The organism is Parabacteroides sp. AF48-14 (assembly GCF_003477465.1).
In the GTDB taxonomy this organism is placed as follows: Bacteria; Bacteroidota; Bacteroidia; order Bacteroidales; family Tannerellaceae; genus Parabacteroides; species Parabacteroides acidifaciens.
This window is the reverse complement of record NZ_QUDI01000027.1, coordinates 1-57,671: the sequence shown is the minus strand read 5'-3', so window position 1 is coordinate 57,671 and position 57,671 is coordinate 1. Positions and strand designations below refer to the sequence as shown.

Below are 57,671 nucleotides of genomic sequence, written 5' to 3'. Positions count from 1 at the left end.
AATTTGCAACGAAAGTAAATTAAGTTAGTGTTTGTTTATACTATAATTAGTGTAATTAGTCTTATCAATTTAAAATGTTAATTGTTTTTGGGATGTATTGACTTAATTAGTCTTTGGTTCTCTTTTTTACTGTTCTTTTTACCTTCAGGATCGCAAGGTTCAGCTCGACGGTCGATTCGCTTTCGGTGAAGTCGCCATCCGTTTCGAGCAGATCGTTCAGGAGTTTACTGCTTCGTTGCAATATGCTCTTTTGTTTGTCGGAATCATCTTCTTGTGCGAAGGAAGACAGGTTACGAGAAAATTCCCGGAGTTTAGTGAAGGATTCGATGATTGCAATGGATGTCTCTACCGCTTTGGGGCTTTTCAGAATGGTGGCGAGCATGTAGAGGCCTTTTTCGGTAAAGGCAAAAGGCTCATATTGAACACCACCGAAAGAGATCACAGATTGTGATGCCTTGTTGATCCTCAGGTCGTTAAATTCATTTTTGCTTAATTTGAACATATATCCTTCAGGAAAACGCTCTTCATTTCGTCGTACGGCTTGTTTTAAGACTCTTGTTTCTACACCATACAACATGGCAACATCGCTATCCAGCAGAACCTTTGTTCCGCGAAGCTCGATGATACGTTTTTCTACTTCCTGTTCTGTGAGGCTTACGATTTCATTTTTCATAATCCAGGCTTTTAAAGTTTAATTGGCTAAAGATAGGCTTTTATTTTGAAAGGCTACCTGTTTAGCCATAATCTTTACTCTGTTTTGATTGTTTCCGCCGGATTACTTGCGGCCGCTCTTTTTACCTGGCGGAAGATGGAGAGAAGGACGATCCCGCTGGTGATAACAAAGACCAGGAGGAACAGCCATGCCGGCAGAGTCGTGTGGTTGGCATATGTTTCCAGCCATCGTTTAGCCAACAGGTAACCGACCGGGAGGGCAAAAGCATTTCCCAGCGTAACTAACAGGAAATATTCCCGGAAGAACAGTTGTAGGATGTGATAGAAGGTTGCCCCGTTTACCTTGCGGATTGCAATCTCTTTCCTCCGCTGTTCGGTGGAAAGGCTGACCAACGAATAAATGCCGAAGGTTGAGATCAGGATGCAGACCAGTGAGAGAATGCTGAAAATGGTAAAGATCACTTTCTCCGGTCGGTTGAACGTATCTACCAAGTCGGACAGTTCCGTGAACATTTTATTGCGGTTTATATTGTCATTCTGAATGTGCGAGGTCACTTCGCGGAGATGTTCCAAGACCTCTTTCTTATGTCCCGGCGCATAACGGACATAGAACAGATAAGCCGGTTCAAACCCTTTTACCATTGGATTGTCGAAAGTAGTGAAGAACAGAGGTAATACCGGATACTGCATGGGTGCATACATATAATCGTGTATGACGCCGCAGACTTTGAGCGGACTTGCCTGCTTGTTTTCCGGATTGTAGACCGAACGTTCAAACAGGTCGGCATATCCTAACGTCTGCAAACAAGTTTCATTCACCAGAAAACCATAAGCATTTGCATCGGTAAGCCAACTCCCGGACTGTAGTTGCAAACCGAAGAAGGAAAAGAAGTCTTTGTCGGCAACGAGTACCGGATCACTGCGGTTCGGGTCCGGTTCGGCCGGGTCAAAACAGAAGTGGGTATAAAAAGAACCGTACCAGTCTCCCTGCTCCGTAAAGACCGGAGCGTTTCCACAGGTAAATGTAACTCCTTTCACGTACGGATGATTCGCCATTTCCGGCTTCAGGACGCTCAGGTCTGTCTGGTAGGCAGTGCTGAATCCCAAATCTACCTGGATGACTTGGCTGTAGTCGATTCCCTTATCTTTCGACAGAATGAAATGTAACTGCCGGAATAATCCTAAAGAGGTGATGAAAAAGAGTGAACCGATAAATATCTGTACGACAATCAAGCTCCGTTTAAAGAGTACGGGCTTTTGTATCTTGTGTTCCAATAGACTCCGTATCGGATAATAGCAAACAAGAAGGAATGCCAATATGCTGGTGCCTGCTATTGATATCATATTACCGAAAAGCGAGACGCGCGAAAGATGGCGGCTGACATCTTCGTAGATGCCGTACCGGTTCCAGGTCGTATAACTTTCGTAGTAAGGGTAAATACTCTCGATCAGGCAGAAAGCAATCAGGAAAGCGATCAGCAACGGCAGTACCAACTCCGTGCATCCCTTTAGCATCATGCTTTTTGTTGAGGCTCCGACACAAAGGTATGTGTGGTTCTTCTGCTGTTTCCGTTGCTGCTGTCCGATGAAGAGGACCAGCAGGTTGATAAGGGCGCTCAGGAAAGCCATTGCGCCAGCCAATGCCAGGATGTGAATGTTCCGGATGCGATCCGTCAGTTCGGGATGGCAACGGAGATGGACCTCCGGAGCGGTCAACAGATGTATTTTCCATTTCTTGTCGGCGCGGCTTTTGTAACGCGCCAGTTTGGTGTGTACCTGTGTGATGCTTGCATTTTTTTGGAGGCGTACGTAGGTCGTCATCCGTTTTACATGATTGGACCTTGGCGTTCTGATCAGCAGGAAGTCGAACAGCAGGTCGGTATTATCCGGATAGTTCCGGATGACGCCTGCGACAACGGGACGTAGGTCTTCGTCCAGCGCCACTTCTTTCCCCACGCAATCTGTTGTCCCGAACAGCTGGCGGGCAGTCCGTTCCGTCAGTATGACGTTACTGCCATCAGGTGCTTTACCTTTGTAAGTCCCTGCTATGAAGTCCGCCCAAAAGAGATCGAAGAAAGAATGGTCGCTTTCCATGCCGTGCAAAGAGATTGTCTCATCCTTTTGTTTGAGTGTGAAGCTGAGATGATTGAAGGAACAGGATGCTTCGATTTCGGGAAGCAACTGAAACAACTCCTTCCGGTCGTCAATGTGCAATTGGTCCAGATCCGAGTTTGTTCCATTGGCTCGTTTGACAAGTCCTTCCGTCGTCAGGCAGTAGAGCCGGTCGGCTTCCGGGTGGAAATTATCGAAATGTGTTTCCCACCACAGCCAATAACCTCCCAATATGAAAGCAGTGAATCCGATTGCCAGCCCAATGATGCTGACAACGGATTGTGTCCGGTATTTCAGGAGTTCCCGGAAGGAAACTTTGATATAGTGTGATAGCATAGTCCTGTTGTTCGTTATAATATCTTGTTCAAATCATATCGTATTACGTCCCTGCCTCCCTGTGTGTTGGCTGCCAGTCCGATCAGAAATCTGCCTGACGGGTCAAATGCTATTTTACGGAGACTCCGGTCTGTGCGGTAGTTCCCGATATGTTTCCCTTCCCAGTTGAACACGACAAAGGTTGAAGGAGAGGAGAAACCGGTGGAGCCATCATACAGGCAGATCACATACTTATCTGAGCTGCAAATATCGATAAAGCTTTTGGTACTTTGCTCCGCATCCATGTGTTTTCCGGTGATGCCGGCAACCGGAATCGTATAATACTCTCCGAAACAGGCTGCGCTTGTCATATCGCAGTTCATATCGTAGAAGTTCACGCTGCTGACAAAGCGGAGGGCGGCGACAATCACATCCTTTTCCTCATTTATGACCAGGTCGGAGGCATAGGCTTCTCTCAAGATGTCAGCCGGAAGATAGTTGCTTAGTTCAGGAAAGGGAGGAACGCGGTACACTCCGTTTCGCCGGTTATCCGAGATAAAGACAAACGGCCTGTCCGGATTAAAGGGCATTGTATATGTTTCCCGTTCTGTGATGCAAGCGTTCGTGCAGCCGTTTCCCCGGCTGCTGATGGGGAGCGCAGTGATGTCTGCTGTCACGAGTTTCGCCGGTTCCCTCCGGTCGAGGTCGATCCGTTTGAGCCGGAACGTCTCGTTATCCCAAATGGTGATCGCATTCTTTTTCCCTTTGTTTGCATAATCATATTTGGGAAAAGAAGGGTGCGAGATCGTGAATGTATCTATCTCACGCATTCCCATCCGGTGTAAAGAGAAGTCCTTTTTGTCAAGAACCTGCAGGAGCGTGTCGCTGTAATAATCCAGAAATGCATAATAGTCGTTCGTGACGGTTACATCATAGTAATGGCAAGAGCCGTTATCCGGCAGGATTACTTCACCGGAAATCTCTTTTTTTATTTCCGTAGAAATGTTCGTAGACCGGACGTCTTTCGTCTTTTCCTGTTGTCCGCAAGAAGCGAAAGCGGCCAGGAACGCGATTAATAGTATGTATCGGTTTGTCATATTGTATCTGTTTTATTATTCGGAACGAATGATTACTGCCGGATTGGTCCGTGCCGCCTTTTGAGTTTGATAAATAAGTGTGATAAATGAAATGCATATCGTGATCAGCAGCGCTAAGGCGAATATCCACCAGGCGACGGAAGCTTTATGGGCGAAGTCGCGCAGGTAACCTGTGATCATCAACCAGGCGGATGGAACCGCTATCAGGAATGCGATTCCCAGCAACCGGTAGTATTTGCGGAGCAGCATTCGGAGCACTTCTTCTGTAGTGGCACCGTTCACCTTCCAGATGGATATCTCGTGGAAACGTTGCTGCACATCGAATAACGAGAGACTGAAAAGCCCCATCGACGAAATCAGTATCGCAATGATCGCGAAGAAGGAAGCAATCTGAACCAACTGCTTGTCGGCATCGTAAATGGCCCGGATGTCGTCTTTCAGGAATGTGTAACGGAATCCTTCTCCACTCACTTGGTCGTATTGCTCTTGCAGGAAGCGGATGGCTTCCTGTGTTCTGCCCGGGACGATCTCTGCCATTAATCCGACTTGTATGCCTGAAGTGAAATGGAAAAAGACGATCGGAGGAGTTGCACCGGATAAATGGCCTGTGGCGAAATCTTCCACGACACCGATTATTTTGTATTCCGGTTTCCTCCCTTCTTTCATGCCCGTATAATAAACCAAATAAGAGTTTGTGATTAGAGTTGCGTTCTCGATGCTGGTTATGCCTAACTGCTTGCGGGCCGTTTCGTTGATGATAACCTGGAAGTCGCGGAAACTGTCGATCGAATCGTTCCACATCCGTCCCTCTTTCAATCGTATGCCCAGCATCTTAAAGTAGCTCTCTGAACTGGCCGAGATGCGTGTTTTGATCTTTTCCCGTCCGGATAGATGCATCTCTGTGTTATAGTCTTGCATCCCGAGCGGCCCGCGATTGAAGCAATAGTTTGTAAAGAGCGGGGAGGTTTTTAGCGCATTTTCAATCCGCCGGTTTGTGTTGTTGTAAATATCCCATAAATTCATGTTGTCGCCGATTGGCGCAGAGATAGCGGGAGCCATGATTATGTTGTCTGTCTTGAATCCCGGATCGCTGTCCAGCATATAGTTCAATTGCCGGATAGAAAACATGGAGAGAATGACCAGCGTGATGGTCAGCGTATATTGTATGGTCAGGAATATATTACGCGAGACAACCGAGTTTCCGCTTCTTCCGATCGAACGGATGGAGCGGAGCGGGCTCGTATAATTATATTGGACATAAGGATAGACAGACGTGACGAATGGTAATACCAGCAGAAAGAAGATGGATATTCCGCAGTCGAACCGTGCATTGGCCGGAATGGGCAATCCCATCCAGGCATTGGCCGCCAATCCTCCGATTTCAACAAAGACCCAAGCCAACAGGAGTACAAAGGCAGTCATAAAGAGATTTTCCATAAATAACTGTGTCGCCACTTGTCTCCGGTTTGCCCCGAACACTTTCTTCATCCCGAACTCGCGGGCCCGCTTCATGACGACGACAGTATAGATATTGATGAAGTTAAACAATCCGACAACCAGGAGCAGGAAGGCAATCGCCGACAGTATTAACAGATGGGTCCGGTTTCCTTTCGGCCATTTCCTGGAGATATCATGAATGCTTTTGTTAAAATAGAATTTGCCTAACGGAAGTAACTGGAAGCGCGTCCTGTTGGAGTCACTGTATATTTGTTTGAATTTTGAGTATTGCCGGTTGAGCTGATTGGCGGTGTTCCCTTTATACAAGCGGACGAGTGTTTGAGGTCGTAATATCTTTGCGTAGTTTGTAATCTGGTAGGAGAAGAGCAGGTCGAAAGGCATGGAAAAGCGGGTTTGCGGTTCTCCTAACACTGCTTTGATCGTAACTGTTTTTCCGCAGGACAGGACTATTTCTTTCCCGACCGGATTCTCCTTTCCGAATATGAACTGTGCGTAAGAGGCTGTGATAGCGGCTTCATCCGGTCTTTCCAACAAATGATCTGTCGCTGTCTGCATAATCGGGATCGGGATTATTTTCAGGTAATTGGTATCGGCGGCTACGGTCGCAGCCTTACATAGTTTATTGTTGACGGTGATCTGGTCGTTCTCTATTTCGTAGTAGATAGCATAGCGTTCGACCGCTGCATTCTGTAAAAGATCATCTTCGTTTCCTCCGTTTGCAGGTGTAATTCCGGTCAGACGTATTTGGCGTGTCCCTTCATCCTCCATTACCGTTACGCATACCCTGTCCAGCTCCGGAATAAAATGATCCGTCATCCACTGGTCGTGCACGTACCGGAAGATCAGGATGCAACTGCCCAGACTAAGAGCCAGCCCTACTATATTGATCAGTGTATAGAGCCTGAACCGGAGTAATGTACGTATAGCGAGTAAAAGAATTTTCATACTGTGAAATTTCGTTTCTGTACTTCGGAGGACGATGATATAACATCCCCCGTAAATAAAGATACAAAAGATGTGCCATTCTTGTACTATGTTGTTGTATAGTGGTTTATGTGCTTGTTCACTCTGCTTTGTATGTGTGTTTTCGCACAAAAGGCGTTCTTATTCGCACAATGCGAACAAACTATTTTAAAACACCTTGCCTATCTTTGGAATAGTTGTTCCTTATGTGAATCTTATTCTGTCTTGATCACCTCCGCCGGGTTCTGGTTGGCCGCCCTGTGGATGCGCCAGCCGGTGCAGAGCGTCAGAAGCAGAACGAGGACAAGCCATATTGCCGGATAGAGCCACCAACTGATCGTTGCCTGCAAAACGTAGTTTTCGATCCACGACTTCATGATCAGATAACCGGCGGGGAAGGCGATGATCGAAGCGATACACAACAGGCGCAGGTTCGTGGCGAAGAACAGGCGCATGATGTCTGAAGCTGTTGCCCCGTTTACCTTGCGGACGGCAATCTCTTTTCTGCGTTGTTCACAGTCCAGCGTCACTTGCGAGAAGACGCCGAACAGTGAGATCAGGATGCAGACGAGCGTTACGAAGTCGAGCATCTTGAGTAGTGCTTGCTCTGATTTCAAGAACTTTTCGTATTCCTCTTCCATAAAAGATATGTTTGTGTCGATTGCATTGGGTTGCATCTTCTTTACCAATTGCTCGATTTGCTGTTTGCACAGTTTGCTGCTGCCGGGCTGATGGCGGAAGATGACGGTGGTCGAATAGTCGTCTTCGGGGTTTTTCCCCATCGGGCTGAAGTCGAGCATGACCGGTTTGACCGGAATGGTCGGCGGAGCGATGTAGAAGTCTTTGATGACGCCGTCGATCGTATGTCCGGGATAGTCTTTGAGGCTGAGCGTTTTGCCGATCGGGTCGCCGATGCCCAATGCTTTTACTGCCGTCTCATTGATCAGTATATGGTCTTGTGTGTTCCCTTCCGGCAGCTTGCCTTTCAAAAGTTGTAGACCGTAAAATTTGAAATAGCGGTTGCTGCACGGGATCGACTGGATCGTGATGCCTTCCGTAGAAGCCGGCTTGCCTTCCCACTCCGTAAAGTAGCGGTAAAAACGGGAATGGCTGGGGAATAGCGCATCGTGTTTGTCCGGATAGACCTCTGCGATGGAAGAGAGCTTGGCGATCTCTTCTTTCAGTCCGTCCGTCACGGGATATATACGTACGCAGCCCCGGTCTGCCCGCGCCAGTCCGAGGTCGGTTGTGTGCAGGTGATAAATCTGCTTGATAAATACAGATGAGCAAAAGATGCATCCGATACTGATGATCAGTTGCAGCGTCAGGCTGACTTTCGGGAAGATGTTTTTCCCTTTTCCGTCTGTAGAACCTCTGAGTGCTTTCTGCAACGAGCGTTTCCGGAAATAGTAGATGGGAAACAGGGAGAACAGAAAAGCCAATAGGCTGATGATCCCGAAATAAATGAATGTTTCCAGATAGAGGCCGGATGCATCTGTCTTTACATTTGACAGCTCCTGAAACGTTGGTAATATGAGCTCGATCAGGACTAATCCTGTCAGGAGTGCAATGAAAAGTGTCAGCAGGTATTCAGAGGCAAAAAGCGCGAATAAGTTCCCGTTGGACGATCCGCACACTTTCCTGAGGCCGATCTCTTTGCTCCGTATCCGTATGCGGTTGGCAAACAATGTCAGGTAGTTGAACAACGCACACAAAATCACCAGTCCGCCGGCAAGGGCGAAAAGGAGGATATGATCGAACTTAACGGTCGGTTCTTCTATCGGTCGGTCATAACGCATGGCTGTGACAGGCGTCAGGACAAGATGAGTCAGTTTATCTCTTCCCTTTTCTATTTCGTGCTGGTAGAGCTTCTGGCTGAATGCTTTCATATCTGTGCCGGGACGAACCTTTATATATGTTTGGCAGTTAGCAACGCCCCATTCATTTAGAATAGCGGGCGGCTTTAGTATTTCAAACGGGAAGTTGGAGTGCCGGTTCTGGCCAGCAACAATGGCGCATATCTCAACTTCGTCGGACCATATTTTCAGTTTCTCTCCCAACGGGTCCGCATTCCCGAAGACTTTTCGGGCGAGCTTGTCTGTAATTGCAATCTTATTACTTTTCGGGATCATGAAATCCCGGTTGCCGGAAATAATCTTGATTTCGAACATACGTTCGACTGTAGAGTCTGTCGACATTTCAAACGCTTCCTGCTTTTTCCCTTTATAAGTAAACTCGGAATTCCATGCACCGGTATTGCATGATTCCTCCACCTCCGGAAAAGTTTCCTTCAAATAGCTGGAAAGCGGATAAGGTGTAACACTGGAAACACCCTGGTTGTCGGTTTCCGATTCTGCCCGGACATAATACATCCGGTCTACTCCTTCCCGGAACGTGTCGTACGTAAGTTCATACCGTATCCAAAGCGAAGACAAGGCAAAGCAGGTAAACCCGATTGCCTGCCCGAGGATGCTGATGACAGACTGAAGCCTGTACTTCCGGAGGTTGCGGAACGCTATTTTGATGTAGTGGTATAACATGGTGTTTGTTGTTTATTAATTAATCTTTGTTATTCTGTCTTGATCACCTCCGCCGGGTTCTGGTTGGCCGCTTTCCGGATGCGGAAGATGACGGTACAGGTTGTCAGTAGCAGGATCGTGAAGAAGATGCTGCCCCAGTAGAAGAATCCTTGCTCGAAGAATACAATGTACATCTGTTTCCAGAAATGCAGAATCAGGATGACTAAAGCAAGTGCCGGGAGTGCGGAGAACAGCAATAGCTTGATATAGAAGAGGGCGAACAGGCGGATGATGGCCATCGAGCTGGCTCCGTTCACTTTCCGTACTGCCACCTCCTTTTGCCGGTGTTCGGTGTCGAGGGTGATAGCGGAATATACGCCTAACAGGGTGATGATGAGGCAGACGATTGTGAAGAACAGGATGATGCCTTTCAGCTTACTTTCGAGTGCTTGCTTTTCGTTTATATCCTCTTTAAAAGTCCGGACATAAGGTTGGACGCTGGATGGCAACACCTCTCGCAATACGGTATAGATATGTTCCCTGATCTGTTTCTCCTGTCCGGGATATGTCTTGATATAGCAATGCCCGATTTCTTTATCCAAGTTGGCGGGCAGGAAAACAGTTCCTATATTCCTACTGTAAATATCAGGGAAGAAGGAAGACGCGACTCCGCACAGGGAATAGGCATCCGCATAGTTATATAATGACGTGCTGGATTGTATGTCCGGATGTTTCTGCATGAATGTCTCGTCTGCCAGTATCTCTCCCTTATTACTGAAAGTCCGTCCGGACTGTAGAGGAATCTGCATGAATGTGAAGAAGTTGGGAGAGATGTGGAACAACTGCACTTCCATGCCGCTATCTTTATTGTCTATGTCTTTATAAAAACCTGTATGGCTTGGTTCTTCGGTGTAAGGCTCATCGGCCAGTAGTACATCTTTTACGCCGGCTTGCTGCCTGATACGGTTTACAATGTCCAGTTTCTCTTCTGTTTTCATAAACGAATAATCGAGGGAGAAGCTGAAGATGGATTCTTTCTCCTGCATACTAAGAGTGTTGAAGATAGCTTTTGTCGTCGTTTGTGTTTGCAGATAGAGGGCAAATGTCAAAGACACAAATAGCCAGCAGATAAAAAACTGTATACCTAACATGGTGTTTCGCAGATAATGTTTTCCTGCCCGCAGTTCTCCGCCACGGATACCCTTCTGAATTGATATCCGCCGGATGCGCAGAACTGTCAGCAGGCAAACAGCCATGCAAGCCAACAGAATCAGAAGGATATATTCTCCGGTTTGTAACAATAACAGGCTCGAATCGAATGTCAAATGGATTTTGAACAGGTCGATTTGTAATCCGGAACCGATTTGCTCCAGCAGGCATCCTGTCAGGACCGCTGTTAAGGCGATTAACAGGAAGGATTGGGTAAAAAGTTGGACGAACAATTGGAAACTGCTACTGCCGTTTACTTTCCGGATACTATATTCGTGGGTACGGCTCATAAACTGCCCGATCATGAAATAAAAGAAGTTCAGTAATCCGGTCAGCAGGATTAACAGACCGATAGTCCCGGTAAGCCAGGAGATACCATTGGTTACCATCCGGATCGTTTTGTCGTGTCCGATTTGCAGGCTTTTGACGTTTGTATTGTATTTAAAAAGGGGATAGCTCTGTTTCCTGTCGATAAAGTGCCGGTCCAGTTCAGCAGGGCGTTTTCCTTGCCGCAACAGAGCATACGTACAGCATCCTGTCATATTCTCGTCTCCCTTAAAAGTAAACAATCCTTCACTGTCGTTAAGCGTCAGTAGGTCGATGTTTTCCATCAGATGCATACTGGTGTTGGTGGGTAGGTCTTTGATGACGGCCCGTATAGTGTAATAGATGCCGCCTGTTTCAGGAGTGGACTCGGGAGACGTGAATAGGCGTTTGCTTAGTTCCAGCTGTTTGCCGATTGCTTCGGATGCGTTTTTAAACACCTTTCGGGCTGTCGTTTCCGTTATGACAGCCGAATTGGCGGAATTGGCTGCTTGCTGCCAGCTTCCGAAAAGAATATCAGGCGTAAAAATATGATAATAAGAAGTGTCGACCTCCATTGTCTGGAATGTATAAGGAAGACTTTTCTCTTCTTGCAGCCATACGTTGAACGGACGTTCACTTGCGTACACCGTGCGGCAAAGATCTTCTATTTCCGGATATTGCATGGATTTCAGAACTTCGGCAAAAGAGGCTGGTGTTCCGGAAAAAGGTTTGTTGTCGAGATATAACTGAATGTCGGCAATCTGCTTGTGATGCCGGAAACAAGAGTCGATACTCAGCATAAAGCGACTGCAGTACAAACAGAGGCTGAAACAAAGCAGTCCGACGGACAATCCTGCAACAGAGATCGCGTTTTGTAATTTGTATCGGAGTATGGTACGGTATGCAATTTTAATATAATGTAGTATCATGTTGTTTGTTTCTTTTATTCCGATTTAATCGTTTCCGCCGGATTGGTCCGTGCCGCCCGGATTGTCTGATACAATACCGTACATATAATAATGATAGTTGTAAACAGGATGATTGCTATATACATCCAGGGCTGCACACTGCTCCGGTAAGCATACTGCTGTAACCAGTTTTGCATGAACAGCCAGGCGAGCGGCAGGGCGAGCAGATTGGCTATCAGCACAATGGCCAGATATTCCCGGAAGAACATCTCGACAATTGTCCGGGCCGAAGCTCCCATTACTTTCCGGACGGCAATCTCTTTTCGCCGCTGTTCCATATTACTGGACGAAATAGAGTAAAGTCCGAAAATGGAGATCAGTGTGCAGAACATGGCCAACAATGTGAACAGTTGCAGACTGGCATTCTCGGAGGTGCTGAGCTGATCGAGTATCTGGTTTATGGACTGCACTTCGCAAGTGGATGGGTCGCCTTGCTTGGCGTGCTTCTTAAAGACATTCCGAATCGCTTTGATCGCCGCTTTTTCTTTTCCGGGTTCGGTACGGGCATAATAAGCATAACTGGTCCATTTGCTACCATCAATCACGATGACTTGTGGCAGGATCGGGTTTCGCAGGCTGGCTGACTGAAAGTCTTTGATAACACCGACGATTTCCATTTCTGCACGCCCTCTTGTCCCGTCACTATAGGTGGAGTAGTCCCATACGCTGATCTTTTTCCCGATCGGATCGCCCACATTCATGATACGGGCGGCTTCTTCATTGATAACTGCTTTCGTACAGGGGAATCTTGGGTTGTGTCCCGATATCATGTCAGCTTCATCGACAAACCGGCCTTTTACTATCGGTATGTCGAATACTTCGGGGAAGTTACTGCCGACTTGGAGCACCTGGAAGTTCGGAGCGAAATCCAATGATTTTCCATCCCATTCAACCTCGTTCTGAGTCTGTGGTTCATGCGTGATAGAGAATATCCCGGCCTGCGTGAATCCTTTTAAAATGGCGAGCGTCGATATCTCCCGACTTATGCCTTCCCGGTCGTTGAATGTCATTGCAAGTTGAATCAAACCATCCTTTTTGAACCCCAAGTCTTTATGCTTCATAAAGGAGATTTGCCGGGACATGATAAACGTGCTCATCAGGAAGAAAATACAGATGCCCAACTGGAGTGTCATGCTTGTTTTACGGAAAGTACTTTTCCGGGTAGGTGCGATCCCCCCTGAAACCAGTAGGGAAGGAGTCCGGACGAAGCGCAGGAAGAGCGGCAGGCAGATTCCCGTCAGCAAGAGCCAGCTAATACCGGTGATGATACATAAATGGCTGAGCAGTACATCCTGCTGTAATGTCGTCTCGAAGATACGGGAGAACCCTTCGGCTGTTATTTCCAACAGGCAGCAGGCAAGCAGAAAACTGATCCAGACGAGTAGTGTCAGTTCCAATAACAATTGGAAGATCATATTCTTTTTGTCGGCTCCGATGGCGTTTCTCAGTTTCATTTCTTTGTTTCGTAAATAGATACGGTTGAGAAGCAGGTTTGTGAAGTTAAAGAATACGCAGAGCAGCAAGAGTAGCCCGGTAATCGTGAAAGTCCGGATATAGGAGAGGTTGAAAGTCAATTCGCTTCCGAACGTATGGCGGACCTCTGTCAGGCGTGCCAGCTTCAGCCGTAAAGAGCGGTTATAATCGTGTTCGCTTATATAAGCGTTGATCTTTTTCTCGAATGCCTGGATGTTGGTCGTGGGTTCCAGCATCAGATATATTATTGTGCTTTGTTGCTTCCATTGCATCTCTTCTGTGATACGGTTTTCTCGTTCATGGTCGAATTTGTCGAGCTCGTACACATCGGTTTGCATCATTGAGTTTTTGGGGGCATCTTCGAGGACGGATACGATCGTAATATGTTCACGGTATCCGTTCCGTAGTGTTTTACCTAAAGCCTCTTCCGGTGTTTTGAAATACTTCACTGCAAAAGAGCGGGTCACAGCTATTTCATCCAGTGTTTTCAGGATATCGTCTTTCTTGCCGCAAATCACCGGGCGCGGAAAGAAATGAAAATACTGTTCATCTATAAACTCTTCGTCCGGGTCTTCGAGCCTTGTCTTTCCGTAGTGGAAAGTCGAGCCGAATTTGGAATAGATCTGTGTCGTCTCTTTCACTTCCGGAAAATCCTTTTTCAGTTTCCGTGCCAGTATAAGTGGCAACTGTTCTACCTTCTTCCCGGTTTGTTTATCTATCCCGTACACTCTGTAAATATTGGAAGCCTGTGGATAGAATCCGTCATAAGAGGTCTCATACCGATACCAGTTCCAGCCATAAGTAAAACAGATCAGCCCGATAGCTAACCCGACGATACTGATGATTGACTGAACCTTATATTTTAACAGATTGCGAAATGCAATTTTAATGTAGTGTTGTAATAGCATGGTCTAATAATTTATTCGTTCTTAATCGCTATCGCCGGATTCATCCGTGCGGCTCTCCGGGTTTGCCATATCAATGTAAGCAGGGAAATACTACCTGTAATCAGTATGGCGACGGCAAACAACCACCAGGATATACTGGCTTTGTGTGCAAAGTTTTCCAGGTATTTGTGGATGGCAAGCCAGGAGACAGGGGTTGCTATGACAAATGCGATAGCGAGCAACTTATAGTATTTCCGTAGCAGCATTTGCATGATGATGGCTGTAGTTGCCCCGTTGACTTTGCGGATGGCTATTTCCCGGTAGCGTTGCTGTACATCGAACAGCGATAGTCCGAACAGCCCCAATGAAGAGATCAAGATTGCAATCAATGCAAAGGTTGTATAGATACTGGTTACTTTCTTGTCTTCTTTATAAATGGCTTTTATCTCATCCTCTGCAAAAGAATAGATAAATTCGCCTCCGACAGTTTCTTCATGCAGTTTTTGCAGGAAAAGGATTGCTTCCTGCCGCTTGCCCGGAACGATATGTGCCGTCAAATGGCTATAACGGTATCCTATGTCGTAAGCGAAAACGAGCGGAAGTGTGGCCTGAGACAGATGTCCGATTTGAAAATTTTTAACTACACCGACAATGTTATAAGCGGGATTCTTATCCATATCCGGCATATCGGAGCTCCACCATAATCTGTTTTCAGGTTGTAATTTGGCTGTAGCAATATCGGTAATGCCAAAAGTCTTTTTTGCTGTTTCGTTAATAATCAGGTCATATGTGCCGAAATGGTCGATAGAGTCGTTCCAGTTGCGTCCTTCAACTGTTTGAAGATCGTATATCTTCATGTATCTTTCGTCTACGGTGTTATAAACAACTATTTGCTTTTTTCCCTGGAATTCGAATTGTATATTTGGTTCTCCATATTCGTAAGGACTTTCTCCGTAGGCCCAAGCTGTAAACAAAGGAGATTCATTCATCTTTGTCGTGATGATATTGTCGAGTTGTTTTTGTTTCTCATTCTTTGCAGTTGCTTGTTCGTAGGTGTCATCCAGGGCATAATTACTACGGAGGAATTGAGTTTTGATGATATCTTTCGTTTGGTATCCATTGTCGTAGTTCAACATGAAATGCAATTGTTTGATGAAAAACAACGATACGATAATGAGCGAGATCGATATGCCGTATTGGATAATCAGGAAAAGGCTTTTTGAAAGGACCGAGTTACCTTTTTTGCTGACGGATTGTAATGACCGGATAGGAGTGCTGTACCCATATTTGAAGAAAGGATAAGAGGCTGTCACTATCGGAAGAAGCACGATTAAGATAAGCATCAGTGAAAGATTCAGCCGCCAATCGTTTGATTGGGATATTCCCCATTGATTACTCAAATAATTTTGTGTCAACTCGATAAATACCCATCCGACGAAAAGGGCGCAAGCTATGATAAATATATTTTCTATGTAAATCTGTCCGAACAGATGGAAACGTTTAGCTCCGAATACCTTTTTCATTCCGAATTCACGTGACCGTTTTTGTATGAGTACCGTGTAAATATTCGTGAAGTTGACGAATCCTATGATCAGGATTAAAAGAGTGACGATCGATAGTATTTGGATATTTGTCTTATTCCCTTTGTTGAATAAATTGAGATCATGTATGGTGTGGTCGAAGTATATTTTCTTCATGGGGAAGAACTGGTAACGCTGATATTGGTTCCAGGCTTTCATGTGCATATAAATATCCAGTCGTTTGTTTACCTGTTTCAGGTCACTTCCCGGATAAAGCAGAGCGATACTTTGAGGCATTCTTGACCACTTTTTCTGCATCGATTCAGATATGAGTATGTCGAAATGCAATGTGCTTTTTCCTGCAGGAGTCCCGATGATCCCTTCGATTGTAACAGGATTCCCGAATGTGAAAGATATCGTTTTGCCGATCGGGTTCTCATTCCCGAATAGTTTTTGTGCCATTTCCCGGGTGATTACGGCACTTTCCGGTTTAAGCATCAACGTTTTTCTGTTTCCTGCGAGAACAGGAAAATCCAGTATTTGCAGAAAGCTGGTGTCTACAGCGAAGAGGTCTGCTGTGAACTTCCTGTTTTCAGAGTAGATATCATATTGCTGCATGGGAATGAATGTCGTGCTTTGTTCAACCGCAATATCTTCTAACGGCTCCTTGTAATCGGGTTCGTTATTCATATTGGAGCTACCGGAAAAACGTATCATCGGGGAATTCTGATATTGGAGCGTTGTAAAATACAGGCGGTCCAAATGTTTGTGGAAATGATCGACAGTCGTTTCCTGATAAATATATCGGGATAAAGTAATGACGCACGCCAGACTCAGTGCCAACCCCATAATGTTGATGGCACTGTAAAGTCTGAAACGTGTCAGCGATCGTAATGCTAATAGTATAATTTTCATTTGTAGAGATTCGTTTATTTCAAAATCAATTCTTCCGCGTCGCCAAAGGTACTATATCCCGTGACAATCACCTTGTCGCCCGGTTGCAGACCGCCGGTTATTTCGTATTGCTGCGGGTTTTGTCGGCCGATGCTGATCGGGGTCTTGCGGGCTTTTGTGCCGGATTCGTTCAGCTTGTAGATCCATTGTCCGCCGGTGGTCTGGAAGAAATCGCCACGCGGGATGACGAGGGCTTCTTCCGGTTGTCCCAGCTCGATCTGGACACGGAAGCTTTTGCCGATGCGGACATTTTCGGGGCTTGCCTCGGTAAAGACCAGGTCGACATCGAAGTTACGGTCTTTCACCTCCGGGACGACTTTGGTGATCCGCAGCGGGAACTTCTTGCTCTGCCAGGTGATGGTGGCGGGAAGCCCGGTTGTGATTCGGTCGATATAATATTCACTGAGGGAGGTGTGTATCTTGAACTGGTCGAGCACTTTGACCTCTGCGATCGCTTCGGTACTTTGCACCTGCTGGCCGGGCGTCACTTTGACGAAGCTGAGCTGGCCGGAGAGGGGAGCGCGGACAATAAGGTCTTCCATACGCTCCCGGGCGCGGTCGAACTTCTTCCGTTCCCGTTCGAGGTCGTTCTTCATCAATTCCCGGCGTAGGATGGTGGCGGCGCTGTCGTGGCGGAGACCTTCCAGTTGCAGGGCGGTACTGCGGGTCTTATAGTCGAACTCGTCGCGAGCTACTTCTAACTGCGCCTTGCTTTTGACACCCATGTGGAATTCCTCCTCGTCGAGGGCATAGCTTTTCTTGAGGCGGTTCAGTTCGTAGGTTGTCTCTAAGGTCTTTTGTTGCAGGTCGATGCTCTTCTGTTCCATTTCGATCTCTTTCTCCTGGTAGGAGATCAACTGCTTTTCCCATTCATCCTGCTGGTCCTCGATGGTGCGGATCAGATCGGGATTGCTGAGGGTCAGTATCGTGTCTCCCTTGCTCATCATTGTTCCTTCTTCGGCAATGATACGGTCTACGCTGCCGGCTTCGCGGGCATTGATCTGGATGGTAAGGATGGGCTGAACGACACCTTCCACATCCACATATTCCAGGAATTTGTCGCTGGTGGCTTCACCGATAATCAGGTTCTCGGCTTCGGTACGGAGTTTTCTGCCTCCCGATGCGGCGATCCCTACATAAACAAGAAGGGCAACAAAGGCGACTCCTCCGGCAATATGCCAGCGGTAGCGGTAATAAACGGGTTTCTTAGCAATAGGTTTATCCATTGTATGTTGTTTTTATTTTAGCAATAGTTCATAATCCTCAACAATCGGAATCTGCTTCTCGAAATCGTAGCCCGTCAGGCTGCGGAGGCCATAATAAAGACTCCAGTAATTATACAAGGCCGAGATATACGCCCGGCGTGAGTTATCCTTTTCTGAGATGGCGGCATTCAGGTCGAGGATACTTGATTTACCAAGCAGATAAAGCCGGCGGGCCACGTCGTTGCGGCGTTGTGCCGTCTGGTCGGTTTTCTCTGCAATCATGACTTTGTTGGCCTGCAGGTTGAATTGCTTGACCATCTTGGCGACATTCAGTTCGAAATCCATCCGTTCCTGTTCCAATTGGGTATAGACCTTGTCACGGTTGCTTTTGGCCACCTTGACCCGTCCTTTTCCTACGCCCCAGTCCAGGATCGGAATACGGATGCCGAGTGTCACTAACTGTTGGTCCATCGGGTTGCGGTAGGACTCTTTCAGTTTCTCGTTGCTCTGTGTCAAACCGAACTGGGCGTATAGCTCGGCTTTGAATCCCCGGTTGGCTTTTGCTTCGGCAACGGAGCTTTCGCTTTCCAGGCGGCGGCGTTCGAAAGCGCTGATATCCGGATTGTTCTGGAAAGCTAATTGCATGGCCTCTTCGACGTTGACCGTGAAGCGGGGAATGCTGTCGTCCGGGATTACCGCCAGCGTGATGTTTTCCGAAATACCTAAGTAGCTGCGTAGCGACTGGATGTAATCGTCCACGTCTATCTGCGCGTTCAGGCGGTTGGTCTGCTCGGTCAGCTTGTTGAGTTCGAGTTGGAGCATTTCGTTTTCAGTAATTGTCCCGATGTTGTAACGTCCTTGCGCGTAGCGGTAGAGCGTGTCGGCATATGCAAAATTATATTCCGCGATCTCTAACGAGGTCTGTGCGCTTGCTAAGTTGAAAAAGCGGTTGGTTGTGTAGGCGGCTACCAGTTCGAGTGTTTCGATGTAAGCTTTTTTCGCTTCTTCGAATTTAATCGGCTCGATCCGGCGTTCCCATTTGAGGTCGTTGTAACCAAACAGGTTTTGTTCATATCCGATGACCACCGGAGTACTTTTATAAGACGAGACGTTGTCGGTGAACATATCTAACCGTTGGAGTCCGGTCTTCAGCAATACCGTACCGCCTGTCAGGGCGATATTCTGCTGGATTTCCAGCCCGGCGTCGACCGACAACTGGTTCCGGTGTACGAATTTATCACTACCGTCTTCAAGCGTCACCGACTGGATGGAGCGGTTCAGGCTCGGATCGGAAGTCAGCGTCAGGCTTGGCAGCTGTTTGGCCCGGAAAGAGCGCCAGTTCCAGTAAGAGGCCCTGAAAGCATGCCGGGCGGCAATAGCCTCCGGTGAATGTTGGCGCGCCATTTCGATCGCTTCGCCCAGTGTCAGGGTAAGTGTTTTCTGCCCCCATAGTTGCAGCGGGAACAATACACATATAAGTATGGATAAAATCTGTTTCATGCCTGATGAAAGACAAATAATGTGCCATACTTGTAAGTGGTTGGCTTTTATGTGAATGAGGAAAATAGTTTGCCTGTTTGTTGTGCATAAGCGCACAAAAAACGTGCATAAGCGCACATACATCCCGTTCTTATAATCACTATCTTTGCCGATATTGAAGTGATTGGTAAAATATGAAGAACGGAAAGATTTTAATCATCGATGATAACGAAGATGTCCTCTTCGCCTTAAATCTGTTGTTGGAGCCATATGTCGAACAGGTGAAGGTGACGACACAGCCCGAGCGGATCGAACATTTTATGTCGACTTTCCAGCCGGATGTCATCCTGTTGGATATGAATTTCAGGCGGGATGCAATCAGTGGGCAGGAAGGTTTTTTCTGGCTGGAAAAGATAAAGGCGGCTGATCCGGATGCGGTGGTCCTTTTTATTACGGCTTATGCCGATACGGAAAAAGCCGTACGTGCCATAAAAGCCGGTGCTACGGATTTCATCCCGAAACCCTGGGAAAAAGAAAAACTGTTGGCAACTCTTTCGGCTGCTTTGAAACTGCGTGAAAGCCGTACGGAGGTCAACACGCTGAAACAGCGTGTCGAGGTGTTGGAAAGTTCCGAAGAGACCGGTTTTGAGATTATAGGCGAGAGCGATGTCATGCAGGAACTGTTTGCTACTGTTTCCAAGCTGAAAGATACGGATGCCAATATCCTGATCCTGGGAGAGAACGGAACCGGGAAGGATCTGATTGCCCGCGCCCTTTACCATCATTCTCCCCGAAGCAGCCAGGTTTTTGTCAGCATCGATTTGGGAAGCATCCCGGAACAGCTGTTCGAGAGCGAGCTGTTCGGGTATGAGAAAGGTGCTTTTACGGATGCCCGGCGCGATAAGCCCGGACGTATGGAAGTGGCTTCCGGAGGCACTTTGTTCCTGGACGAGATCGGTAATCTGAGTCTGCCGATGCAGGCGAAACTGTTGACGGCTATCGAGAAAAGGCAGATCCTGCGGTTGGGAGCGACTCGTTCCGTGCCGATCGATGTCCGCTTGATTTCCGCGACGAACATGAATATCCGGGAGATGGTGCAGGAAGGGACGTTCCGCCAGGATTTGCTATACCGCATCAATACGATCGAGCTGCATATCCCGCCGCTTCGGGAACGGGGCAATGATATCCTGTTGTTGGCCGACCATTTTCTGAACCGCTATGCCCGTAAGTATAAGAAGAAACTGACGGGGCTTACCCGGGATGCAAAAACGAAACTCCAAAGTTATGCCTGGCCCGGTAATGTCCGCGAGTTGCAGCATGCCATCGAGCGCGCTGTTATCCTGTCGGACGGCTCCATGCTGAAGCCTGAAAACTTTATGCTTCATCCGGCTCCCGTCCATAAAAAAGGGGAACTGTCCGACGAACTGAATCTGAGCGTGCTTGAGAAAGAAGCGATCGAACGCGCTTTGCGCCGTGCCGACGGGAATATCACCCGTGCTGCCGAACTGTTGGGGATTACCCGTTTTGCCCTGTACCGGAAACTGGATAAACTGGGCCTATGAAACGCTATGTTCTTTTCCTGAAAATAGGATTGTTGATATTGTTGTCTCTTTCGATTGCATTTCTGCTATTGAAAGGATTGTATTTTACGGCGGTCATGTGCTTTCTGATTTTGTTGGGTATCGCTTTTTCCCTCTATCTGGATCAACGGAAAATGTTGCAGCGGATGGAGTACCTGATTGCCAATATCCGGTATGGAGATATGAACCTTTCTTTTCCGGTCCCGTCGGCGGGCGGTGCGGAGGCCAGCTTGACGCGTGCCATGAATGAAGCGCTGTCCGCTTTTCGTACCCGTTTATATAATGTGGTGGTGTCGGAGGCGGAAACGGAGGCCTGGCAGAAGTTGATCCGGGTTCTCACACACGAGATCATGAACTCGATCGCCCCGATTATCTCTTTGTCGGAGACGGTGACGGAACGGGCTGCATCCAACGGACTGAATGAACGGGATTACGGAATCATGCTTCAGGCTATGCAGACGATACACCGCCGGAGCAAAGGCTTGTTGGATTTTGTTGAGAACTACCGGAAACTGACACGTATTCCGGCCCCTACACAGCAACTGTTTCCGATTTCCTCCCTGTTCGACGATTTACGGGGTTTGTATCCTGCCGGAGATGTCTCGTTTTCATTTTCTGTCCGTCCGACTGATTTGCGGGTTTATGCCGACCGCTCGATGATCGAGCAGGTGCTTATTAATTTATTGAAGAATGCAGCCGAAGCCTGTAAAGATTGTTCCTTTCCGGAAGTACGGGTGAATGCTTTCAGGCGTGAAGGGGTTCCGGTTATCACCGTTTCCGACAATGGCTGCGGTATCGTGCCGGAAGCGATGGATAAGGTCTTTGTCCCGTTCTTTACGACTAAGCAGGGAGGTTCGGGCATCGGTCTGAGCGTTTGCCGCCAGATCATGAACCGCCACGGGGGAAGTATTACCGTTGTTTCGGAAGAGGAGAAAGGGACGACTTTTACCCTGCAATTTCCCCAAACCCGTGTCCTGTAGGAACGGTTTACGGATAACCTTTACGAGAGATATTGGTTGATGAGGTTTTTCAGCTCTGCCGGTTTGATCGGTTTTGCTGCATATCCGTTGAAGCCGCTTTGCTTTACCCGTTGTTCGTCTTCGGCGAAGGCGAAAGCGGTAACTGCTATGATCGGGACATGCGGGTCTTCTTTTCTTATCTCGCAGTCGCTTCATATCCGTCCATATTCGGCATTTTAAGATCCATCAGGATCATATCCGGTTGGTGTTCACGATATAACCGGACCGCTTCACATCCGTCATGGGCGTGCAGTAAATTGTAGTCTTTCAGGACTGCCTGAATCAGAATATAGTTACTTTCGTTGTCTTCGGCAATCAATAACGTCGCTTTTGTAGGAGTTTCGCTTGCAGGTTCCTCTGCCTTTTCCTCCACTTCTTTTTTAGGCTGTTTTTTTACGTTGAGAATGATCGAATCGGGTAGCGTGAACCAGAAGGTCGAACCTTTTCCGAATTCGGATTCCACACCGATCTCGCCGCCTAATTTCTTTATAATCATCTGGCAGATTGCAAGCCCCAAGCCTGTTCCCTGTGCAAAACTGTTCAGTTTGACGAAACGGTTGAAAACCATATCTATTTTTTCAGACTCGATGCCGCATCCGGTATCGGTAACATAGAATCGCAGTTTGTTGTCCTGGCGGCGGTAACCGAACCGGATACTGCCCTCTTCGGTAAACTTAATGGCGTTGTTGATGAAGTTTGTAACAACCTGTGCTAAGCGGTTCTTGTCCGTCATGATTACACAGTGAGGCATTTTCTCGACAAAGGAAACCTGCACGCCCTCGGATGCTTTCAGGCGGGAGGATTGTTCGATGTCGGATAATAACGCGTTAATATCCACCTCCGAATCGATAAATTCCAATGTCCCGGCCTCAATCTTGGCCACATCCAGAATGTCATTGATCAATTGGAGGAGCAGCTCGTTGTTACTGCTGATGATATTGATATATTCGTCCCGCTCTTCTTCGTTCTCTGCTATTGTCAACAGATTGGAGAAACCGACGATGGCATTCAGCGGCGTACGGATTTCGTGGCTCATGTTGGCGAGGAATGCTGATTTCAGGCGGTCGGATTCTTCCGCTTTGTCTTTCGCTTTCCGGAGCTCGATTTCATCTTCTTTCTGTTTCTCGATCAGGATCAGCAATCTGTTTTTCAGTTTGCTGGTACGCAAATAGTAGTAGAGCACCATGATCAGGAACAACAACAAGACGACTGAAATGATTAACAGGATTTCAAATTTATATTGCACGAACAATCCTACTTCCGTATTGATCAATACGGAATGGGGTGGCAGACTTTTTGTTGCGATCCCCCGTTCCTTTAATTTTTTAGCGTCAAACGTATATACGTTGGGAATCGTTTCCGGATTGAACTTGGCCGATCGATTCGCTAAAACATGTACGGCCTGACGGGCCAGGTCTTTTCCGATCGAACGGTATTTAGGTATATAGCCACCGATTGCCCAATGGCTTAATCCGATGGATGTCAACGAAAATGCCGGAACTTTCGGATTGGCGAGCATCATGGTATAAGTGGCGTTTCCGACATAATACCCGTCATTTACATCCACACGCCAGGTACCCAAAAGAATGGCGCTTTCCGAAGGTAGGCGTTTGATTTCTTCGATGATATTATAAATGTCGTTTTTCCGTCCGTCCAGCGGGATGAAGTCTATACCGTCTATCCGGCTGATTTCTTTTTTGACTAAGGCTTGAAGGGAAATACCTCCGTAACTGTTGTCGGTAACCAAGGCAATATGTTTCGTGCTCGGATACAACTTGCGGACCAGCTCTACGTTTGCTTTAATATCATAATTGTAGACGAATCCGCCTAAGTTCTGCTCTTTGCTTTTAAGCTCATCTATATCTACACTTTCGGGGTCCCATTCGGACAGGTTGATGCTGCTGTCAGGCAATAGTACCGCGTTCCGGCTGACCATGCCGCATAAGATCGGGATATTCCGTATGCTGCTGTCGTCTAACGAAAGATAGGAGGCCCACCCTTCCTGTCCGAGGATTACGATCAGCTTAGGCTTGTTTTCCCCCTGGTATTTCTTCAGCAGGTTCTCCATCCTTGCTTTCCAGAGGGGAGCTTCGGGGAGACTCTTGCAGTTCATGTTTTCGATTACAACAGGCGAGGTCCCGCCAAGCTGTTTGTATTCTTCCATGAACTCGGAAATATTTTGTGTCGTATTGCGGGTATCCGGATTGTAGGAGCTGATAATTAAAATAGGATTACTATCATCAGCATGAACTTGGCATGTGAAGAGTAAACTAATGACCATGAAAAAGAATCGCCACGTTTGTTTTATGTAGTAATCCGATGATTTATTCATGAAATAAAGATTGTTCTGAAACTCCTAAATTAATCTTTTGGGAATTCGTATGCAAAAATAAAAATTATTTGATATAACTAAGCATAAATCAGAACATTTTAAAGTTCTATCATAAGGCCGATACTGGGCAGGAGCGCCCCGGTGCGGCGTTCAACCGGTTTTAGTTCATAACGTTGTTGTTCCCGAGGGGCATCCGGATTTAATATTTTGCCAGTTTTAATATATACATCCTGCTCTTTGTATTTTGAATTTAGCACGTTCTGCAAGTCGATATAAGCCCCTATCATAAACTTTTTCAGATAGAATGTTTTGTCTATCCGGATATCCAGTTGGGTAAAAGGCTTCAGACGTTCACTGTTGAACCGGCTGTAGTCATAATAAAGGTTGCCACTGGCATCCCAGGCATCGACAAAACTGCTCTTCTCGACATCATAAGGTGTATAGGGCGCGCCTCCCACTATCCGTAGTTTCGTTCCTATATCCCAATTCCTGGGTAAGGCATAGGTCCCGCTGAAAGTAAAAAGATGGCGGTTGTCCCAGGCGGATGGAATGTATTGGCCACTGCCCCGTCCATCCTTAAATTCGCTTCGGACATAAGTATAGGAGGCAATAAATGTCAATCCCTTATAATTATACCAGCGTCCCATCAGTTCCATCCCGTAAGCTCTTCCGGTTGCAGTAGAATTGACAGCTTCATTTCCCAGTACGCCGTAATCGGTCCCTTTTGAGGCAAGCGGAATGCTGTCGGTCAGTGATATCGGGTAGTGATCATATTTCTTGTAGAATCCTTCCGCCGTAAATTTCAGATAGGAGGAAGGACGGTATTCCAATCCGATCCCGGCCTGATCGCTCCGGATATAGCTCAACCGGTTATCCTTGTTTACATAATTACCCTGGTTGTCTTTGAATCCAAGGACCGTATAAGGGGGCAATTCGTAATATCTTCCTGCGTTGGCATTCAGATAAATATCTCCGAACAGGCGGTAAGAGAGCGAGAGGCGCGGAGAGAGCTGGTCCAGCAGGTTGTTCATTTCCGAAGAATATCCGTTGGCATCTGCCCGCACCCCCAAAGATGCCGTAAAGCGTTCGTTATTGCTTTCGTATATAGCTGTAGCATACAGTCCCCATTTCCAGATGCCCAGGTCTGTCTGATAATGGAGTTCCCGGGGGATGGTGGTATATAGTTTCTGAAAAGTTGTGTTTGTATATTCCGAATAATCGATGTTTCCTCCTGCTTGCAACTGGATATAGGGCAAACGGAAGATATTTTCGCTGCGGAACTTATTCTCTATTTCATCCGAGCGGTAATCCAACATTAAGTTTTCGGGTGTGCTTTCATCATTATCCTGATATTTGATGTTTTTATTGTTCATCTGGCTACGGCTTACGATCAGGGTGTGTATATTACGCCCTGAAAAATGTTTGTAAACGGCACCCAATGTGTAAGTCTTTTGTTTTACGACCGGCAGGTAGGCCAGTATGTATTGGTTTTTCTCGCTAAGATCGTCCTTCCCGGTGTTCAGCTTCATGTCGTCAATGGCTCCCAATCCGATAAAGGTCAGTTCGTTTTTCTTATTAAAAGCATGTTTGATTTTGAACTGGGCATCCGTAAAGGTCGGAAGAAAGGGTAATCCGATCATGTCGAACAGGAATTGCAGGTACGAACGGCGTATGGAAACCTGGTAAGTCGTCTTGTCGCCTATCGGGCCGTTTGCCGATAGGCCGACATCGGAGGCACCGACCACTCCCCGCAAAGAGAATTTTTCTTTGTTTCCGTCCTGCAGCTTGAAGTCGAGCACGGAACTGAGCGCATTCCCCCTGGCTGCAGGAAATGCCGCAGAATAGAAATTGACTTCACGTATGAAGTCCGGATTGATAATTCCGACCGGTCCGCCGGATGCTCCCTGCGTAGAGAAGTGATTGATATTGGGGATTTCTACTCCATCCAGAAAGAAACGGTTCTCAGACGGTCCGCCGCCCCTTACCATCAGGTCGTTCCGGAAAGCTGCCGTAGAGGCCACTCCCGGAAAGGATTGTACGACACGCGAGATATCCCGGTTTCCTCCGGCACTTTTCTCTATCTCTTTAAAACCGATAACGCGCAGTCCCAACGGGCTTTCTGCCGTTTTCCGGAACGGGGAGGCGACGATGCTTACTTCCTGCAGGCTCTCACTGGCCGTTTCGAGTTCGACCGGGAAGAAGATATCTTTATTGGCCACGCGAAATTCTGCCGTTACCGTCGGCTTGTATCCGATAAATGAAGCCTGGAGCCGGTAACTGCCCGGGGCAATTCCTGTTATTTCAAAATTTCCGGTGGAATCTGTTGCCGTTCCGTGTGTCGTATTCCAGATAACGACAGTAGCATAAGGTATTGGCTCGCCACTTGCCGCCTCTTTCACGATCCCTTTTATGGAATAATTCTTTTGAGCCTGTATGATCTGAATACAGGTCAGGAATAATAAGAGAAGAAAGAGTCTTAAATTCATAAGTTGTAGCCAGTCTTACGGGAATTTGTAATAATAGGTTACAAAAGTAATCAATTCTATATTTTTATATCTTTGCAAGATCAAAATAATGACGAAATAAGACGAAAATCAAATGAAGCGGGAATTGCAGCAGACGGCCGATGGCAGCCATACATTATTTATTCCGGAAATGGATGAACACTATCATTCGGTAAACGGGGCGGTGCAGGAATCGCGCCATGTGTTTATTGAGGCCGGATTGCACCATCATACGGGAAAAGAGCTTGTCGTTTTTGAGATCGGTTTCGGTACTGGTTTGAATGCTTTCCTTACCTTGCTGGATGCGGAAAAGAACGGGCGTGCCGTCAATTATTATTCCATCGAGTTATACCCGCTTGACCCCGGTCTTGTACAGGCATTGAACTATGGGGAGGTGGTCTGTCCCGAAAAGAAAGAACTGTTCCGTGCTTTGCATGCCGCTGCCTGGAATCAGGAGGTTGCCATCACCGAACGTTTCACTTTACATAAGATACAGGGGGACAGCAATACCTGCGACCTGCCCGAAGGGATCGGCCTTGTCTATTTCGATGCTTTTGCCCCGGACAAGCAGCCGGAAATGTGGAATCAGGAAATATTCGACAAATTGTATGGACATATGGCGGAAGGAGGAATTTTGACCACCTACTGTGCCAAGGGTGTCGTACGCCGTATGATGCAGAAAGCCGGATATTCTGTCGAAAGAATACCCGGCCCTCCCGGAAAACGCGAAATGCTCCGCGCTATGAAATTATAAAAGTGCGTCGATTTTAGAGACGAATGTAGGTTTGGGAGCAGCTCCGACCTGTTTGTCCACTACCTGTCCGTCTTTGAAGAAAAGAACGGTCGGGATGTTGCGGATACCAAACTGTGCAACCACATCGTTGTTGTTGTCCACATCCATTTTGCCGATTGTCACACGGCCTTCATATTCGGTTGCCAACTCGTCGATGATCGGAGCGACCATGCGGCAAGGACCACACCATTCTGCCCAAAAGTCAAGAACCATAGGCTTACCAGAGTTTACCAACTCTTCAAAATTTGCATCTGTAACTTGTAGTGCCATAATCTTTATATGTATTTAATTTGTTTCTGTTTAGAGTCGCCAAAAGTACAAATTCTTTCTGCATCCAACAAATACTAACCATTAATTTTAAAGTCTATATTTTCATTCGTTTGCAGGAACTCGACCAGATTGCGCGTGACGTTGAGACGTATGTTCTGCGAGAAGAAGTTCTGCGTGATGTTGTGCTCCCCGTCGACTACCTTAAAATATAACAGGCTTTGCCCCGGATTGTTCTTTATCAAGGTCGAAAGCTCGTTTATGGTCGGCTCGTCGAGGTCGTGGATCGGAACCGTGATACTGATCTTTTCGATCATCCGGTCTTTTTCCTCCTGCAACAGTTGGATGGAACCGATCGACAGGCTCAACCGGCCGGAGTTGTAGCGGTCTTCCACACGGGCTTTGATCAACAGGTACATCCCCCGTTTCCCGAATTTCCCGTATTCGATGAAATCTTTCCCGAACAGGGCTATCTCGCCACTGCCCGTAAAGTCCTCTATCTTGATGATACCGTACGGATTCCCTTTCTTTGTCATGCCTTCCCGGAAATCGGTCACGATGCCGCCGAACAACAACTCTTTCCCGACCAGGCTCTCCTTGTCGTTGATTTCCGCCATGCCGGTGTTGCATACATATGTTAATATAATACGGAATTCGTCCAGCGGGTGGGCGGAAAGATAGATGCCGACCAGCTCTTTTTCCTTGTTCAGGCGTTCCAGGTCGCTCCAGCGTTCACATTTCGGGATTTCCGGTTTGGCGATCTCCACCTGTACGTCTCCACCGAACAGCGAGTTGGTGGCTGTGCTTTTGTCCGTCTGATACTTATTGCCGTAGCGTACGAGCGTCTCCAGGAATATTTCACCTTTTCCGGTTTCGGCAAAGAACTGCTCGCGCTGGATGCCGAAATTGTCGAAAGCCCCCGCCAATGCCAGCGATTCGATGTTCTTTTTGTTGCAGGCCGTCAGGTTGACGCGTTCTACGAAATCGAAGATATTCTTGAACGGTCCGTCCTTCTTACGCACATCGATGATGTTCTGGACAGCCGCTTCGCCGACACCTTTCACGGCTCCTAACCCGAAACGGATGTTCTTGTCCTTGTCTACGCTGAACTTGAGGATCGACTCGTTCACATCCGGTCCGAGCACCTGGATACCCATCGCCTTACATTCGTCCATAAACTTCGTGATATCCACGATGTTGGACAAACTTCGGCTCAGGACGGCCGCCATATATTCGGACGGATAGTTGGCTTTCAGGTATGCCGTTTGGTAGGCCACCCACGAATAACAGGTCGCATGGCTCTTATTGAACGCATAGGAAGCGAATTTTTCCCAGTCGGACCAGATCTTCTGCAACGTGCTTTCCTCGTAACCGTTTGCCTTTCCGCCTGCCATAAATTTGGATTTCAGGTGGTTCATCTTTTCGATCAGCTTTTTACCCATTGCCTTACGGAGGGCGTCACTCTCACCACGTGTGAAGTTTGCCAGCAAACGGGACAGAAGCATGACCTGTTCCTGGTAGACGGTAATGCCATAGGTGTCTTTCAGGTAACGTTCCATGACCGGAATATCGTACTTGATCTCCTCTTTCCCTTGTTTACGGGCGATGAAAGAGGGGATATAGTCCATAGGTCCCGGACGGTAGAGGGCGTTCATCGCGATCAGGTCTTCAAACTTGGACGGCTGCAGCTCCTTCAGGTATTTCTGCATACCGGCGGATTCAAACTGGAACGTGCCGGTGGTCTTTCCGTCGCAATACAGTTTGTAGGTCACCGGGTCTTCCAGGCTGATATGGTCGATGTCCAACTCATGTCCTGTAGTCAGGCGGATGTTTTCGATTGCTTCTTTGATGATGGACAATGTTTTCAGTCCGAGAAAGTCCATCTTGATCAATCCGGTTTCTTCGATCACGGAGCCTTCATACTGGGTCACCAGCATTTCTTCGCCTGTATCCTTGTCTTTGGCCGTACTGACGGGTACGACGTCCGATATGTCGTAACGCCCGATGATAACGCCGCAGGCATGTACGCCGGTGTTGCGGACGTTGCCCTCTAACATTTGTGCGTATTTAAGCGTATCGCGTGCCAAAGGATCATTCCCTGTAGCCGCCTCTTTCAGTTCCGGTACATAGTTGATGGCGTCTCCCAGTTTGAATTTTTTCATATCGGGAATCTTGTCCGGGACAAGCTTTGCCAAACGGTTCGATTCGGAAAGCGGCAGTTTCTGCACACGCGCCACGTCCTTGATGGCCGACTTGGTCGCCATCGTGCCGTAGGTGATGATATGCGCCACACGCTCGGCACCGTATTTTTCCGTTACCCATCGGAGCACTTCGCCTCGTCCGTCATCATCGAAGTCGGTATCGATATCGGGGAGGGAGATACGGTCCGGGTTCAGGAAACGTTCGAACAGCAAATCGTATTTAATCGGGTCGATTTTCGTGATCCCTAAGCAATAAGCCACAGCCGAACCGGCAGCCGAACCACGGCCGGGACCGACCGAGACGCCTAACTCCTCACGGGCGGCACGGATAAAGTCCTGTACGATCAGGAAGTAGCCCGGAAAACCCATCGTCTTCATGATATGCAATTCGAAGTTCAGGCGTTCCTTCACTTCGTCGGTCAGCTCGTCCCCGTAGCAGAGTTTAGCCCCGTCGTAGGTGATCTTTTTCAGGTAGTCGGCTTCTAACTTGATGCGGTACAGCTTTTCATAACCGCCTAACTTCTTTATCTTGTCGTGCGCCGCCTCTTCGCTCAGCACCACATTTCCGTTTTCGTCGCGTGTAAATTCCTCGAACAGGTCTTGTTCGCTGAACTTCTCGCGGTAGCTTTCCTCCGTCCCGAAATCTTCGGGGATGGCGAAGGTCGGCATGATAGGACCGTGGTCGATGGAATAGAATTCGACTTTATCGGCTATTTCGAGCGTGTTGCTCAACGCTTCGGGCACATCCGAAAAGATCGCATTCATCTCCGCCGTCGTTTTCATCCATTCCTGCTTGGTATAACGCATGCGGTTCGGATCGTCCAGGTCTTTGCCCGTACTGAGGCAGATCAGCCGGTCGTGCGCTTCGGCATCTTCTGCATTGACGAAATGGACGTCGTTGGTTGCGATTACCTTTATGTTGTGTTTTTTCGCCAGCTCGAGTATAACCTTGTTGACTGTCACCTGGTGGGGGTAGGTGTCCTGGGCTGCTGACGGGTCATGTGTCTCATGGCGTTGTATCTCCAGGTAATAATCTTCCCCGAACAGGTTCTTGAACCAGAGGACCGATTCTTCCGCTTTGTCCATCCGTCCGTTCAGGATATGCTGCGGCACTTCCCCTCCGATACAGGCGGAACAGACAATCAGGTCTTCGTGATATTTTTCCAGCAGTTCCTTGTCGATACGCGGCCGTCCGTAGAAACCTTCCGTCCAGGAGAGGGAGACCATCTTGATCAGGTTCTTGTACCCGTTCAGGTTCTTTGCCAGGACAATCAGGTGCCAGCCGCTCCGGTCGTTCTGCGATGCCAGTTTGCTATGCCGTCCGTTCCGGGCGCAATAGCACTCGCAACCGAAGATCGGCTTGAATATCTTTTTTCTCTCTTCTTCGATCTTTGCCGGTATTTCTTCCAGGAGGGTTTGCTCTTCTGCGCTAAGTTCCGTTTTGCCTTTCAGCTCCTTCAGCTCTTTCTCATATCCCTTGATCGCATCTAAAGGCTTGCTGTTTTTCTTGGATACCTTGTTGAAAAACTCTTTTATCCCGAACATCACGCCGTGATCGGTGACGGCAATCGACCGCATCCCGTCTTTTTGCGCCTTGTCTATCAAAGCGTCAATAGACGCCTGTCCGTCCAGAAGTGAATACTGGGTATGTACGTGGAGGTGTATAAATGGTTCCATATCAATTTTTGATCCTGTTTATTTGGCCTATAAAGATACGGCTTATTTTGTTATTTTCTTCTATCGCCTGTTATAATCCGATTGAAAAACTCTATCTTTGCTCATAGGAATTAGAAGGTTTGCAATATGAGAAAAATTATATTTATTGTCTTTTTAAGTGTATGGATGATTATGCCGGCAGTGAGTCAGGTCGCTTTCGGCGTACGTGTGGGTGGCGCTTACTCTTCTCTGGTGCAAAAAGTGGAAGGAACGTATAAGGCAGGCGCCCGTTTCGGTTTTAGCGTGGCAGGGCTTGCCGACATACCTTTATATAAGGGATTGTCTTTGCGTCCCGAAGTGGCTTTTGCCAACCAGGGCGGTTCTTTTATATCCAACTTCCAGGTGGAAGGGGCGAAGAACTCCCTTAATAAATGTAGTTACTATTCGATACAGGTTCCGGTGAATCTGGCCTATACCTTTAATATAAATGATGTTCAACTGGGTGTCTATGTCGGTCCCGCCCTCGATTTCTCCCTGTTCGGCAAGATGAAAACCCAAAACCAGAATGTGGATATCCATTTCGGCCAGGACAAGGAGACAGACCTCAAAACATTCGATTTAGGTGTAAACGTCGGCTTACGTGTCGACTACAGCCGCTATTTCTTCTCCGTAGGTGCCCTTTGCGGCACGCTGGACCGCCGCGCTGTTGAGCGTGAAGGGGAATCTTCCCTTTATCAGAATAATGTGACGTTGTCGTTGGGGTATATGTTCCGGAGCCGGTAACTTCACAAAGGCAGGAAAGAATTATGAATATCGGTCCGTTATTCCTATATTTGTAAGCACGATAAAAACAGTGACATATGGACCGGAAAAAGTTACCGATAGGCATCAGTGATTATAAAGAGCTGATAGAAGAGGATTATTATTATGTGGATAAGACCGATTTTATCCGCCAGATCATAGAAGAAGGAAGCAAAATTACGCTTCTTCCGCGTCCGCGCCGTTTTGGCAAGACGCTGAACCTTTCCACACTTCGCTATTTCTTCGAGAAGACGGAAGGCAACGTCTATCGTCCGCTGTTCGAGGGTAAAAGCATCGAACAATGGAAAGACTTCGACCGGTATCAAGGGAAATACCCGGTGATCCTGGTCACGCTGAAAGACTGTAAGGGCGATACGTTTGAAGCGACCCTGTCTCAGATCAAAATACAGATGCAACAGGAATTTGCCCGTCACCGTTATTTGCTGGACGACGATCTGTCCGAGCTGGACCGCCTGTGGTTTAATCAGATACTCATGCTACAGGCAGACGAAGTCATGATCCAAAACTCATTGCTTTTTTTATCCGGATTGCTGGCAACTCATTGGGGCATGCCGCCCCTCGTGCTGCTCGACGAGTATGACACACCAATTCATGTTGCTTTCGACAAAGGATATTATGACCGCATGATCGGCTTTATGCGTAACTTTATGAGCTAGTGTTCAAAGACAATACGGATATCTTTCGCGGCGTCATCACCGGTATCTTGCGGGTCAGCAAGGAATCGATCTTCAGCGGATTGAATAACATAGATGTAGATACGATCCTGGAACTTCCGATGTGTACTTCTTTCGGTTTTACGCAGGAAGAAACGGACCGAATGCTAACCGATTATTCGTTCGGTGGTCAGAAAGACGAGGTGAAGAACTGGTACAACGGCTATCTGTTCGGAGATCAAACGGTCTATAATCCTGGTCTGTGCTTTCTTTTGTAAATAAGGGCGGCGTCCTGGCTCCCTACTGGGTGAATACCGGCTCTGATGTCCTCTTGCGTCACCTGCTTGCCGACGGCCCGTCGCAGATACGTATGGGAGTGGAGTCGCTGATACAGGGCGAACCGATCCGCAGCGTGATAAACGACAAGTTAGCGTTCCCGGATTTACTGTCAGAAACAACCAATATTTGGTCGTTCATGCTTTTCAGCGGTTACCTGAAAGCCTCCGACCCGGTAAAGAACAGCGACGACTTGATGGAATATACTTTGCAGGTCCCTAATCGCGAAGTAAGAACTGTTTTCTTCACCATAATCCGCAGCTGGATCAATAACGGTCCGGTCAAGAACGACCGCCTGGAGCTGATGCTGCAAGCATTACGTGCAGGTGATATCGAATATTTTGAAGAGTTGTTGAACGACTTTGTCGTCCATACCTTTTCCTATTATGACACCAACGGCCGTGAGCCGGAAAAGGTTTATCAGGCATTTCTGTTAGGATTGCTAGCGGGCATGTCGGACTATGAGGTCAGCAGTAACCGTGAATCCGGTTTCGGACGCTACGACATCCTTCTGCGTCCGAAAGGTGGTAAGGGGCAAGCGGTGATTATGGAGTTGAAGCGTCTGCGCCCGACAGAGACAGTCGAGAAAGCGTTGAGTTCAGCCTTGCAGCAAATCGAAGACAAACAGTATGATGCCGTCCTGCGCCAGGATGGTTTCACCGACATCCTCAAGATGGCCATCACTTTCGACGGCAAGCGGGTCTGGATAAAGATAGCCGGATAAAACAGGTCGTTTTTGGTTTTAATCTCTCAAATTTTGACCTCCTACAAATGAAGAAATAGACAATACCCCCCTATTTCGGCCGTTTTTCTATTTCGTCCAAAATTCTAATCAATTTTGGATTGACTCTTTTCACGGTTTAAACTCCCCTTTCTGACAATAGGAAAAACGAGGTGCGCAGTCCGTTTCAAAAAACGTGCAATTTGATTGCCGAAAGACGGAAACACCGACAAAGTGATAAAGCTTAACTCCCGGAGAATCGAATATTTGAAAACAAAACGGACGGTGTTCCAAATATCGCAAGGAAATTCAGGTGCTTTTTTGCCCTTTAGACGGTCCTCTTTTCAATTACGACCGTCCAAATCGCCATTACGACCGTCCTAATCTTCGCGAGCTGCCGAGTGCACTACCTATTAGCACGGTCGCAATGGCAAAGAGGACGGTCGTAATGGCGGAAAACACTCAAAAAAGAGGAAAAAGTCCCTTTTTGAGATCAAAAAAGCGGATTAACATTTGTTTGATTTCGGAAGTCTTTTGGAGTTGAAAAATGCGTTTTATACAATAAGTCCCCCCGCCGCAGGCTCTCTTTTGCCATTGATTTCAATCAACGGATTGCTAAACACCCGGCTTTGCCGGATTCCTCTGTGGCTTTGAATCCCCTTTCAAATATCTACAAGTAATCCTATTAAAGGATCTCAAGTCCACAGAGGAAGAGGCTTTGCCTCTAAGCTCTAAAACCGTTCGTTAAAACGAAACGGCAAAAGAGAGCCTGCGGCAGAGGGCTTATTGTATAAAACGTGTTTTTTAGTCTCAAAAGACATCCAGAACTAAACAAATGTCAACCCACTTTTCAACTGTCAAAAAGGGGCTTTTTTCTATGATCCGGAACTTTATCGCCATGAAGAGGGACTTTATCGCTCTGACCCGGAACTTTGTTGCCCTGAAGTCGGACTTCATATAGCGCGAAGTCAACCTTCAGAGCGATGAAGCGTTACTTCAAGGCTATTTTCTGCGCACCTCACAGCAACAAGCCCTCAAAATTTCCTTTGGATATTTGGAACGCCGTCCGCCTTCGTTCGCAAATATTCGATTCTCCGGGAGTTAAGCTTTATCACATTGTCGACATTTTCATCTTCCGGTAATCAAATTGTACGCTTTTCGCAATGGACTCGGCATCTCATTTTCTCTATTGTCAGCCGAGCCGGTTAAAAACGTGAAAAGAGTCAATCCAAAATCGATCAAGATTTCGGACGAAATAGAAAAACAGTCAAAACAGGGGGTTAATGTATATCGCTGAAAGGAATTTTCAGCTCCCGGTCCATGCGTACCATCTGAAATTCTATGCCCATCCATTCGAAATTCCATGCCCATGCAATCCGATTTCCATGGGCATGGAATCCTATTTGCTTCTGTCAAATAATGAATTTATTTATCCCCAATGATTATCGGGTGAGCCCTTACAGTTTTAAGATAGAGGATGGAGTAGAAAAAAGCGGTGTGTTAGTCAAACAAAAGTACCGACTAACACACCGCTTTTATATATCAGAAAATTATTTCAACAATCTCACAGCTTTATTTGACATCCTTCACACATCGTACGTGATACGTCGCATTGCCCGGATTAATCAAAAAGACTAATGAACTAAAGGCAAAACCTTCACGAGATTGATCATTCGCTGGAGAATAGATCGTATATCCGGACAAAGTACCATCTGCCTTCTGAGTCTTACCATTATTAATTATATCATTCAAATAGAATGAATAGTAAGTTCTGGACATCAAATCTCCAGCAAATTCAGTACGAGAGTCTATCAACAATAATTCACGCAAATTCGGTAAACGCCAACTTCCTTTATCGGAGCCATCCGGTGCTTCTGTATATTCGCTACAAACTGATGTCAAATCTTTATCAGCCTGTTGATTCTGACTTGCCCAACCAAAAGAGTTAACGGATGTTCCTGATGGTGTAGATTCCTTCTTTTGGATATAAGCACCATTCCCTTCTCCTACCTCATGATATCCACCACCATCACAGGAATTCCAATTACCTCTTACATCCGACATATTAACGGCATAATATCCTTGTGACGTCGTCCAAGCTCCTCTATTGGTACCGACATATCTGAAATAGGCAGTAGCTGTTCCTGAAACTCGAATGTAATTACCCTGATTTTCAGAAACCGAATAGAAATATTGATCTGTAGTCTGCGAGCGTTTTACATAATTACCATTATTTCGTTCACGGAATAGAGGAAATTCTGAGGCTGAGTAACGGATATAGGTGTTAGAACTATAATCTGTCCACAATACCTTCCATATACCATTATCAGTAAATCCCCCATTCTTTTTTCTATATTGTCCTTCTTTCCCTATTCCTGTATTATAATAGAAGTAACCATTATTCGCCTCACAATCACTTGCCTTAATTATCACATAAGAACCTTTTCCATCTGGTACGTTAAAATAGCGATCTGCACCCTTATCTTCATACGTGGTAGAAACGGAATAGTCCCCTTTTCCTGCACCTACCTCATAATATGTATAACTGCCTACTGCTATGCCGCCAGATAATTCTATCTTTTCATAATTACCGGCACCTTGCCCCGCATAATAATAGTTTGTATTACTGGACCGTTCCGATTGAGCCTCCTCATCTGTTATTTTCAAGTAAGCGCCATTTCCTTTACCTGCATAATAATATCCGTTTTCACAATGGGAATAATTTCCATTTCCTTGCCCCACATGTTTATATACAACAGTCTCATCCATTTTTGTTTGGGTAGCAATATCTGTAGCCACTTGGAACTTGGTATAAGGACGACTTAATATGCTGCGCTCGTCATGCCGTCTTAACTCTCCGGAGGAAAGGAAATCCGAAGTAGAACGTAATGCAGCCGCATTCATTTTTGTTAAATCAATTACCGAACTGTTGAATGAAGCAAAATCCTCGGGTTTATCATTTACGGTCGTTCCGGTCTTATTGCTGTTCAGACCTAAATTTCTTACACATCTCAATTGTCTTGAAGAAGACGAAATACCTTTTGTGATCGTACCATCTCCATTTGTGCCAAAACTGCCATAAGGTCCACTCTCTTCAGCCCAAAAAACTTGTTTATTCGAGTTACTTACATAATGTTTGAACAACCAATAGTTTTTACTACCGGAAGAATAGCTGAATTTGTAATCATCCGACGAATACAACTGGGCATCCTGAGGTAAAACAGCTGTACCGATCGAAATGTCCGTATATTGATATATTGCAGGCAAATACCATTTTATTTCATCTTCTGTAATAACACCATCTCCGTTTTCATCACGATTACGCTGCATACAAGCCGCATAAGCCTTTTTCAAATAATCCCGATAATCCTGATACACCGGGGTCGACGACTGATTTGGCGTATTACCACCACGTGCATACCAACTTGCTGAAGATCCTATTTCCCGAATCATATTCCATCTACCATTGTAATTATCACTGCCTTTTGTCGAGGGATCACCATATTCCAAACCAATCTCAAGTGTTTTACCACTAACTTCCCTTGTATTTGTTGTTTCATTAATCCATTCAATACCCCACGCTGTCGAAACCTTGTCTACGTTATAAAATGTACGAATGGATTTTTGACGGATTATATAAGCCGCATCGATCACGTTACTACCATTTCCACTCTGCGTGTTACACAAAATCTGCATAATACGGTCATTCTGATTCACATATTCCTTCCAATTATTATCTGTATCATAATATTCATTAATGAAACAAGTGTAAGATAATGTCTCTGCAGACCAATCTTCATTAGAAACATCAGACGGCTGTTCTTCATCCCTAAAAGCCTCTAATTGACTTATTAAGTTTTCTGTTGTTAATAACAATGAACTTCCGGTACCCGGATAACAGGCTGCTTCGTTTTGATAGCCTTTAGCATTTTGAATAAAGCTTACCCAATTTAAATCTTTCTTTTCGAAACCGGTTGTTTTATTGCTGTTAACCAAGACTTTGATGTCAGTCGGATAATTGGTTTTCAGCATTCCACGAGAAAATTTCAATACCGTGCGTGCATAGTGGGCATCCACATCAATAATATTATTGCCTGTCGGAAAATAGACATCACCATCTCCCCGATCATATTCTTGACTTGGATCGACAACCTCTAACACGATCTTATTCACACCTTCAACAGATACTGAATAAATATAGTTTTTATTACGCAAACATTCAAAGTTATTCGGATCATTACCGACATATCCCAAATGAATATTATATTTCACAATGGCATCGACATCATACATTTCACCGGACTTTCCGTCCCTGTAGGCTTTTCCTTTATATTTTCCATTCAAAACAACATAAGTCGACTTTTCAGGAGCATTCGCCCTACCATTAGCATCATAGCTTTCACGGGCATCATAAGACGTTAAACCGCTGGTAGATTTCTTATTTTCAAGTATATAGAAAGAAAAACTGTTTCCGCCTTCATTAAAATCCTTTATTGCCGTCTTATTAAAATAAGTAACCTCTTCAGAGGTTCCACTTTCTCCCAATACGACTCTTTCCGGGATGTTATAGATACTAAAAGAATCCAATACGAATGAAGTTGCTAACCCATCAGTTGTGATATTGAAAGTAAGGACCGACTGGAGTTTCTTCAACCATACTTTTGCTTCTGAGCTCTCCGAATCTGACGAAAGAGTTCCGTTTTCATCAATAATACAAGTCGGGGCTTCTGTCGCATCTTTTGCACCGTAAAAACCACTCATAAGGAAACGACCGTCCAAACTGTTGATGGACTGCTCCTCCAATTCTAAAAGTTGGTTTTGGAATTCTGTTAGTGATTGAACATTATCTAATGTTGTTTTTTCTATCACCAAAGAATTTGTAGTTAAATTAGCCACCGCACAGATTTTACGGTTTCCGCTGGTTGTATTTACAGTTATTTTACCATTTGTAGCTTCAGTCAATTGATTCGAAGGATAATATTCACCGGAAATACGAGCCCCAGATGCGGCATCAAAAACCAAAATATATAAATCACGGATATTATCTTCCGAACTCTTGGTCATAATGATCTCTGATTCTTCAGGTGCAAAAGAGAGAGAGACTTGACAGGGAATTCCCTCTTTTACGGATGATCTATTCACAAACGTGTCATCTACGCAAGCTGCTAATCCTAAAAGGCCTAACAGGAATATATATAATTGTATCGTTTTCATAAGACTAATATTAAGTATTCATTAATTAAATGGAGGAATTGTTACTGGAACTGTCCCGAATGGAACAGAAGCATATTCTAATTGCAAACTTGTTTGAGCCGTTGTTATCTTAGCGGTTACCGTATATAAGTTACCATGTATGACACCGTCTGTAAAACATGTAGTTCCATTCTTTTCTGGGTTTATAGAGAAGGAATATCCTGCAGGCAGCTCAGCAAAAATCTGATTTGTCCAAACCGGTTCCTGTTCTTCATATGTCACATTTGCCGGTATAAAGGCAAATGTTCCACCAGTTCCCCAACCTGGTTGGACAGAACTTCCATTTTTCAGCCAAAGAGCATGCCATGAACCTTTAGCCTTTGTTGCTTTTTTCTTTAGTTCTTTAATCAATTTACCAGTCATATTTACCCGTAACGGTGATTTTGTTGTAAATTGTTTTTCATACGAATAAAAAGAAAGCAAGAGTCCGTCGTCTTTTACTCCTAAATTGCCTAACAATAATGACAATAATTTTTGCTCGACATTTTCAGCACTCAAAAGGATATAAGATTGAGTTTCTATATTATAGATCTGAATATCGGAAATATCTAACCGCCATTCATAAAAATTCTGGGTAATAACACAAGAATTATCCACATGATATAATTTTGTACCGTTGTTCGCCTCATTGTATATCAAAGGCTTGCCATTATAAACAACCTCTGCGGGATTAAATTCTTTTATTGCGTCTGGCCAATCTTCTATCTTTGCAATATTCGTATAATTGTCTGGAACTTTATTTTTATTCCATCCTTCTACTATACTCGGATTCAAAGTCCACACGGTATCCGGTTTCAGTTCCTCTCCAGGTATCGCAATATCCAACTTAATATCGACTCTTGCCGCCAGTTGGGTCATTGCAATTTCTATCACTGGATTTATAGATGAGGATGTAAACGAATAGTCCACTTCTCCTACTTTTACCAAATTGGTAGCAGTAAAAGTCGCAGTCGCCTGATAGGTCGCGTCTAAATTCCGTTCGATTGCAGCCTTATACTGATCATAAGTTTCATAACTCGAATAATCATTTGCAGAGTTTGCAATGGCTAAAATACGAACATTCTTGCCAAGTCCATCCTTAATGGATATATTATCGATTTTGTACGCAATCGTATCACCTTTAGATGTCGTTGCGTTACTTGTAGAAAACGTTGCATTTTTCTCGCCTATTTTATTTCCTACTGTACCATCCGCCCCTACTTCAAAGAAAGCAACATGAGCTGTATTGACTTGCAACTCTTCTGGAGTCGCATACTTATAAGGATTATCGACAGCTCCGACAGCTTTAGTCTGAACAGTTTTCGATGCTAAAATAACACTTAATCCTTCAATTTGCTGCGTATCCGGAGTTTCTATTAACTCCTCATCGGAGCAAGAGAACAAGAAACCGGACATCACCGACATCACTACTAATGAAAAATTCCTGATATTCATGATATTCAATTTTTACCCGTTTATAATTACAAATTCACCTCTATTTCGTTATTCTGCCAATCTCTCGTATAGCAAACCACTGCACAATCTACTTTACGATTCGTTACCTTCATTTTTACTGTCAATCTATAGATATAGTTCGGATTAACATAAGTCGTACCGGTTGTATTATCATCGCCAGGACGATTGATCACATAGGCCTTTGTATATTCTTCTGTCCCGACGGTGAATTTAATTTCAACTTTAGTCAAATTATCTTCATTAATGCCTTCTTCATAACGTTCGTCAGATACAGTAATTGCTGTTTGATTCGTATTCTTATAGGAATAGAAAACAACTGGGTTCTCTAAGTCTGTAGCTACCTTATTCGTATAAACTGTGTAGTTAGACAAAAGTGAAGGTGTATTTTGATAATTATTAGTTTCTTCAACATTATAATTACCTGCAACTACTTTTTCAGCACCAATCCCTGTTTTAGAGGAAAGATTCGAATTCAACAGACGTACACTCTTAATTATTACATCAGCTGATTCAGAGTTCGTATCATATGTAACATTAAAATGAGCTAACTCAATACGTGCAGCCAACTGGTAAACGGTTACTGCTTGCGTGTAGGTATTTGTTTCTGTTTTTGCTGTAGATGTAGAGGCCGCATAGTTTACATTAGCGGCAGCGGACTTATCGGAAAAATTGATCGCAGCAGTACCGACTTTAACCAGAGTACCATCAGCAAACCCTGTCGTTGTCTGGACAGCAGCCTTAACTGCGTCCATGTCACTATAATTTGCGAATGAAATAGTTGAGTTTGCCACAATCATAACGTGTAAACCTGTTTGCTCTTTAGTCAGGATAGAGAAATCAGTCGGCAGAGTTGTATTATTAGTAACTGCAACACCGTCTCTTACGGCAAGAACGTCATCTCCTTTAAATAAAATAACGGAACAAGTAGAAATTGCTTCTGTTGCTGCGATTTCTTCTGTTGCAGGATTACCGGTTGCACTGCTTTTAGTCGTGGCTGTTCCACCTTGTAGAGTGAACGACAGATGTACGTTCCCATCAGAAAAGGCCTCATTGTTTTTCCCAAAATCATTTTGAATGATATCGTCTTCCATCGAACAAGCAGTTGCAATAAAGAAGACACACAGAATCGATAATATATTCTTCAGTTTCATAACCCTAATATTTTTTCGTTTAACTTACACTGCAAAAGTAGGGCGAGTAAAATGAACGGATGATAAGCGAAACTTTCAATTTTTAGAGGCAAATATATCAATCTGTTGATTGTTGAGAGGTGCACCGATAAAGTGCCAAATATGCGAGAGCAATACCTACCTTGATTTTCGGTGACAAAAAATTTGCTCTTAAATTCATTGCTTTTTTAGTCGGTTTTAGGGAAACATGCCTTATGGGTACTATAATTATATCTATTTCCGGAGTGAACCGTTTTTTATAATTGTTAACTGTTTTGTGGCTCAACTTGCTGTATTATAGCTAAAAGAATGCGTTTTTTTTATTGCGGCTATGACTTTCATGTAGTTCCAATCTTTATGGCTTGCTGTTCCCTTCTTTCTGCTGCTTAACTGGCTGATTATCATGAAGCCTTGATTTTTGGAAGGATCTTTTTTGTGATAAATTTCTCCCAAACCTTGAAGTTTCTATCTTTTCGAGGGGTATCCCTCTCAATTTGACCGTTTGCCACATTTACCCCTTAAAGATGAAAGTTGTGCCTATTACCGCTAACAAATATCTACTTTATTTTTGCAACGTAAAGTTAAATACAGAAAGAGACAGAGTTCCGATAGGACTCTGTTAATAGAGCATCAAAAAGAGTTCATTTATAGGATAAGAGAAGAAATAAAAAGAGTTCTGGTTTACTTAAAGTGCTCATTTGTAGAATAAAAAAGAGACAGAGTCCTATCGGGACTACGTCAAAAAACGAAAATAGGGAATATAAACAATAAAAAATATAGGATATGAAACTGAGAAATATACTATCCGTTTTTTGCTTCCTGGCAGCGATGGCATCCTGTTCGATGGAAGATGATACAATGATGAACGATGCATCGAAAGAATTTGAAGCAAGCGTAAATGCAGATAAAGAGGCTTACTTGGCTTTTGGTATGAATCTTGGAGTCATGAACACCAAATCAACAGTTAAGGATGACCAGGTTGGAACAGATGATAAGATAGACCAGGAAATTAATAATTTATGGATTTTCTTGTTAGATGGTGAAACAGTATTGAATAAAGCTTATTTGGCTGAAGGTGACATCCATTTTGATACTAATCATCATTTGTATAAGGATGCTGAGCATACTACTCCTTTTGGTTTCCTGACCAAGAAAAAGGATAATTTGAAACTATTCGTAATCGCAAATTCTACATACACTGCAAATAACACTACAATCGCCGCTTGTACAACATTGAGCGGAATTAAAGCTCTTTCTTTGGGTGCAGATGATTTGAACGCTTGCGTGAAAGTATCGGATGTCGCAAATGTTGTTTGGGGTGATTATCCCGGATACGAAAAGATAAACGGTGCGGACGGTGCATTGCTGCAAGAGCCTTGCTGGGTCGACGTTACTCTGAAACAGGCTTATGCTCGCGTAGGTTTGAAGAGCTTCGTAGTAAAGAAAAGTGACGAGTTGACAGATAACATAGACGTTACTTTATTGGAAGCAACTTTGAGCAATCAGAATATGGCATGGTCTGTAGGTGGAGCAGGTCAGAATATTAGTAAAAATACCCCATCTTATTTGGCACAAGGTGCTTCCTATACTTGCAATACCGCTTCCATAACAGACAATGAAGGTTTGAATCTGATTTCCGGTGAATTAGCCGCTTATAGAACATTCCAGAATGAAACAGAAACTCCTGTAAGCATCAATCTGAAATATCAGATTGGAGTGAATGTATATGAGAAGACGTATCCTATTAAGACTGCTTATGAAGCAAAGGTTTTGGCCGGTAATATCTATCAGTTGAATGTGATTATGACAGTTGCGGATCGGGAAGCTGATGTTGTAGTGTCTTGCTATACGGAGGACTGGAAAGAAGGCGGTGCTTTGGATGAGATTGTATTGAAGCCTTCTAATAATTAATGAACGGGTAAAATTATATAATTATGAAACTAAAGAAAATACTATCAGGAATGTTTATCGTGGCATTAGGTGTTACATCCTGTACATCTGAAATGCCTGTTGATAACCAGGGAGAAGACGGAGCAAGCGCACTGTCAGTCGTACTGTCTGTAGGGGATCAAGTCACAAAGGCTATCGATGATCCTGCCGGTGGAAGTTACGGCATCGCTACAACCAAAGAAATTACAATCAATGACTTTCATGTTGCTATTTTTGACGGTACGAGCAATCAGCGGATTGATGCAATGACTGTAAAACCAGGTGAAACAGGGGTTCAAGATGCGACTATCACCGACAATGGGAAAAAATATTCCGGCTATAAAGTTAATTTTGAGAATGTCTCAACAAGAGATCATGAATCTGTTTATGCAGTGGTTATAGCGAATGCCTCCAAGACAGAGTATGATGTTTTTGATAATTGTAAAGAGTATTCGGATTATGAAGGTGTTATTATCAAAACCGAATCGTTTGATGCTTCAAATTTAGCTAAGTCAGGTATGTCAGAGTCAAAAACAATTTCAGGTAATACTAATATAGAGTTACTTGTGCCACTAACACAGCTTTCTGCCCGTATCGATTTTGGAACAGCGACTGCTGCGACGAAAGCGGGCTCTGGCGATGAGATTACTTCTGATTGGAGTGTAGTCACAAGTCAGCCGGATGATTTGGATGAAGCAGTTTGGAATGCACTGAAAGCTAAAGCCGCTGATAATAAATCTGGTACATGGGAGCCTAAATCAAATGAAACGGAAGGTCCTTTGTCCTCATTTACTGATAATTCTTATAAAAGGAGAAATCATTATAATGTTTGGGAAGCAATTAGCAATTCGTATGGGGGATATTATTATTCTGCACAGTATGGTGATTGGTACTCCAAAGACTGGGATTGGAATAATAGATATCGTTCTGCCTATTATGCCAATCGTATCCTCCTTGTCCGCAAAAAAGTAACGACTACGTCGGTAGCTCCTCCCTCTACTTCTTCCGGATTTAATCTTACAGAGGCCTCCTTCGTTGGTAATGGTCAGACAATCCCTGATTGTAAGGTTACAGGTAACTCTAAATATAGGGCAATTAATGGTTCTTTTAGCACAAATACCTCTTTCTATACGTATGCACTGCCGGAGGATAAAGATTTGGAAATAACATTGAAGGGAACTTTCCAGGAAGGTTCTTCTGGAAGTACAGGAGGACAGACTTCTGAGAAATGGGTATATGGTATCTGGACACAGAGCCGTGGGGCTGGTTGGAACAATGTCTCTACTACTCCAGAAGATGATTCTGCTGGAATTACATGGTACGACGGTAAAGATGGTAGCCCGGAGATAACTCAAGAGATTTCATCAACGAAATCTGTTTCAACTGCATCCGATAACTCTTTAAAGAGCGGCGAAAAGATCTATACCTATAAATTCAATTGGTCGGATTTGAAACAGGATGGTGAGCCGGTGACTCTTCAGAGAGGCTATCGTTACAAGCTGGATGTTGTGAAGGTGGATAAGAACGATTTTAAACTGATTGTGATGAAGGAACCTTGGAGCATTCAAGAAGTCAATGTTGGATATGACAGTGATAAGTATAAGTAAAATTTTGCAAAAGTATACAGATATGAAAACGATAAATTATTTAATAGCTATACTGCTCATTTCATCTTTTGGTGTTATGACCTCTTGTGTGGATGAGATAGAAGGAAAAAGTGAGGGAAATAGTAATACTATACAACTAACGATTGCTGCACCAGAAGACAATGTCGTTTCTCCTACAAAATCGGGAGGAATGACTATTGATGAGACAATAAATGATATATGTATTCTGATCTATAAGAATGGCCTGCTGACCGATGAGTCTGTTTATACGACTGATGGTATTTCTGATATTCAGAATAATGCAAGTGGGCATACTTATCAAATTGATATTGAGGATTTGGAACAAAGAACTGTATATGTCGTTGCTAATGCCGGTAATATTAAAAATGAGTGGAATAATGAATCTGGTCTTAACACCGAATATTCATTGGCTAATAATAAACCGAAGTGTATATTGTTTGCAAAAGGGAAATCATTTAATGTAAAGGATGATAAGTCAGTTACAGCATCATTAGAACGAATTTATGCAAAAGTAACGGTTGAGATAAATACAAAGGGGGTTAGTAATGCAACAATAACACCGAAAAGCGTAACTTTAAAGAATGTGCCGGCCACAGGCCAATTGCAAGAGAATAAAATAGTTGGAACTACAGAGAGTGTAGATTATATTTCCAATGCAGGTACCATTACTTTTGCCGATCCGATAAATAAGGTTAGTGGTGGTCACGGTGATAATGCCGATGCTTTTTATATGTATGAAAATATGCAACCGCTCGGCTATTGTTTGAAAGACGGAAAAGAGTTTACAGGAGAGTGGAAAAGCACATATAATGGGAATCAGGCTTATAAAACTCCTGCAAGCATGGGCGGGGCTACAAAAGATCCGGCGGTTGTTGGCAGAAATAAGACTTGTTCATATATTGAAGTTGTCGCTGATTATACTGGGAGCAAAGGTAACGGAACTGTAAACTATCGTTTCTTTTTGGGGAAAGATGCTTATACTTCTTTCGCAGTTGAGCGGAATACGCATTATCAAGTAACTTTAACACTGTCCGGGGATGGCGGCGTGGATGAAGCTTCCTGGCGTGTTACTACAGCTATTATGGGTGCTTTTACTCCACATGATGCTTATGTCGGCTATTTGGTAGGATCGAAGAGCAGGGTATATGTGGATTTGGGCAATGATACGAATTTGCCAAATTCTAATTGGACAATTCGTAAAAAGAGTGGAACCGATGTTGTTACTACAAGTTCAAATTTGCAGCGAGATGGAGATCGCTATTATTTTGAAGTTGTAGCAAAAGAGACGAATGTGAGTGACCGTAGTACTCAATCCGGCGTTTATACGATCAGTTCAAATAAGGCATCAGAATCAAAAGATGTTACGGTCACTCAGGTGATTCGTATATTGGATCCGATCGCTTATTATCATCAGAATCCGCAAACAGTATTTGAAAAAGATGTGGTGGTCAAAGTCTTTAATCGTAATCCGGATAACTTTTATATTCCTTTATCATCGGTTGGTGCTTGGACGGTTTCAGTTGAGTCTGGTAATTGGTTTACATTGAGTAAACATCAGGATTATACTGGGGATAATACAGTCTCTGCTGATAATAATGTAATAACAGGTGAAGGTGGCGCTGTTAAATTTCATTTTAAAGCGAGCACTTTAGGAAATAATTCTGCACGCTATGGATGTATCTCCGTGAAATATCATAATAACATGTGTGAGCATAAGATCTATTTGCGCCAAGGTGGTGGCGATACGGAACTTATAAGCGGACAGGCTCAATGGGCCTATAGTAATGTTATTAAGAGGGGTACGAATGGAACTTATGCTACGCAACCTGGGCCTATGTTTGCGGGGGGAAATAGTAGTACTTTATATAATTCTTATACTCCAGGTTATAATATATCCTATGATATTAGTGGTCAGGATCGTAGTAATTGGATGACAATATCAGGGGATCACTATTCAGAGCCATTGCAAGGACCGTGTCCTAAGGGATATACTTTGCCTTCCATTCGTGATATGTCTGTTTTGAAGAAAGCATGCCATATGGATAATTTAACTGCGGCAGTTGGCTATATCTATGATGACGATCCTACGCCAGGATGGGAATGGAGTCAGAGGAATGGTGTATATTATGCGAATCCGAATAATATGGATCATAGTAATCCTGCAAAAGGAATTGTTTTAGTTAATACTAATAATTATGTAAACTTGGTATTCCCATTTGGTAATGGTGTCCTTAAACATGCTGGTGTCCCTGACAATGGAATGGATACAGGCTTGGATGAAATCGGTGTTGGATTCCGTACTTCCGGTAAACTGTATACAGAGGAGGATGTTATGGAGAATGGATCTATAAATGTCTATGTTTCATATAATGCTAATTATTGGAGTGGGTCTCCTGGTAGCGGTGGTAATCAGCATTTATCTTATATGAAATTCTGGTATTTCTTGAAGAGAAATGTACCTATCTACCTTAGTGATGGAAGTAATAGATGGGGAGAAAGTTGGGAGGTTTCCTGGAATGGAGCTGGTGGTTTGGATCGTAAAAACGGAATGTTTGTCCGGTGTGTGAAAAACAGTAAGCCTGCGGATCGTAATTATTATAGTAATAATTTTTAATCTGGAACTTTAGGAATGTCAGAAAAGCAATGAATAGCCTATATTTTTTCATTTAACTTACATATACCAATCCTTAACGGGATATAGGTAACTTAGGGCACGAAGAATTTCTTCGCGCCCTTTGTGAGGTTAAAGGGGATACCCGTGAAATCCGTGTATGAAAGATAGAACAGAAATCTTTTTCAACAAAAGTTTTCGAGCGGTAGGAAAAGCTGGTAAAGATTGTCAATCCAATGGAAAAAGAACGTATAGTGTATGGGGGAGTGCCTGAAAGCCTATCGCGACAATCAAAATATATGAGATTATGCTTATCAACAGGCTTTCCTATATGATATAAAGAAGGATTGCAAAATGTAAGATGCCCCTTAAGATAAAGCAAAAAAGAGCGGCCCCCACTATTATAATGGATTGCACCGGCCTGAATACTGATGCAATCGCGGAGTTATAAGACCTGAACTTCGGCAAATGCAGACAATATCCCCGCATTTACGAGCTAAAAACTACGAAAATTCAATATTTACAAAAATAAATTGTTTTTTATTTGTTTATATCAAATATAAGGCCGTCCTTTGTCATGTAAGCAAAAGAACTGTTTACAGTTGAGAATTGCTTACTCAATAGTAAGCAAAACCCTATGAAAAAGGTGTACTGAATATGGTAGTGGTGGGTTTAGGGAGGATGCCAGAATGAGTTTACTCATTTTTTTCAGTAAATAATTAACCAAAACGATAACTATGTGTGAGCGGGAGTATAGATAACTTATCTATCTCTCGCTTTTTACTTTAAACTTATTTCTTTTTTGCTGGAATAGACCCACTTGAATAAATTCTTTCCCTGAAAAGTTTTGTATTTTGCAGAAAAGCCGTACCTTTGCAAGCCGAATATTATCAAAATTGTACTAAGAGTTTAATTCTTAGCACGTTGTTGCGTCAAGTGTCCGTAGTGACAGCGCACGCGGGAATTGGATTCTTGTTTTTTAGAGTTATTAATTTATTAATTTTTAAAGCAAGTGGATACTTTAAGTTTTAAGACCATTTCTGCAAACAAAGCAACTGTAAACAAAGAGTGGGTCATTGTTGACGCCGAAGGACAGACTTTGGGACGCCTTTGCGCAAAGGTGGCTAAGCTTTTGCGCGGTAAGTATAAACCCAATTTTACTCCGCACGTTGATTGTGGTGATAACGTAATTATCATCAATGCAGACAAAATCGTTCTGACAGGTAATAAGTGGAACGATCGTATTTATTTGAGATATACCGGATATCCCGGTGGACAGATCGCTTATACTCCGGCCGACTTACAGGCTAAGGGTGACGACCGTCTGTTCCGTAAAGTAGTGAAAGGTATGCTTCCCAAGAATCGTCTGGGTGCCAAACTGTTGAATAATCTGTATGTATATGCAGGAACAGAGCACAAACACGAAGCTCAGCAGCCTAAATTAATCGATATAAACTCATATAAATAATCACAATGGAAGTAGTAAATGCAATAGGAAGACGTAAAGCTGCAGTTGCTCGCGTATTCGTAAGCGAAGGTACAGGAAAGATTACTATCAACAAACGTGATCTGGCTAATTACTTTCCTTCTACAATCCTTCAGTTCATTGTTAAGCAGCCGCTCGCAAAGCTGAACGTTGCAGAACAATATGATATCAAAATCAACCTTGATGGTGGAGGTTTCAAAGGACAGTCCGAAGCTGCTCGCCTGGCTATCGCCCGCGCACTGGTGAAGATCAATCCGGAAGACAAATCTGCTCTTCGTTCGGAAGGTTTTGTTACTCGTGACCCGCGTGCCGTTGAACGTAAGAAACCGGGACGTCCTAAGGCTCGTAAGAGATTCCAGTTCAGTAAACGTTAATCTTATTTGTGAGTCCCTTACAAGTAGAGCAAAGCGTTTAGTATCTAAATTATCAGGATTCTTTTTATATGCTGACATACGGAAAGACTACCTGGTGATTGAGTTAAACAAAAGAAAGTAAACGATTTAAGAAAAAAACAATGTCAAGAGTTAATTTTGATCAGTTATTAGAAGCTGGCGTACACTTCGGACACTTAAAAAGAAAGTGGAACCCTGCAATGGCTCCTTATATTTTCATGGAGCGCAATGGTATTCATATCATTGATTTGTATAAAACAGTTGCTAAAGTAGATGAAGCAGCAGAAGTAATGAAGAACCTGGCTAAACAGGGTAAGAAAGTACTTTTCGTTGCTACTAAAAAACAAGCTAAACAAGTTGTCGCTGACAAGGCTGCTTCTGTAGGTATGCCTTACGTTATCGAACGCTGGCCGGGTGGTATGTTGACCAACTTCCCGACTATCCGTAAAGCTATCAAGAAGATGGCTACTATCGATAAGATGACTAAAGATGGTACATTTGATAATCTTTCCAAGAGAGAAAAACTTCAGATTACTCGCCAGCGTGCCAAGTTGGAAAAGACTTTGGGTTCTATCGTAGACCTGACTCGTCTCCCGTCTGCTTTGTTCGTTGTTGACGTAATGAAAGAACATATCGCAGTTCGTGAAGCTAACCGTCTGGGTATCCCCGTATTCGGTATGGTAGATACTAACTCGGATCCGAACAACATCGACTACGTGATTCCGGCTAATGATGACGCTACTAAGTCTGTAGAAGTTATCCTGGGCGCTATCTGCGAAGCAATGAACGAAGGTCTGCAGGAACGTAAAGCTGAAAAGATCGATACTGAAGCTGCCGGCGAAGGCGAAGCTCCGAAAAGAGAACGCAAAGCTAAAGCTGCAGTAAAGAAAGAACGTACGAAGAAAGAAGACGAAGAAGCGTTGAACGCTAACGTTGCTGACAAGTTCGCGAAAGACGAAGAGTAAATTCAATTGACAATTGAAAATTGACAATTGAAAATTAAGAGAAACATATAATGAAACGATGGGCAATTGGCTTTTGACTTGAATTGTCAATTGTCAATTGTCCATTGTCAATTAATAAAGTAAACATTTAAATATAAGGAAATAAGATTATGGCTGTAACTATGGCTGATATAACCAAGCTGCGCAAAATGAGCGGAGCTGGTATGATGGACTGCAAGAAGGCTTTGACCGAATCTGACGGTGACATCGAAAAAGCAATGGAAATTATCCGTAAAAAAGGACAGGCTATCGCCGCTAAGCGTTCTGACCGTGATGCTGCCGAAGGTTGCGTGTTGGCAAAAAAAGATGGCGAATTTGCTGCTATCATCGCTTTGAAGTGCGAAACTGACTTCGTTGCCAAGAATGAAGATTTCATCGCGCTGGCTCAGGCTATCCTTGACGCTGCTGTGGCTAACAAGTGCAAGACTCTGGACGAAGTGAAAGCGCTTCCGATGGGTAAGGGTACCGTACAGGATGCTGTTACCGATCGTAGCGGTATCACTGGCGAAAAGATGGAATTGGACGGCTATAACGTGGTAGAAGGTGCTTACACTACTGTTTACAACCACATGGGTAAGAACCAACTCTGTACGATCGCTGCTTTCAACAAGGAATCAGAAGAGGCTGCTCATAACATCGTTATGCAGATCGCTGCTATGAACCCGATCGCTATTGATGAAGCTGGTGTTTCTGAATCTGTAAAAGAACAGGAAATCCAGGTGGCTATCGAAAAGACAAAGGCTGAACAAGTTCAGAAAGCTGTTGAAGCTGCCCTGAAGAAAGCCGGAATCAACCCGACGCATGTTGACAGCGAAGAGCATATGGAAAGCAACATGGCTAAAGGCTGGATCACAGCTGAAGATGTTGCCAAAGCAAAAGAAATCATCGCTACTGTTTCTGCTGAAAAAGCAGCCAACTTGCCTCAGCAGATGATCGAGAACATTGCCAAGGGCCGTCTTGCCAAGTTCTTGAAGGAAGTTTGCTTGTTAAACCAGGAAGATATCATGGACAGCAAGAAGACTGTAAGAGAAACAATGAAGGAAGCAGATCCCGAATTGCAGATCCTTGCATTCAAACGCTTCACTTTGCGTGCTGAATAATTAACGTTACCGTTATATATAAAAAAGGCTGCCGGATTTTTCCGGCAGCCTTTTTTATTTCTCTCTGAGTGCGATATTTCCGTACAATCTTCCATGCGTTTTTAAATAATCGATTCTCCAGGGGTTAAAAAAAGAGGATATCTATTAGAACATCCTCTTTATGAAGTAGTTATAATGCAATTTTACTTTAATGCTGCTAATGCGTTTTTGATGCGTTTGATAGCTTCCACAATGTTTTCATCGCTGGTAGCATAACTCATGCGGATACATTCGGGTGCGCCGAATGATGTACCGCCTACGCAAGCCACGTGGGCAACTTCCAACAGGTACATGGCCAGATCGTCTGCATCGTTGATTGTCCGTGTGCCGTCTGTCTTACCATAATAATAGCTACATTTCGGGAACAGGTAGAAAGCGCCTTCCGGCTGGTTTACCTCGAATCCCGGAACGTCTTTTGCCAACTTGACGATCAGATTGCGGCGACGTTCGAATGCCTGGCGCATTTCTTCAACCGGTGCCTGTGAACCCGTGTAAGCGGCTTCAGCAGCCTTTTGGGATACGGAGCATGGTCCGGATGTGTATTGTCCTTGCAATTTGTTGACAGCCTTTACGATCCATTCCGGTCCGGCGATGAAACCGATACGCCAGCCGGTCATTGCATAGGCTTTGGATACGCCGTTTACAATGACAGTGCGGTCTTTCATGCCGTCTACCTGTGCAATGCTGTTATGTTTGCCGATATAGTTGATATGTTCGTAAATTTCATCTGCGATAACGATGATTTCCGGATGTTTTTTCAAAACATCGGCCAAGCCTGCCAATTCTTCCGCGCTGTAAACGGAACCCGTCGGGTTGGAAGGGGAGCAGAGGATAATTGCTTTTGTCTTCGGTGTGATGGCTGCTTCCAGCTGTGCCGGTGTGATCTTGAAATCCTGTTCGATACCTGCCGGTACGATAACGGGTTTACCTTCAGCTAATTTTACCATTTCCGGGTAGCTAACCCAGAACGGAGCCGGAATGATTACTTCGTCACCCGGATTTACCAATACCATGATTGTATTACAAACGGATTGTTTCGCACCATTTGCGCAGGAAATCTGGTTGGCTGTATATTCCAATCCGTTTTCGTTTTTCAGCTTGGCAACGATCGCATTGCGCAATGCCGGATAACCAGCAACGGGAGAATAACGAGAAAAGTTTTCGTCAATAGCTTTTTTAGCAGCTTCCTTAATGTAATCAGGGGTGTTGAAATCGGGTTCTCCGACACTTAAATTGATAACATCCACTCCCTGAGCTTTTAATTCACCGCTCTTCTGAGACATCGCCAATGTTGCGGATGGCGACAAACTTGCTAAACGTGCTGATACTTGTGTCATGATAGTGTTTTTATGTAATTATAAATTATTTGATATTATGTAAGACATGTCCCATCCGTTCCTTCTTCGTCTTCATATAGAATTCGTTATAAGGATTCGGAGCCACCTCGATAGGCACGTTTTCTACGACAGTCAGTCCGTATGCTTCCAGCCCGACACGCTTCACGGGATTGTTGGTCATCAGACGCATTTGAGTCACCCCTAAGTGACGCAGGATCTGGGCGCCTACGCCATAATCGCGTTCATCTGCCTGGTGTCCTAAGTGCAGGTTGGCGTCGACAGTGTCCAAGCCGTCTTCCTGAAGCTTGTACGCTTTCATCTTTTCCATCAATCCGATACCCCGGCCTTCCTGGCTCAAGTAAACGATGACGCCTTTGCCTTCTTTCTCGATGCGTTCCATTGCTTTGTGCAACTGTTCCCCGCATTCGCAGCGCATGGAACCGAAGATATCTCCGGTTGCACAAGAGGAGTGTACACGCACTAAGATCGGTTCGTCCGGTTCGAATTTACCCTTTATCAGGGCGATATGCTCCAGACCGTTACTTTTCTGGCGGAAAGGGATCAGGCGGAAGTGCCCGTATTGTGTCGGCATATCCACTTCTACGCCGTTTTCTACGATCGATTCCGTTTTCAGGCGATAGGCGATCAGGTCTTTGATGCAGATGATCTTGATGTCGAATTTCTTGGCAACCTCTATCAGTTCCGGCAGGCGTGCCATCGTTCCGTCTTCATTGATGATTTCGATCAATGCACCGGCGGGATACAGCCCGGCCAGGCGTGCCAGGTCTACCGCAGCTTCCGTATGCCCGGCACGGCGAAGTACGCCACGCGAACGTGCACGGAGCGGGTTGATATGTCCCGGACGTCCCAAATCGGACGGTTTTGTTTTCGGATCGGCCAATGCGAGGATTGTCTCCGCACGGTCGAACATGGAAACGCCTGTCGTGCAGCCGCCTCCCAATTTATCTACTGTTATCGTGAAAGGTGTTCCCAATAAAGAGGTATTATTGGCTACCTGCATATCCAGTTCCAGCTCCTGGCAACGTTCTTCCGTAATCGGGGCGCATAATACGCCGCGACCGTTTTTCAACATGAAGTTTACTTTCTCAGGAGTTATCTTTTCTGCAGCAATAATAAAATCACCTTCATTTTCGCGGTCTTCGTCATCCACTACGATTAAGAACTTCCCTTCGCGGAAGTCTTCAATCGCTTCTTCAATGGTGTTTAATTTAATTTCGCTCATATATTTTTCTTCTATTTCTTATTTTACAAAGATACGGGTAATTTTTCAATTATCTCAATCAGTTCATTACTTGTCTTTTGCACCATCTGTATGTCGTGGCGCAAAAGCTTACGCTGGTAAGTGGCGAGCAGATAGACCGGCAATCCTATCGGGAAAAATATTCCGAAAGCCAAGCCGATGTTTCCGTTTATTTTCGCGTTCATCTGGTTGTATCCGCTGATAACCGGATAGTCCATCAGTTTGTTCAGCACCAGGTTCTGGTCTGAATTTTCCAACTCTTCGATGATACCGTCCATTTCGGCAGCCAAACTGTCGGCTGTGTGGTCACGGCCCCCCTGTTTCCAGAAGCGGATATAGTTTGTCCACCGCTTATGCCCGGCCAGGTATGTTTTGCAGTTTTCAGCCAACTGTTCCAGGCGGGGAACGATATTTTTGTAATCCGGATTGAACATGATAACCTCTTTCAGCTCCACTTTTCTTCCCGAACGTTTGCCGAACAGGTTTTTCAACGCATTCAGATAAGTATCTGCATTCAGGATGACAGAGTCGTTAACCGCCTTGTATGTCAGGAAAATACCCAACGGAGCCAATACCGCCGAACTCAACCACATCCCTTCCCAAGCTTGCCAGATTCCGTCGCGGGCCATCTTGAAACCGATGTTGTCGATAATATAGTAGAAAATAAACAGGACTACTGATATAACGACCGGCATTCCCAATCCTCCTTTGCGGATGATGGCGCCGAGCGGAGCTCCGATAAAGAAGAAAACCATACAGGCGAATGAAAGGGTGAATTTCTTGTGCCATTCCGTTAAATGCCGGCGCACCTTGTAGGCTTCGTCTCCGACGGTTGCTGCCCTGAAGAAATAATCGGCTTTCATATTCTCGATGCTCGACTTTGCGCGTGTCAGGATCGTCGCTTTCTTTCCGGGATCTTCAGCTTGGTAAAGGCTGTCGTAATTCATGACAATGACCGGCTCATCTTTTTTCTGATCCGTGTTTATGTTTTCCGGTTCTTTTCCTGTATCTTTCGATTCAGGATTTTTTGTATCTTTAGGTTTGCTCAACGTCCTTTTGTAGGATGTTTCGTAAACATCTTCGAATTGACGTCCTGATACTATCCAGGCGTACGCTCATGGAGTCGATGGAGGTTTGCAGGTCATGCATATTTTTCCCCAGATACTGGTTTTGCATGAATGATTCGTCCGTGCGTGAGAAGTTTGCGTCGAACTCGATCAGGATATCGCGGCTTGTGAATGTCTCCCTCTGATAAGGAACGGCGTTTTGCTTCCCGTCGGCATTCTTGGATTGATCCCCTATGTTTTGAAAAGATTCGCCATTAAACAGGGAAAGGACCAGGAACAGTTTATCAGCCGATGTTTTTAACCGTCCCGAATCGGCAACCATCACGCTCACATTATTGAAACCCTTGGTATGATCATAGATCATCATGTCGCGGAGCAGTCCCGTTTTATTGTCTTTATGCTTTACATATACATTATAACCGGTGATGTCACTGTAGAAAACCCCTTCTGGAATATCCAGCTCCGGAGATTTCTGACGCATGGACCAAAGCAATGTGTAAAGCTTGACTTGGACGACAGGCATGGCGTAGTTCTGGAAAAAGAAAGCCCCGATACTGATAATGCTGATTGTAATGATCAGCGGGCGCATAATCTTGACAAGCGAGACACCCGCCGATTTCATAGCCAGTAATTCCAATCGTTCGCCCAAATTCCCGAAAGTCATAAGGGAAGCCAACAGTATCGCTAAGGGGAGAGCCATCGGCACAAGAAAAAGGGCTGCATACATGAACATTTCTCCCAAGACGGGGATTCCCAGGCCTTTCCCAACCATGTCGTCAATGTATCTCCACAAGAACTGCATGAGCACAATGAACAGACAAATGCCGAAGGTCATTAGAAACAACGGCAGGAAAGTCTGCAACATAAATGTATATAATCGTTTTATTTTCAACATTGCTTATCCGGTTGACGGCGCAAAAGTAGTGAAAAAACGATATGATAGCTAACAGAAATCACTAAAACTACCTAAATGCCGAGCGTACGCTTCAGTTCTTCTACTTGGGTATCCCACAAATCGATAGAATCCCGTTTTTCATCCGGTTCGGCAAAATCTGTTATTTGCAAAGAAGTGGAGCCTGTTAGTTCGTGCGTGTGAATCTGAAATTCAAAATAGGCAGTATCATCCTCTTCATCAGTCCAGCGGTAACGGACACTCATTTCCGGTTTGATGGATAGTACTTCTGCGTCCTGTTCGGCTTTGTTCCATTTAAAAACATACATGTTACCATTAATAATAACATCGTCAGCGAACCAAGCAGATAGCCCTGGAGGTGTAGTGAGGTGATTCCATAAGCTTCTTCGCGAAACTTTATCGAAGATGTATTCGATATGAAATTTCTCTTTTTTCATTTTTTCATTGTGTTTATTGCGCAGCAAGGTAGTAAAAGAATCGCTATTCGCCAAATCTGCATATAAAAAAAGCGACTCTGAATTAATATCTTAACACGAGGCTTTGAAAATAATTGAATTTTTTTTCGCGAAAGAGTTGCATGATATGAAAATAAACTCTACTTTTGCAGCGTCAATCAAGGAAATGATGACAACATGATGGCGAGATAGCTCAGCTGGTTAGAGCGCATGATTCATAATCATGAGGTCCCCGGTTCAATCCCGGGTCTCGCTACGGAAAGCGTTAAGAAATTTCTTAAACGCTTTTTTTGTTGTCTATTGTTGCGTTTTGTTTGTTATATAGGCTCACCCCGAAAAGTTGTGGAGAAAGCAAAAAATGGCTCACCCCGAAAAGTTGTGGAGAAAGCAAAAAATAATTATTTTTGCTCAATGGAAACAGGTTACGAACTATTCTTACCCGAGGCATATTGACTTACTTTGAAGTAACCCATGCCGATCGCACAGCAACAGCCATATTAATATACTTAGATGAGAAGGACTTATCCGAGGAAGAACGAAGTGGAAAACAT

General features: G+C 44.7%; 33 protein-coding genes, 1 tRNA gene and 2 pseudogenes. 15 read left to right on the top strand and 21 right to left on the bottom strand.

The annotated features are described in order from the left end of the window. Positions 1-106 precede the first annotated feature (106 nt). From DW083_RS13630 to DW083_RS13585, 10 genes are all read right to left on the bottom strand, one after another. Positions 107-673 (bottom strand): ORF6N domain-containing protein, encoded by a 567-nt coding sequence (locus DW083_RS13630; protein ID WP_122332731.1) that lies wholly within the window; start codon positions 671-673, stop codon positions 107-109. 74 nt (positions 674-747) lie between these two features. Continuing rightward, complete coding sequence (locus DW083_RS13625; RefSeq protein WP_122332730.1) at positions 748-3,120, bottom strand: FtsX-like permease family protein; 2,373 nt, start codon at positions 3,118-3,120, stop codon at positions 748-750. Positions 3,121-3,134: 14 nt separating this feature from the next. Then, positions 3,135-4,196, bottom strand: a complete 1,062-nt coding sequence (locus DW083_RS13620; protein ID WP_122332729.1) for a hypothetical protein — start codon at positions 4,194-4,196, stop codon at positions 3,135-3,137. Positions 4,197-4,211: 15 nt separating this feature from the next. Then, positions 4,212-6,599 (bottom strand): ABC transporter permease, encoded by a 2,388-nt coding sequence (locus DW083_RS13615; RefSeq protein ID WP_122332728.1) that lies wholly within the window; start codon positions 6,597-6,599, stop codon positions 4,212-4,214. A 233-nt stretch (positions 6,600-6,832) separates the two neighbouring features. Further along, complete coding sequence (locus DW083_RS13610; RefSeq protein WP_122332727.1) at positions 6,833-9,157, bottom strand: ABC transporter permease; 2,325 nt, start codon at positions 9,155-9,157, stop codon at positions 6,833-6,835. A gap of 29 nt (positions 9,158-9,186) precedes the next feature. Then, entirely contained in the window at positions 9,187-11,580 is a 2,394-nt protein-coding gene (locus DW083_RS13605) for an ABC transporter permease (RefSeq protein ID WP_122332726.1), read from the bottom strand. Between the two features lie 14 nt (positions 11,581-11,594). Next, positions 11,595-14,000 carry an ABC transporter permease gene (locus DW083_RS13600; RefSeq protein WP_122332725.1) on the bottom strand — a complete coding sequence of 802 codons (2,406 nt, stop codon included), beginning with the start codon at positions 13,998-14,000 and terminating at the stop codon, positions 11,595-11,597. Between the two features lie 11 nt (positions 14,001-14,011). Further along, on the bottom strand, positions 14,012-16,414 hold the full coding sequence (locus DW083_RS13595) for an ABC transporter permease (protein WP_122332724.1): 2,403 nt from the start codon (positions 16,412-16,414) through the stop codon (positions 14,012-14,014). Positions 16,415-16,428: 14 nt separating this feature from the next. Next, complete coding sequence (locus DW083_RS13590) at positions 16,429-17,679, bottom strand: efflux RND transporter periplasmic adaptor subunit (protein WP_115500289.1); 1,251 nt, start codon at positions 17,677-17,679, stop codon at positions 16,429-16,431. 12 nt (positions 17,680-17,691) lie between these two features. Beyond that, the gene (locus DW083_RS13585; protein WP_122332723.1) at positions 17,692-19,158 is read right to left on the bottom strand and encodes a TolC family protein; all 1,467 of its coding nucleotides are present in this window, start codon (positions 19,156-19,158) and stop codon (positions 17,692-17,694) included. A 173-nt stretch (positions 19,159-19,331) separates the two neighbouring features. Here DW083_RS13585 and DW083_RS13580 point away from each other — a divergent pair, with 173 nt between their 5' ends. Together DW083_RS13580 and DW083_RS13575 are read left to right on the top strand one after the other, a co-directional pair. Further along, positions 19,332-20,699 (top strand): sigma-54 dependent transcriptional regulator, encoded by a 1,368-nt coding sequence (locus tag DW083_RS13580; RefSeq protein WP_115500286.1) that lies wholly within the window; start codon positions 19,332-19,334, stop codon positions 20,697-20,699. Beyond that, on the top strand, positions 20,696-21,697 hold the full coding sequence (locus tag DW083_RS13575) for a PAS domain-containing sensor histidine kinase (protein WP_122332722.1): 1,002 nt from the start codon (positions 20,696-20,698) through the stop codon (positions 21,695-21,697). The genes DW083_RS13580 and DW083_RS13575 overlap by 4 nt, the downstream gene beginning before the upstream one ends. A 20-nt stretch (positions 21,698-21,717) precedes the next feature. Here the strand turns inward: DW083_RS13575 and DW083_RS23640 are convergent. After that, positions 21,718-24,068: pseudogene (locus tag DW083_RS23640) on the bottom strand (ATP-binding protein). 98 nt (positions 24,069-24,166) lie between these two features. Beyond that, positions 24,167-26,554 (bottom strand): TonB-dependent receptor, encoded by a 2,388-nt coding sequence (locus tag DW083_RS13565; RefSeq protein ID WP_122332721.1) that lies wholly within the window; start codon positions 26,552-26,554, stop codon positions 24,167-24,169. Between the two features lie 112 nt (positions 26,555-26,666). On the opposite strand from DW083_RS13565, the gene mnmD reads away from it, so the two are divergent. Then, on the top strand, positions 26,667-27,326 hold the full coding sequence (gene mnmD, locus DW083_RS13560; RefSeq protein WP_122332720.1) for a tRNA (5-methylaminomethyl-2-thiouridine)(34)-methyltransferase MnmD: 660 nt from the start codon (positions 26,667-26,669) through the stop codon (positions 27,324-27,326). On the opposite strand, the gene trxA is transcribed toward mnmD, so the two are convergent. Together trxA and dnaE are read right to left on the bottom strand one after the other, a co-directional pair. Continuing rightward, a complete protein-coding gene (gene trxA / locus DW083_RS13555) occupies positions 27,321-27,635 on the bottom strand; it encodes a thioredoxin (RefSeq protein WP_115500281.1) in 315 nt (104 codons plus the stop codon). The genes mnmD and trxA overlap by 6 nt on opposite strands. A gap of 74 nt (positions 27,636-27,709) precedes the next feature. After that, a complete protein-coding gene (gene dnaE, locus DW083_RS13550; RefSeq protein WP_122332719.1) occupies positions 27,710-31,510 on the bottom strand; it encodes a DNA polymerase III subunit alpha in 3,801 nt (1,266 codons plus the stop codon). A gap of 126 nt (positions 31,511-31,636) precedes the next feature. Here dnaE and DW083_RS13545 point away from each other — a divergent pair, with 126 nt between their 5' ends. From DW083_RS13545 to DW083_RS22920, 4 genes are all read left to right on the top strand, one after another. Next, on the top strand, positions 31,637-32,272 hold the full coding sequence (locus DW083_RS13545) for a porin family protein (RefSeq protein WP_115500279.1): 636 nt from the start codon (positions 31,637-31,639) through the stop codon (positions 32,270-32,272). A 77-nt stretch (positions 32,273-32,349) separates the two neighbouring features. Next, a complete protein-coding gene (locus DW083_RS22925; protein ID WP_255419828.1) occupies positions 32,350-32,967 on the top strand; it encodes an AAA family ATPase in 618 nt (205 codons plus the stop codon). Further along, positions 32,967-33,242, top strand: coding sequence for an AAA family ATPase (locus tag DW083_RS23385; protein WP_255419827.1), 276 nt, complete (start codon positions 32,967-32,969; stop codon positions 33,240-33,242). Before DW083_RS22925 ends, DW083_RS23385 begins: the two co-directional genes overlap by 1 nt. Beyond that, complete coding sequence (locus DW083_RS22920; protein ID WP_233552207.1) at positions 33,227-34,024, top strand: PD-(D/E)XK nuclease domain-containing protein; 798 nt, start codon at positions 33,227-33,229, stop codon at positions 34,022-34,024. The genes DW083_RS23385 and DW083_RS22920 overlap by 16 nt, the downstream gene beginning before the upstream one ends. A gap of 1,569 nt (positions 34,025-35,593) precedes the next feature. Here DW083_RS22920 and DW083_RS13535 read toward each other — a convergent pair. From DW083_RS13535 to DW083_RS13525, 3 genes are read right to left on the bottom strand one after another with little or no spacing between them, the layout of a single operon-like run. Further along, on the bottom strand, positions 35,594-39,235 hold the full coding sequence (locus tag DW083_RS13535) for a fimbrial protein (protein WP_122332718.1): 3,642 nt from the start codon (positions 39,233-39,235) through the stop codon (positions 35,594-35,596). Between the two features lie 21 nt (positions 39,236-39,256). Next, positions 39,257-40,708, bottom strand: coding sequence for a hypothetical protein (locus DW083_RS13530; protein WP_122332717.1), 1,452 nt, complete (start codon positions 40,706-40,708; stop codon positions 39,257-39,259). Positions 40,709-40,734: 26 nt separating this feature from the next. Beyond that, the gene (locus tag DW083_RS13525) at positions 40,735-41,880 is read right to left on the bottom strand and encodes a hypothetical protein (RefSeq protein ID WP_122332716.1); all 1,146 of its coding nucleotides are present in this window, start codon (positions 41,878-41,880) and stop codon (positions 40,735-40,737) included. Between the two features lie 801 nt (positions 41,881-42,681). On the opposite strand from DW083_RS13525, the gene DW083_RS13520 reads away from it, so the two are divergent. From DW083_RS13520 to tsf, 7 genes are all read left to right on the top strand, one after another. Beyond that, positions 42,682-43,809, top strand: a complete 1,128-nt coding sequence (locus DW083_RS13520; RefSeq protein WP_122332715.1) for a hypothetical protein — start codon at positions 42,682-42,684, stop codon at positions 43,807-43,809. Between the two features lie 23 nt (positions 43,810-43,832). Continuing rightward, positions 43,833-45,434, top strand: a complete 1,602-nt coding sequence (locus DW083_RS13515; protein ID WP_147382140.1) for a hypothetical protein — start codon at positions 43,833-43,835, stop codon at positions 45,432-45,434. Positions 45,435-45,456: 22 nt separating this feature from the next. Then, positions 45,457-48,069, top strand: coding sequence for a DUF4906 domain-containing protein (locus tag DW083_RS13510; protein WP_158582115.1), 2,613 nt, complete (start codon positions 45,457-45,459; stop codon positions 48,067-48,069). A gap of 1,009 nt (positions 48,070-49,078) precedes the next feature. Beyond that, on the top strand, positions 49,079-49,534 hold the full coding sequence (rplM, locus tag DW083_RS13505) for a 50S ribosomal protein L13 (protein WP_005637644.1): 456 nt from the start codon (positions 49,079-49,081) through the stop codon (positions 49,532-49,534). A gap of 5 nt (positions 49,535-49,539) precedes the next feature. Next, positions 49,540-49,926: a 30S ribosomal protein S9 gene (rpsI, locus tag DW083_RS13500; RefSeq protein ID WP_115501313.1), complete on the top strand. Its 387-nt coding sequence runs from the start codon at positions 49,540-49,542 to the stop codon at positions 49,924-49,926. Between the two features lie 140 nt (positions 49,927-50,066). Continuing rightward, positions 50,067-50,909, top strand: a complete 843-nt coding sequence (gene rpsB, locus DW083_RS13495) for a 30S ribosomal protein S2 (protein ID WP_115501314.1) — start codon at positions 50,067-50,069, stop codon at positions 50,907-50,909. Positions 50,910-51,058: 149 nt separating this feature from the next. Beyond that, the gene (tsf, locus tag DW083_RS13490) at positions 51,059-52,048 is read left to right on the top strand and encodes a translation elongation factor Ts (RefSeq protein WP_115501315.1); all 990 of its coding nucleotides are present in this window, start codon (positions 51,059-51,061) and stop codon (positions 52,046-52,048) included. Between the two features lie 182 nt (positions 52,049-52,230). Here the strand turns inward: tsf and DW083_RS13485 are convergent, their stop codons facing one another. The 4 genes and pseudogenes from DW083_RS13485 to DW083_RS13470 all read right to left on the bottom strand — a co-directional run bounded on the left by DW083_RS13485 (position 52,231) and on the right by DW083_RS13470 (position 57,102). After that, positions 52,231-53,424: a pyridoxal phosphate-dependent aminotransferase gene (locus DW083_RS13485; protein ID WP_115501316.1), complete on the bottom strand. Its 1,194-nt coding sequence runs from the start codon at positions 53,422-53,424 to the stop codon at positions 52,231-52,233. 25 nt (positions 53,425-53,449) lie between these two features. Further along, a complete protein-coding gene (locus DW083_RS13480) occupies positions 53,450-54,667 on the bottom strand; it encodes a bifunctional 3,4-dihydroxy-2-butanone-4-phosphate synthase/GTP cyclohydrolase II (RefSeq protein ID WP_115501317.1) in 1,218 nt (405 codons plus the stop codon). 23 nt (positions 54,668-54,690) lie between these two features. Beyond that, positions 54,691-56,617, bottom strand: a pseudogene (locus DW083_RS13475) (LptF/LptG family permease). A gap of 101 nt (positions 56,618-56,718) precedes the next feature. Beyond that, positions 56,719-57,102 carry an START-like domain-containing protein gene (locus DW083_RS13470; RefSeq protein WP_115501319.1) on the bottom strand — a complete coding sequence of 128 codons (384 nt, stop codon included), beginning with the start codon at positions 57,100-57,102 and terminating at the stop codon, positions 56,719-56,721. Between the two features lie 200 nt (positions 57,103-57,302). On the opposite strand from DW083_RS13470, the gene DW083_RS13465 reads away from it, so the two are divergent. Further along, positions 57,303-57,376 (top strand) — tRNA-Met (locus tag DW083_RS13465). The last annotated feature ends 295 nt before the right edge of the window (positions 57,377-57,671 follow it).

Excerpts from the sequence above, each read along its gene's own strand:
- DW083_RS13630 (WP_122332731.1), bottom strand. The coding sequence starts at position 673 with ATGAAAAATGAAATCGTAAGCCTCACAGAACAGGAAGTAGAAAAACGT.
- DW083_RS13625 (WP_122332730.1), bottom strand. The coding sequence starts at position 3,120 with ATGCTATCACACTATATCAAAGTTTCCTTCCGGGAACTCCTGAAATAC.
- DW083_RS13620 (WP_122332729.1), bottom strand. The coding sequence starts at position 4,196 with ATGACAAACCGATACATACTATTAATCGCGTTCCTGGCCGCTTTCGCT.
- DW083_RS13615 (WP_122332728.1), bottom strand. The coding sequence starts at position 6,599 with ATGAAAATTCTTTTACTCGCTATACGTACATTACTCCGGTTCAGGCTC.
- DW083_RS13610 (WP_122332727.1), bottom strand. The coding sequence starts at position 9,157 with ATGTTATACCACTACATCAAAATAGCGTTCCGCAACCTCCGGAAGTAC.
- DW083_RS13605 (WP_122332726.1), bottom strand. The coding sequence starts at position 11,580 with ATGATACTACATTATATTAAAATTGCATACCGTACCATACTCCGATAC.
- DW083_RS13600 (WP_122332725.1), bottom strand. The coding sequence starts at position 14,000 with ATGCTATTACAACACTACATTAAAATTGCATTTCGCAATCTGTTAAAA.
- DW083_RS13595 (WP_122332724.1), bottom strand. The coding sequence starts at position 16,414 with ATGAAAATTATACTATTAGCATTACGATCGCTGACACGTTTCAGACTT.
- DW083_RS13590 (WP_115500289.1), bottom strand. The coding sequence starts at position 17,679 with ATGGATAAACCTATTGCTAAGAAACCCGTTTATTACCGCTACCGCTGG.
- DW083_RS13585 (WP_122332723.1), bottom strand. The coding sequence starts at position 19,158 with ATGAAACAGATTTTATCCATACTTATATGTGTATTGTTCCCGCTGCAA.
- DW083_RS13580 (WP_115500286.1), top strand. The coding sequence starts at position 19,332 with ATGAAGAACGGAAAGATTTTAATCATCGATGATAACGAAGATGTCCTC.
- DW083_RS13575 (WP_122332722.1), top strand. The coding sequence starts at position 20,696 with ATGAAACGCTATGTTCTTTTCCTGAAAATAGGATTGTTGATATTGTTG.
- DW083_RS13565 (WP_122332721.1), bottom strand. The coding sequence starts at position 26,554 with ATGAATTTAAGACTCTTTCTTCTCTTATTATTCCTGACCTGTATTCAG.
- mnmD (WP_122332720.1), top strand. The coding sequence starts at position 26,667 with ATGAAGCGGGAATTGCAGCAGACGGCCGATGGCAGCCATACATTATTT.
- trxA (WP_115500281.1), bottom strand. The coding sequence starts at position 27,635 with ATGGCACTACAAGTTACAGATGCAAATTTTGAAGAGTTGGTAAACTCT.
- dnaE (WP_122332719.1), bottom strand. The coding sequence starts at position 31,510 with ATGGAACCATTTATACACCTCCACGTACATACCCAGTATTCACTTCTG.
- DW083_RS13545 (WP_115500279.1), top strand. The coding sequence starts at position 31,637 with ATGAGAAAAATTATATTTATTGTCTTTTTAAGTGTATGGATGATTATG.
- DW083_RS22925 (WP_255419828.1), top strand. The coding sequence starts at position 32,350 with ATGGACCGGAAAAAGTTACCGATAGGCATCAGTGATTATAAAGAGCTG.
- DW083_RS13535 (WP_122332718.1), bottom strand. The coding sequence starts at position 39,235 with ATGAAAACGATACAATTATATATATTCCTGTTAGGCCTTTTAGGATTA.
- DW083_RS13530 (WP_122332717.1), bottom strand. The coding sequence starts at position 40,708 with ATGAATATCAGGAATTTTTCATTAGTAGTGATGTCGGTGATGTCCGGT.
- DW083_RS13525 (WP_122332716.1), bottom strand. The coding sequence starts at position 41,880 with ATGAAACTGAAGAATATATTATCGATTCTGTGTGTCTTCTTTATTGCA.
- DW083_RS13520 (WP_122332715.1), top strand. The coding sequence starts at position 42,682 with ATGAAACTGAGAAATATACTATCCGTTTTTTGCTTCCTGGCAGCGATG.
- DW083_RS13515 (WP_147382140.1), top strand. The coding sequence starts at position 43,833 with ATGAAACTAAAGAAAATACTATCAGGAATGTTTATCGTGGCATTAGGT.
- DW083_RS13510 (WP_158582115.1), top strand. The coding sequence starts at position 45,457 with ATGAAAACGATAAATTATTTAATAGCTATACTGCTCATTTCATCTTTT.
- rpsI (WP_115501313.1), top strand. The coding sequence starts at position 49,540 with ATGGAAGTAGTAAATGCAATAGGAAGACGTAAAGCTGCAGTTGCTCGC.
- rpsB (WP_115501314.1), top strand. The coding sequence starts at position 50,067 with ATGTCAAGAGTTAATTTTGATCAGTTATTAGAAGCTGGCGTACACTTC.
- tsf (WP_115501315.1), top strand. The coding sequence starts at position 51,059 with ATGGCTGTAACTATGGCTGATATAACCAAGCTGCGCAAAATGAGCGGA.
- DW083_RS13485 (WP_115501316.1), bottom strand. The coding sequence starts at position 53,424 with ATGACACAAGTATCAGCACGTTTAGCAAGTTTGTCGCCATCCGCAACA.
- DW083_RS13480 (WP_115501317.1), bottom strand. The coding sequence starts at position 54,667 with ATGAGCGAAATTAAATTAAACACCATTGAAGAAGCGATTGAAGACTTC.
- DW083_RS13470 (WP_115501319.1), bottom strand. The coding sequence starts at position 57,102 with ATGAAAAAAGAGAAATTTCATATCGAATACATCTTCGATAAAGTTTCG.